Raw genomic sequence first — 56,421 nt, forward strand, 5'->3', positions numbered from 1 at the left:
GGCCTCCTGGGCCCGGGCCCGGCGGAGATAGCCGACGTCGTTCAGGGCCGCCGCGTACCGGCAGAAGTCCTTCACGGCGAGCACCCCGCAGTCCTCGCTCTCCCACTCCCCGACCAGCCCGCGGGCCCGCGCCAGGACCTCGTCCAGTACGGCGCTCACCGCAGCGACCTGGCGATGCCCAGGGCGGCCGTGCGCAGCGCCACGGCGTGTCCGGGGCCGTCCATCCGGTAGGTGGGCGCGGTGATGGACAGCGCCCCCACCAGTGTGGACTGGGGGCTGAAGACGGGCACCGCCATGCTCGCGTACCCCAGTCTGATCTCCTCCGCCTCGGTCGCCACACCGTCCGCCCGGACCCGCTCCAGCTGGGCGCGCAGCCGCCCCGGCGAGGTCACCGTGTGCCGGGTCAGCGGCTTCATCCCGCTCCGGACCACCTCCGCGAACAGGGAGGCCGGGGAGAACGCCAGGATCGCCTTGCCGGTCGCGGTGCAGTACAGCGGCAGCCGGCCCGCGACCCGGGACTCCTCGCTCAGACCGCGGTGCGGGAAGATCTTCTCCAGGTACACGACGTCCAGGCTGTCGTGGATGGCGAAGTGGATGGTCTCCTGGGTGGCCAGCAGGAGATCCTCCATGTACGGCTGGGCCACCTCGCGCAGGATCCGCTGCCGGTGCACCCGCTGCCCGATCTCGAACAGCCTGAGCCCCAGCCGGTAGTCGCAGCCCGAGCGCTCCAGCAGCCCCCAGACGACCAGCTCCTGCGCGAGCCGGTGCACGGTCGCCTTGGCCACCCCGGTCCGGCGCACCAGCTCGGCCAGGGAGAGCGCGTCGTCCTCGGCGGTGAACGCCTCCAGGATCGGCCTGACCTTGCCCAGGACCGAGTTCATGGTGTCCTGGCCGGGAGCCTCGGCCCGGGGGATGACGGAACCGCGCGGGACCGCGGGTGCGGGTGCGGCTGGAGTGGTGTCGGCGCGGCCGACCGCGGTGACGGTCATGGGCGGAACCTCCTGGTCGATCCGTTGCCATGCGGAAGTCAGTCCTGCGTCATGCGGGAAACGGAACCATGTGTCCCGCGATCAGGCCAGAGGCCAGGTGTAAATTCGCCGTGCCGTTGACCTGCCGTGCCGTCAGCCGGCCTCGCCGAGGAACCCCAGGCTGAGCGGGTTGTACAGCTCCGCCTTCTCGTGCTGCGGCCAGTGCCCGCACTCCGTGAAGACCTCCAGCCGGGCCCCGGGGATCGCGGCGGCGATGGCCTCGCCCTCCGGGACGTCCCCGAACGGGTTCCTGTTCGCCCACACCACCAGCGTGGGGGCCTTGATCCGGGCCATCCGGTCCGGCCGGAGCAGGTTGCGCTCGCGCCGGTCGACCTCCTGGAGGGCCAGCAGGTTGCCGAGGTTCCGCTGGAAGTCGGGCTGGTGGTAGATCTCGTACCGGACCCGGGTCAGCTCCTCGCCCAGGTCCTCGTCCCACTCGGCCCACAGCAGGCGCAGGCGGTCCCGGGTCAGCGCGATGTCGTCCTCCAGGGCCGCCGCCCTGGTCGCGGTCTTCAGCCGCTCCATCACCTGCGGGTTGATCTTCGTGCCGCCCATGCACAGCAGCTGCAGGGAGGCGACCCGGTCCGGGTGCTCGCTCGCCGCCCAGGACGCCACCCAGCCGCCCAGCGACTCGCCGACCAGGTGCGCCCGCTCGGCGCCCACCGCGTCCAGGTAGGCGATCAGGTGCTCGACGTACGCGGGGATCTCACCGGGCCGGTCCGGCTTGTCGGTGTACCCGTGGCCGAGCATGTCGACGGCGTGGACCCGGTACCCGGCCGCGGCGTGCGCCGGGATGTTCCTGACGAACGCCTCCAGGTGACCGGTGGTGCCGTGCAGGAAGACGACGTGCTCGCCGTCCTCGGGCCCGGCCTGGAGGGCGCGGGTACGGATGCCGCCGGCGTCGACGTAGGCGAGACGGTGGTCGGTGCCGGTCAGTTCGGTCCAGATGCTCATGACTGCCTTTCGGGGGACGCGGGGGACGCGGGAGATGCGGGTGACGCGGGGTCGAGGACGGCGACGGCCATGGCGGTGAGCCACTCGGGCAGCTGCTCGTAGGCCAGCCGCTGCCCCGGGACATGGCCGAGGGCGGCCGCCATCAGCAGCCAGGTGCGGATCTCCTGGGCGCCGTTCCCGGCCCGCTTCTCCAGCTCCTCGGTGGTGAGGCCGGTGAGACGGCGGGTCTCACCGCGCTCCACGAGGGTGAGGAACTCCTCGTCGAACTCCGGGGTGAGCGCGGCCTCGGCGGCCCGGATGATCTCGCGGCGCCGGACGTCGTAGTCCTGCCAGTTCTCCCGGCCGTTGAGCCAGGCGTCGACCATGAACTCCTCGTCGTCGCCGTCCGGTGCCCGCCAGTCCGGCCAGGGCAGCCGGTGCGAGAGGCCGCCGGAGCCGATGACGGCGACCCGCCGGTCCGCCGGGAAGGAGAGGAGCGTCTCCCTGATGGCCCGGCCGAGCCGCTCGCAGCGCTCCAGGGTCGGCAGCGGCGGCGCGAAGACGTTGACGACGAGCGGCACGATCTCCACGTCGAGTCCGTCGAGGAGGTACTGGATCGCGTGCGACTGGCCGTGGTCGATCTGCAGCCGGGCGGAGAAGGCGATGTCGAAACCGTGGTCCTCGACGAGGGCGCCGGCCAGGTGCCGTGCCAGCGGGACGTCGACCCGCTGCGGGCCCTTCGGGGTGCCGGACTCGCCGCTCGCCAGGCACTCGCCGACGCCGAGGGTGAAACTCGGGATGAGGTCCAGCCAGAAGCCGCGGAAGTGGTTGGAGCCGACCAGCACCACCGTGTCCGGGCGGGCGGCGGCGAGCCGGTCGCGGGCGGCGGCCAGGGCGTCGCGGAAGCGTTCGGCGCGGTCCTTGTGGAAGGTCTGGTCCCAGTGGGTGTTCATCAGCGTGCTGTGCGACGCGCCGACACCCAGGACGATCTCGGTCATGCCGGGTCTCCGGGGATCTCTGTGCGGGGGCGGGTGACGGTGTCGACCGCCGTACGGACCAGGTGGCGGGTCAGCTTCTCCATCGCCCGCACGGAGACGGTGTTCATCCCGCGCGCGAAGTCGATCTCGAAGGGCGCCTCGGCCTGGGGAACCTTCGGCATGCCGACGCGCACCGTCGGGATGCCGCGGGCGCGCAGGATGTTGGCGTCGGTGGCGCCGCTGTTGCCGCGGATCACCTCGTGCCCGCGGCCCTCGAAGGCCTCCCAGGCGGCGGTCGCGGAGCGGCGGATCCAGCTGTCCGGGTCGGTCCGGGTGCCCGGTATGGCGAGGACCATCTCCGCGGTGACGTCTCCGGGCAGTTCGCCGAGGGCCGTCAGGAACTCCCGCTTCGCCTGCATCGGGGAGGTCTCCGGGGCGATCCGCAGGTCCACCATGAGCGTGCAGGAGGCCGGGGTGACCGCGGCCGTCCGGGGCCAGCCGCCGCGCACGGAGGCGACGACGCCCTGCGGGGCGACCGTGCCGCCGGTGTGCCGTTCGGCGTACTCGGCGAACCACTCCTCCAGGTGCCGGGCGACCTCCCCGGCGCGGGCGACGGCGTTGTCGTACGGCAGCCGGTGGCGCGAGCCCACGTAGGTGTGGGTGCCGCGGACGGTGACCTCGAACCAGACCAGGCCGACCTCGTCCCAGGAGACCGTCCAGCCGGGCTTGGCGATGACCGCGTAGTCCGTCCACACGCCCTGCTCCAGCAGGAACGAACAGCCGACGCCCTGCCCGGTGTTGAGCCTCGGGCTGCCGGGCCGGGCGTTGGTGGGCATGCCGCCCGCGCCGAACGCCGCGACCAGGTCGCCGGTGAGCGGGACGCCGGCGCGGGCGATCGCCTCGGCGGCCATCATCACGCAGGCCGCGTGGCCCTTGGGGTTGGAGGCGCCGAGGCCGGTGACCAGGTCGTCGTACACCGTCGCCCGCGGCCGCATGTCCTCCCGCAGCTCGGGGCCGATCCACGGGAGGTCCTCGCGCTCGTCGCCCACGGTGAGGGTGTCGATGGGGGCGTAGAGCATGAGGTCGGGGCCGGTGCCGTCGCCTTTGAGACGGGACCAGGCGTTGGCCTGGCGGTCGTCGAGGGGCTGGACGGTTGAATCTTTAATGGTATGTGACATGGTGCCGGCGATGTGCCGCGCCAGCGGCCCCTCGTCCCCCGTGGGGCTCGCGATGTCCACCAGCCCCACGACCAGCTCACGCAGCCGGTCGGCGGTGACGTGCCGCCAGGCCTCGGCGACCCAGGCGCGGCGCGGAGCGTCGAGGCCCGCGAGTCCCGTCGGGTGAAGCGTGTCTTGTGCGTCGCGAGAACCAAGCACGCACATTCTCCTTGACTTCATGTCAACCGGGCTGGTTTCAACCCGGCTGGTGTTGATCGCGGAAGACCCGTCCAGGTGCTGCCTGGTTGGGCGGCGTGAGCCAGGAATCCCCCTCCCACCAGGAGGGGGAGGACTCATTGGTTGATCCTGTGGACCTGGGTCATTGTGGTGCGTGCGTAGCGCTTCCTGGCGACAGGGAGCGCTACGGCGATCGCGGCACCGGCGAGCATGGCGAGCAGCGTACGGCGCATTCTCACGCCTCCTTCTCTGCAGGTGAGTCGGCGTCGGCCCCGGCCCCGGCCAGCTTCTTGCCGTACTCCTCCTCGCTGAGGTTCCGCCAGGAGGTCAGCGAGACGTCGGGGCGGTAGAGCTTCTCCGGCGGCGCGTCGGTGACGTCGACCATCCAGGCGTCCTGGCCGGAGAACTGGCCGTGGAACAGCCAGCGGATGGCGCCCAGGTACTTGGCGTAGAAGCGCAGGGTCGACCAGCCCTCGGTGAAGTTGACCATCACGCCGACATAGTTGTGGTGGTCGGCGTCCACCGGGACGTAGAACTCGTAGTGGATGAAGTTCGGGTAGACGATCCGCAGCACACCCGGCATGGACAGGGACGCGAAGCCGGGGAAGTCCTGGGCCTCGATCGTCGGGTTGATGCTGTCCGCCTTGCCGGTGTTGCCGATGTTGAAGGTCTCCTTCGGCGGCTGCATCTTCCACCAGCGCTTGTTGGACCAGCGGCCCACGCCGGGGAAGTCGGCCTCCCAGTGCACCTCGTCCTGGACCCGGTAGATCCAGCGGCCGCGGGGCACGATCCGGGTGATGTTCCAGGTCGGCATCGGCTTGAACAGCCGCCACAGGGCCGTGCGGTGCAGGTACTTGGCGTGGCCCTCGTCGAAGCCGTTCTCGCAGGCGAACCGCCAGTTGCCGCCGCGCGGCTCGATCCGGCCGCCCATCACGAAGGGGTTGGAGACGAGTTCCTCGGGGAGCTGCTCGTCGATGGGGTGGGGCTCCTCGTCGGCGAGCGGGATGTACACCCACACCATGCCGAGGCGCTCCTCGACCGCGTACGTCCGTACGCCCACCTTGCCGGTCAGCCGGCAGCCGGGCCCGTCGGTGATGACCGCGCTGAGCTTTCCGGTGGGCAGGTCGAACGTCCAGCCGTGGTACGGGCAGCTGACCGTGCCGGGGAACTGCTGGTCGCCCTCGGAGAGCGGCACCCCGCGGTGCGGGCAGCGGTTGTGCAGGGCGTACGCCGTGCCGCCGTCCCGGATGAGCGTGATCTTCTCGCCGCAGACCGTGTACGGCTGCGGCTTCCCGGTCAGGTGGCTGGACCAGGTGACCGGGTACCAGTAGCCGCGGAACCCCTGGGCGGCGCCGTCGTAGTGCGGCCAGGACGACCAGTCCTGCCGGCCGGGCGCGGAACGGCTTCTGTTCTTCGGGCCCTCACCCGTCGTCATCGTGCGTGACCTCCTGGTGGCGTCGGTGCGTGGTGACGAGCTTCGGGTCACGGCAGGTGGCGGCCTACGAAACCGTTCCGCTGAGCAGACCGCCGGCGCGCCGCGGACCCACTGTGTCGGGCGTCCCGTTCAGCGGACCACCGGCCATGCGCGCACCGCCCGGCGCGTTCTACGGTGCGCGAATTCCCCGCACCCCCGGTACCGCCCCAGGCCGCTTCCCCGCCAACCCCCCCGAGGTGCCCATGGAGCCACAGGCCGACAGCAGCAGCCTCCTCCCGTTCGACTCCCGTTCGACACGAAGGGATCGTGAGCGATGACGAAGGCCATCCAGACGGGCCCCGCGCCCGCCCGGACCGAGGGCGCCGACGACCGGGCGGGCGGGCACGGCGCCGCCGTCCGCGTCGACGGCGTCGGGATCCGGTTCGGCTCCTTCCACGCCGTGGACGGCATCACGCTGGACATCGCCGCCGGGGAGTTCCTGTGCCTGCTCGGGCCGAGCGGCTGCGGCAAGTCCACGCTGCTGTCGGCGCTGGCGGGGTTCGTCCGCCCGTCCGAGGGCGCGCTGACCGTCGACGGGCAGCCGGTCACCGGACCCGACCCGGACCTCGGGATGGTGTTCCAGAGCAGCGAGGCGCTCTTCGACTGGCTGACCGTCCGGCAGAACGTGGCCTTCGGGCCCCGGATGCGCGGCCGCTCCCGCGCCGAGCAGCACGAACTGGCCGACGAGTACCTGGGGCTGGTCGGGCTGCGGCACTGCGCCGACCGGTTCCCCGGGCAGCTCTCGGGCGGGATGCGGCAGCGGGTGCAGATCGCGCGGGTGCTGGCGAACCAGCCCCGCATCGTGCTGATGGACGAGCCGTTCGGCGCGCTCGACGCGCAGACCCGGCAGGTCATGCAGGAGGAGATGGCCCGCATCTGGCAGGCCTCGGGCTGCACGGTCGTGTTCGTCACCCACGACATCGAGGAGGCGATCCTGCTGGCGGACCGGGTCGCCGTCATGACGGCGGGCCCGGCGGCCTCGGTCAAGTCCGTCTACCCCGTGGACCTGCCCCGGCCCCGGGACGAGGACGACCCGGCCGCCCTCGACCTGCGCCGCAGCCTGCGCCAGGACATCGGCGAAGAGGTCCGCAAGGCCCTGCGCGACCAGGGCCTCGACGAGGGACTCGACCAAGGACTCGACCAGGCACGTGACGTGGAGGAGACGTCGTGACCACAGTGACCACCGTGACCGCCACCGCCCCGCCGAAACCGCGCGCCGGGCGCAGGGCGGTCCTCGGACTGCGCTCCGCCGGCCTCTACGCCGTCTCCGTTCTCGTCGGCCTCGGCGTCTGGCAGCTCCTGGCCCTGCACTACGGTCCCTCGCTCGTGGCGTCCCCGCACGAGACCCTCGCCGCCGCCGGCGACCTCGCGAAGGACGGCACCCTCACCAACTCGATCATCGCCTCCAGCCGCCGCATCCTGATCGGCTGGGGCCTCGGGCTGCTGGTGGGCGTACCGGCCGGGCTGCTCGTCGGCCAGAGCAAGGCCGTACGCCAGCTCCTGGAGCCGTACATCGAGTTCTTCCGGTTCATCCCGCCGGTCGCCTTCGTCACGCTGGCCGTGGTCTGGCTGGGCATCGGCGAGTCCTCGAAGGTCGTGCTGATCTTCTACACGGCCGTCTTCATCGTCATCCTCAACACCAGCGCCGGGGTGATGTCGGTCGGCGAGTCCAAGCTGCGCGCGGCGGCGAGCCTGGGCGCGAGCCGGGCGCAGATCCTGCGCGGGGTGGTACTGCCCTCGACGGTGCCGTACATCGTCACCGGGGCGCGGCTGGCCATGGGCAACAGCTTCCTGACCATCGTCTCCGCCGAGATCGTCGCCGCCCAGGTCGGCCTCGGCTCCCTGATCTGGACCTCCCGCAACTACGGACGCATCGACTGGGTGTTCGTCGGGATCATCACCCTGGGCATCCTCGGGTTCGTCTTCGACCGTGTGCTGCGGATCGTGGCCTCCCGGGTCCTGCGTCGATACGGAGTGAAACTGTGAGCGGCAATGTGAGCGGGAACGTGAGCGGCAGCGTGAGCGGCGAGTCGCGTGCCCTGGTCCTCGAAGAGTTCGGCGTCCTGCCCGGGCTCCAGGAGAGGCCCGTGCCGGAAGCCCGGCCGGCCCACACCCTGGTGCGGATGCTGGCGGCACAGGTCGGCCACCTCGATCTCAACGTCGTGGACGGGAAGTTCGGCATCCTGCCGGACCTGCCCGCCGTGCCCGGCACCAACGGGGCCGGGCTCGTGCTCGCCTCGGACAGCCATCCGGTGGGCAGCCTGGTCAGGATCAACGGCAAGGGGCTCGGACTGCGCCGGGACGGCTGCTGGCAGGGCCACGCCCTGGTGCCGGACGCCGCCGCGATCCCGGTGCCGGAGGGCACGGATCCCGCTCTCGCCTGCGGGTTCTTCACCCCGGCCGGTACCGCGTGGGCGGCGGTGCACACGGTGGCGGGCGTGCGGGCCGGCGAGCGGGTGCTGGTCACCGGCGCCGCGGGCGCGGTCGGGTCGCTGGCCGTGCAGGTCGCGGCGCGGGCCGGAGCCGAGGTGATCGGCGTGGTCGGACGGCCCGCCAAGCTCGACCGGATCCCGGCCGCCGCGAAGGCGGTCCTGGCGGGGGAGTTGACGGCGGAGGCGGTGGGCGGGCCGGTGGACGCGGTCGTCGACACCGTGGGCGGGCCGGTGCTGCGGGCCGCCCTGGGCCTGGTCCGGCCGCGCGGCCGGGTCGCCCTGGTCGGGTACACCGCCGGCCGTGAACTCACCGTCGACCTCGCGGACTTCCTGCTCGCCGACGTCTCGCTGCTGCCGGTGAACCTGATGACCCGGGGCCGGGAGGTGGCCGCCGACGTCGACCGGATGCTGGGCGAACTGGCAGCAGGAGAGCTGGAGTTGCCGGTCGAACGGCACCGGCCGGAGCGGCTGGCCGAGGCGGTGGAGCGGCTGCGGACGGGGGAGGCCGTGGGCAAGGTGGTGCTGGACTTCTCCTGAGCAGAGGGGCTGGTGAGCCGCCGAGCGGGTCAGCCCGGTGCCTGTTCCCGGCGGACGACCACGGCGTGGCCCTGGCAGCAGACGACACCGTCTCCCCGGTGTTCGACGAGATCCAGGGTGGTCTCACCGCTGACCGGGTCCACGCCCCGTACGGAAGCGGTCACCGTGAGCCGGTCGCCCGGGTGGGCGGGTGCCCGGTTCTGCCACGAGAGTTCACGCACCTGTCCCGCGGGCCCGGCGTGGGCCGCGGCCGCCCGGTGCAGCAGGCAGCCGTGCAGCTGCGCCATGACGACCGGCCCGGCCAGGCCCTCCGACCGGGCGAAGTCGGGGTCGTAGTGGATGCGGTGCGTGTTGCGGGTGACCGCGCCGAAGCGCAGCAACATGACCTCGTCGGGCACGAGTTCCACCGCCGCGGCCTCCACTGCCGCGGCCTCCGCAGCCGTAGCTTCCGCAGCCGTAGCTTCCGCCGTCGTCGCCGGCTCCGTCATCGCACGATGAACCTCTCCGTGACCTCGATGAGCGTGACCTCGACGAGGGGGCCGCGTTCGGCCGCGTAGGTCTTCTCGACGGTGATCAGGAGCAGATCCGGCCGTTTCCGGTCGACGGCCGTGACCGCACGGCGTACTTCGACGCGGTCGCCGACCCGTACCTCCCCGATCCAGCGCACCGCCTGGCCGCCGGCCATGAGCCGGACGTCCAGTCCGTCGGTGCCCGGCACCTCGTCGCGGTACATGCCGTCCGGCCTCAACTCGCCCGGTTCGGCGCCCGGTTCGGTGCCCGGTCCCGCGCCCGGTTCGGGCCGCAGCAGGCTGACGAGGTACATCGGGTGCACCACGAAGGCGGGGTCCGCGGGATCCACCAGTGCGGGCGCGGTGTCCCCGGCGGCCCGTGCGAACTCGGCCGCCGCCTCGGCCCGTACGACCCCCAGCGAGCGGGCCTCCCAGCGGCCCATCGCCGCCTGGGCTCTTTCCTCAGCGACATCCAGCATGCCGGGGACCTTAGGGAGGCCGGCACCCCTGCGGCCACAGACCCGGACCGCTCAGCGGACCGCCCGGCTTGGACCCGCCCGGGCCGCCCGGCACGATCCGCTCATGGATCTCATGGACATCCAGGCGCCCCCGCCGGGCGCCTACGCGGAGGCGGACGGCGTCAAGTACCACTACATCGAGCTGGGCACGGGCAGCCCCACGATCTTCCTGCACGGCGGCGGCCCCGGCTGCACCGGCTGGTCCGACTTCGGCCAGGTGGCCCCGCTGTTCGCCGCCGACCGCCGCTGTCTCCTCGTCGACATCCTGCAGTACGGTCGGTCGGCGAAGCCCGTCATCGAGGGCCCCATGTGGGACTACCACGCGGCGAAGACGGTGGCCCTGATGGACACCCTGGAGATCGACCGGGCCGACTTCGTCTGCAACTCCTGGGGCGGCACCATCGCGCTGAACCTGGCCGCCAAGTACCCCGAGCGCGTCCGGTCGTTGGTGGTCACCGGCAGCATGCCCGTCTTCTACGGCCCGCTCGCCCCGCTCCCGGAGGGCGGCCGCCGCGGCCGCAACGCCCGGGACGTCTACTACGGCGGCGACGGCCCGTCCCGCACCAAGATGCGCGAGCTGATGGCCCGCCTGGAGTGGTACGACCCCGAGGCGATCCCGGAGGGCACGGTACGGCTGCGCCACGAGCAGAGCCTCGACCCCGAGGAGACCGCGCTGGCCGGCGCCTCCGACAACCCGCGCGGCGACTGGCAGGACCTGACCGCCGAACTCGGCGCCATCCAGGCCCCCGTGCTGTTCATGTGGGGCATGCAGGACGCCTTCCTCACCCCCGACTACCCGCTGATGCTCGCCCGCATGGTCCCCAAGGGGAACCTGCACGTGATGCACGAGGCCTCCCACCACCTCCAGGAGGAGCGGCCGTACGACTTCCACCGCGTGGTCGACGGCTTCCTGAACCAGCGGCACGGCTGACCGACGGGCAGGAGGAGAGGAGGACAGGTGAGCGCAGCAGCAACCCCGCGGGTCGTCGAACTGACCAGCCCCTTCACCCGCTTCGCCGGCCGGCTGCTGGTCGGCGTCGGCTACGAGGTCGTCCTGGCCGAACCCCCCGAGGGTCACCCCGACCGGCGGGAGGACCCGGTCGGCTTCGCCCACTGGCACGCCGGAAAGCGCTCGGTGACCGTCTCGGGGCCGGACGACCTGCGCCGCCTGCTCGCGGGCGCCGACATCCTCCTCGACGGCACACCCGACGGCACACCCGACGGCACACCGGGCGGCTCACCGGGCGGCTCACAGGACAGCACACTCGACGGCACACCGGACGGCACCTCCGACGGCGCCGACACCACCGGCCTCGACCACCTGGTCCACGTCCGCGTGACCCCCTTCGGGCTGGTCGGCCCGCGCAGCCACTGGCAGGGCACCGATCTCGTCGTGGCCGCCCTCGGCGGGATGCTCGCCCAGGTCGGCGACCCCGACGGCCCGCCCCTGCACCTGCCGGAGAACCAGGCGGAGCACCTCGCGGGCGTCAACGCGGCGATCGCCGCCCTGCTGGGCCTGCGGGCGCGCCGGCGCGGCCCCGGACAGCTCGCCGACGTCTCCGCGCAGGCCTGCGTCGCCGCCGCCCTGGAGGCCGGCACCCTCGCCTACCTGCACGAGGACCGGGTGCCACCGCGCCCCGGACACGTACACCCGCTGGTCCCGCACGGGCTGTTCCGGGCCGCCGACGGCCACCTGGGCGGGGGACTCGGCGGCAGCCCGCGGATGTGGGACGCGCTGCTCGACTGGCTGTGCGAGCAGGGCGCGCAGGCGGACCTCACCGAGCCCCGCTGGCAGGACCCGGTCGAGCGCAAGAAGCACCAGGAGTACGTCTTCAAGGTCGTCCAGGACTTCGCGGGCACCTGGCCGAAGGCCGCCTTCGCGGAGCGCGCCCAGGACCGCAAGCTGCCCTGGGCCGCCGTCGACGTACCGGCCGAACTCCCGGACAACCCCCAGCTCGTCGCGCGCGGCTTCTTCACCGAGGTCGACGGCCGCACCGACCTCGGATTCCCGTTCGCGTTCCCCGAGGGGCACCGGATCACCTCGCTCACCGTCCCGGCGGCGGGCGCCGACCAGCAGCTGCTCGCCGAGCGGCGTCCGGTGTCCGTGCGTGCGGGCGACTCCGCCCGCCCCGCCCTCGACGGCGTCCGCGTCCTCGACCTGACCTGGGTGCTCGCGGGCCCCTACTGCACCAAGGTCCTCGCCGACCACGGCGCCGACGTCGTCAAGGTGGAGTCGGCCGGCCGCCCGGACCCCACCCGGTTCGCGCCCTTCATGCACCTCTCCCGCGGCCCCCACACCGACCCGGACACCAACGGCTACTTCAACGAGGTCAACCGCAACAAGCGCAGCCTCGCCCTCGACACCCGGACCGACGACGGGGTCGCCGTGCTGCGCGACCTCGTCGCGTCCTCGGACGTCCTCGTCGAGAACTTCAGCGCCACGGTCATGACCAGGCTCGGCCTCGGCTGGGACACCCTCCGCGAGATCAACCCCCGGCTCGTCTACGTCAGCATGTCCGGCATGGGCCACACCGGACCCCGGGCGGGCTGGGTGTCGTACGCCGACACCGTCTCGGCGAGTTCGGGGCTCACCGGCCTCACCGGCCGGGGGCCCGGCGACGTGGTCGGGGTCATCTACGGCCACGGCGACATCGTGGCCGGACTCCAGGCGGCGCTGGCCACCCTCGCCGCGCTGGAGCACCGGGACCGGACCGGCCGCGGGCAGCACATCGACCTCTCCCAACTGGAGGCGATCGCGGCCCACATGGGCACCAGCCTGCTCACCTCCGCGCGGTCCCCGATCGGCAACACGCATCCGGTGTGGAGCCCGCAGGGCGTGTACCGGTGCCTGGGCGCCGACAACTGGCTGGCCGTCAGCGTCCGTTCGGACGAGGAGTGGGCGGCGCTGTGCCGGGTGATCGGACGCCCCGACCTGGTCTCCGAGGGGGCGACGGCCGCCGACCGCAGGCGGCACGGCGCCCTCGTGGACGAGGCGATCGGCGCGTGGACACGCACCCTCCCCGCCGACCTGGCCGCCGAGTTGCTGCAACAGCAGGGGGTGCCCGCGGGGGCCGTCCAGGACGGGCGGCAACTGGTCGAGCACGACCCGCAGTTGAGGGCGCGCGGCTTCTACGTCCGGATGGCGCATCCCGCCGCCGGCGCCTTCCTCCACGAAGGCCCGCCGATCCGGCTCGCCCGCACCCCCGGCTCGGTCCGCACCCCCGCACCGCTGCTCGGCGCCGACACCGGGGAGGTGCTGCGCGAGGTGGCGGGATACTCCCCGGAACGGATCCAATACCTGTATGACGCGGGGGTGTTGCGATGAACGACGCCGGGATGCCGAAGTGATCGCCACCGGCCCGACCGTGCCGGAACTCGTCGAGGCGGCCGCCGAGCGGTACGGCGACCGCCCGTTCCTGCGCGTCGGCGGGACGGCCCGGACGTACGCCGAGACCCGCGAGGCGGCGGCCCGGACGGCCGGGGCGCTGGCGGCCCGGGGCTGCGGGCCGGGCGACCGGGTGGCGGCGCTACTGGGAAACCGGGTCGAACTCGTGGACCTGTTCCTCGGCTGCGCCTGGCTGGGCGCGGTCGCGGTACCGCTGAACACCGCACTGCGCGGCCGGTCCCTGGAGCACGCCCTGCGGGAGGCGCGGCCCCGGTTCCTGTACGCCGAGCCCGAGTCGGCGGGGCGGGCGGCCGAGGCCGGGTACCGGGGGACGGTCTGGACGGCGGGGGAGACGGTGCCCCCGCACCCCGGCGAGGACATCGGCCTGCCCCCGCACCCCGACGGCGCCACGCCGCTGCCCCCTGCCCCCGTCCGCCCGCAGGACACCGCCGCCGTCCTCTTCACCTCCGGCACCACGGGCCCGCCCCGGGGAGTGCGCTGCCCCCAGGCCCAGTTCGTGTGGTGGGGCCGTACGGTCTCGGACGCCCTGCGCCTCACCTCCGACGACGTGCTGTTCACCTGCCTCCCGCTCTTCCACACCAACGCCCTGAACACCCTGGCCCAGGCGATGACGGTGGGCGCGTGCGTCGTGATCGGCGAGCGTTTCTCCGCCTCGCGGTTCTGGCGGCAGGCGGCCGACGCCGGTGCCACCGCCGTCCACCTGCTCGGCGCGATGGTCCCCATGCTGCTCGCCCGGCCGCCCGGCCCGGACGACCGGGCGCACCGGGTGCGCCGCGGCCTCTCCCCGGCCACGCCCGGCCCGCTGTGGGAGCCCTTCCGCGAGCGGTTCGGCGTCACGCTCGTCGACGGCTTCGGCTCCACGGAGACCAACCTCGTCATCGGCTCCACCCCCGAGCACCACCGGCCCGGCTACATGGGCACCGTCCGGCCGGGCTTCGGGGCCCGCGTGGTCGACACGGACCTCGTCCCCGTACCGGACGGCACCCCGGGCGAACTCCTCGTCCGAAGTCACCACCCGTTCGCCTTCGCCACCGGCTACCTGGGCGACCCCGAACCGGCCCCGGACTCCTGGCGCCGGACCGGCGACCGCGTGGTCCGCGAGCCCGACGGCTGGTTCCGGTTCGTCGACCGCATCAAGGACGTCATCCGGCGGCGCGGCGAGAACATCTCCTCGTACGAGGTGGAGGCGGCCGTCCGCTCGCACCCCGCGGTCGTCACGGCCGCCGCCTTCCCGGTCGCCTCCGAACTGGCCGAGGACGAGGTGATGGTCGCCGTCGTCCTGCGGCCCGGCTGCCGGCCGGACCCGGCGGACCTGGCCCGGCACTGCGCCCGCGAACTGCCCGCGTTCGCCGTTCCCCGCTACATCGACACGGTCGGGGAGCTGCCGCTCACCGAGACCGGCAAGGTGCGCAAGGCGGTACTGCGGGAACGGGGGGTCACGCCCGGCACCTGGGACCGTGACCGCGCGTCCGGGTTCAGGGCTGCCGGATCGCCTGGCAGGGGGTCGTCGCGGGCAGCCGGCCCCTGAAGTAGGAGCGGGGCGGGACGCCCATCAGGGCACGGAAGTCGGTCGTCATGTGTGACTGGTCGAAGTAGCCGGTGGCGGCGGCCAGTTCGGACCAGCCGGCGCTGCCCGCCCGGGCGGCGACCGTGCGGACGCGGTCGATACGGGCGTAGTGCTTCGGGGAGACGCCGACGCCGTCGCTGAACAGGTTCCGCAACTGGCGCTCGCTCACGGCCAGTTCCCGGGCCACGTCCCGCACCTGCGCGGGCGCCCGGTCCATCCGCACCGACAGCGCCGCAACCCCGGCCCGCAGCAGAGCCGTCCGGGCCGGGTCCCCCGTCTCCGCCAGCAGCGCGGGCAGCACCTCGGCGACGCGGGGCAGCGCCTCCAGCGGGTCCAGCCACCGCACTTCACGCGCGAACCGGCGGGCCACCCCGCCCGGCAGGGCGTCCAGCGGCACCACCCGGCCGACCAGCCCGGCGGCCGGAACACCCAGCAGCGCCCGGGCGGTTCCCGGCGTGAGGCGCAGCTCCGCGCACGCGATGTGGGCCTTCCCCTCGTGGTAGGCCGCCCGCACCCGCGGCCCCACGGCCAGCAGGTCACGCCGTCCGTCCCCGGTCACCCGCAGCACCACCTTGGTCCCCGCGTCCGGCAGCTGGACGAACGTCCCCTCGGGCGGGTCGGTGAAGGACATGGTCCGCACCTCCGACACCCACGGGCGCAGCGCCTCGGGTGTGGTCGGCAGCGGCTCGGCGATGGTCATCGGCACCTTTCCACCGTAACGGCCCGGCGCCGGCGTCCGGCCTGGCCGGGCGTGCCGGAATTTCCAAGAGCGGGGCGCCTCGGCGGGCCCACCGTGGACCACATGATTCTGGTGACGGGTGCCACGGGCACCATCGGACGTGAGGTCGTACGACAACTGGCCGGGCGCGGTGCGAAGGTGCGCGCCCTCACCCGCGACCCGGCCAAGGCGCGGCTGCCCGCAGGGGTGGAGGCGGTGCGCGGGGCGTACGGCGAACCGGCCGCCCTGGACGCGGCGACGGCCGGGGCGACGGCCGTGTTCCTGCTGCGGCCGCCCGGACCCGACGAGGGGCAGGACGCGGCGCTGGTCGCCGCGGCGCGGGCCGCGGGCGTGGCGCGGCTGGTGAAGCTCTCCGCCATCGCCACCGGCGACCCGGCCACGGGTCCCTCCGGCTCGTGGCACGTGGCCGGCGAGCGGGCCGTGCGGGACAGCGGGCTCGCCTGGACGGTGCTGCGGCCGTCGTCGTTCGCCTCCAACACGCTGACCTGGCTCCAGGCCCTGCGCACTGGCGAACCGGTGCCCAACATGACCGGGGACGGCGCCTCGGGCGTGATCGACCCCGGCGACATCGCCGAGGTGGCGGTACGGGCCCTGCTCGACGCCGGGCACGCGGGGCGGACGTACACCCTGACCGGCCCCGAGGCCATCACCGTCCCCGGTCAGGCCGCCGTGCTCGCCGAGGTCCTGGGCCGGCCGGTCCCGACCCGGGACCTGTCCCCGGACGAGACCCGTGACTTCCTCCGCGTCGCCTGGGGCATGGAGGGGGCCCAGGCGGATGGTGTCCTGGCCGGTGTGGCGTTCGTCCGTGCCGGAGGCAACGCGCTGGTCACCGAGGACGCCCGGTCGGTGCTAGGCCGGCCGCCCCGGACCTACCGGGAGTGGGCCGAGGACCACCGGAGCGCGTTCGCGGGGGCCTGATCGGCCGCCTCGCCCGGTTCAGGCGGGCCGGGGCCGCAGCGTGACCGCCGCCAGCCCCAGGGCCCCCGCGGCGATCACCGTGGCCACCCGGAACGCCAGCTGGTAGCCGGCCGCCGTGGCCGGCACCAGCTCCGCGCCCGCGTGCAGCAGGCCGTCGGTACGGCTCGCCGCGAGTGTGGACAGGGCGGCGAGGCCCAGCGAACCGCCCACCACCTGCGTGGTGTTGAACAGCCCGGAGGCCAGCCCCGCGTCCTCCGCGCGGGCACCGCCCATGGCGAGGCCGGTCAGCGGGGGCATCGCCGCGGCGAACCCGGCCGCCATGAGCAGCATCGGGGGCAGCACGTCGGCCGCGTACGACCCGTCGGCGGGCGCCCGGCTCAGCAGGGCCATCCCGGCGGTGATGAGCACCAGCCCGGCGAGGAGCACGCGGTACGCGCCGAACCGGCCGGTCACGCGCGCCGACAGCCCCAGCATCAGGACACCGATCGCGAGCGGTGCCGGCAGGAAGGCGAGGCCGGTGTCCAACTCGCCGAGGCCCAGCACGCGTTGCAGGTAGAGCGCGCCGATGAACTGGAAGCCGTACATCGTCGCGACCATCAGGATCTGTACGCCGTTCGCGCCGCTCAGCGCCCGGGAGCGCAGCATTCCGAGCCGCAGCAGCGGGTGTTCGGCCCGGGCCTGCCGGACGGTGAACGCCACGAGGAGCGCGAGGGCGAGCGCGGCCGGCAGCAGGGTGGCGGCCGCGCTCCGGTCGCCGGAGCCGACGATGACGTAGACGGTGAGCATCAGCGCGCCGGTGACCAGGGCCGCCCCGGGAGCGTCGGCGCCCCTGCGCAGCCCGGCACCGGGCTCGCGGGCCAGGATCCGTACCGCGGCCAGCCAGGCCGCCACCCCGATCGGCAGATTGATCAGGAAGATCCAGTGCCAGCTCAGCGCCTGCGTCAACGCGCCGCCGAGGAAGGTGCCGAGGGTGGCGCCCACCGACCCCACCGCGCTGAACACCGCGATGGCACGGGTCCGTTCGCGTGGCTCGGGGAAGAGCGACACCAGCATGCCGAGCACGACGGCCGAGGTCATCGCCCCGCCCGCGCCCTGCACCGCCCGCGCCGCGACCAGCGCGCCCTGACCCGTCGCCAGCCCGCATGCCACGGAGGCCGCGGTGAACACGGCGAGCCCGGCGGTGAACATCCGCTTCCGGCCCACCAGATCACCCAGACGGCCGAACAGCAGCAGCAGTCCCCCGAACGGGATCAGATAGGCGTTCACCACCCAGGCCAGCCCCGGACCGCTGAAGCCCAGGTCGCGTTGGACGGCGGGCATCGCGACGGTGACGATGGTGCCGTCCAGGATCGTCATCAGCGCGCCCGCGCACAGGACGACGAGGGACGCCCCGCGGGGGTATGTTCGGGAAGAAGTCACCGGTGCGGCCGGTGTGCCGGTCGTGGTCGACATGGCCTTCTGGCCTCCGCAATCGCCGTGAACTCGCCAGGGACATCAACAGGAACCGATCGTGCGCAAGGTGCACGACTTGTAACGGGGTCCATGGTGAGTGACCATGAGAGGACCGCGTAAGGAGGCAGCTCGATGTCCCAGGGGAACACCGGTGTTACCAGCCAGGTCGTGAACGCGCAGGCCTGCCCGGTCCGCGAGGTTCTTGACAGGGTGGCCGGCAAATGGAGCGTGCAGATCCTGGTGGCGGCCTCGCACGGCCCCATCCGCTTCACGGAACTGGAGCGCGGCATCGAGGGCATCAGCCGCCGGATGCTGACCCTCACCCTGCGCAACCTGGAGCGCGACGGCCTGGTGACCCGCACCGTGTATCCGACCGTGCCGCCGCGCGTGGAGTACGAACTCACGCCGGTGGCGCTGGAGTTGCACGAGACCTTGCAGCGGCTGACCGACTGGGCCGAGCACAACCGCCACTACATCGCCCAGGCCCGGGCGGTCTACGACGCCGAGCACCGGCCGGAACTGCTCGACGTGTAGACGGCCGCGTGGCCGGCGCGGACCGCGTCAGAACCCGAACAGCTCCGGGGCCGACGTCAGTTCCTTGAAGACCTCGCGCGGATCGGCGACCAGCTTCCGGGCCTTCAGGTCCAGCAGCCCGCCGACCGCCTCGACCTCCGCGGCCACGGTGCCGTCGGCCTTGGTGATCGTCTGGAACACCCGGAACGTCTTGCCGCTGCCCCACTGGAACGCGCAGGTCACGTCGACCTCGTCACCGGCGAGCAGCTCCCGCCTGTACCGGATCGTCGTCTCCAGCGACACCGGGCCGACCCCGTGGCCCACCAGCCCGGCCTGGCTCACCCCGGCGGCCTGGAGCAGCGACCAGCGGGCGTGCTCGGCGTAGTTGATGTACACCGCCTGGTTCAGGTGACCCTGCACATCGGTCTCGTAGCCACGGACGGTCACCCGGACGGAATACGGTTCGCTCACGACTTCCCCTTCTCGCGTACGACGTCTCGTGCAGGGCGTCTCGTGCACGGCGTCTCGTGTACGACGCACTGATCCTTTGTCGGCATCCTGGCACGCGCGTCACACCCGGCGTGGCGATGCCAGCAGATAGCGCGTTCTGGTACGCGGCTCCGTGTACTCGCCCGTCTGCCAGCCCGCCCGCTCCAGGGCGGCCGCGCACGCCTGCAAACCCTTGCTCTCCGGCGCGTGGACGGCGACCGCATCCGGCTGCGGGGTGGCCCGCACCCGGTACCCGGGGGTGTCCGGCCCCTCGGGTGGCTGCCCGGCCGCCTCCAGGGCGAGCGCGGCGGCCCGCACCAGATGCGCACGCTCCCAGCCGCACGGCCGGTCGGTGGCGCCGTCGGGGTTGGTCATCCGGCGCAGTTCGAGCAGCCCCTGCCAGGCACTGTGCACCTCACGGGCCCGGGCGGGCCCGGTTTCGGCCGACTCCTCGCCGCCGACCCGCGCGGCGAACCCCCCGGTCGGCTCGGCAGCTGCCGCGGCCACCGGCTCCGTCCGCGCCAGGGGCTCCGGAGCCTCCCGTATCCGATGTCCGGCCGGCGTCAGGAAGTGGTCGTGCGGCGGGCGCGGGTGCCGGAAGGCGAGCCCGCGCCTCACCAGTGCCGTCAGCTGCGCCTCGGTTCCCCGCAGCCGCCCGGTGACCGGGTCGGCGGCGTCGATGACCCGCCGCTGCGCGGCGGTGGGCGGTCGGGTCACGATGCACACCTCCCGGGCGTCGAGCGCGTTACCGTCCCCTGCTCCGGACCCCTTCTCCGGATCCTTCTCCGAAGGCTACGACCGGGGACTGACAACCAGGTCCCGCTGGTCCCGCTACCCGCCCGGCCGGATGTTCCAGCCCGCGATCACCGGTCGCTCGTGCTCCGTACCCAGCCGGCACAGCGTCCCGGTGGCCAGCTGGAACAGGGCCCCGGCGGACGGCGGCAGGCCGAGACGGCGGGCGGTCAGCACGCGCAGGAAGTGCCCGTGGGCGACCAGCAGCACCACCCCCTCGGTGTTGGCGAGGGCCGCCTCCACCTTGGCCAGCATCCGGTCGGCCCGCTCGCCGACCTGCTCCGGGGTCTCCCCGGGATGGTCCGGCGGGCCGGGCGCCACGCCGTCCGTGAACAGGAACCAGCCGGGCCGGGTGCGCTGGATCTCCACGGTGGTGACGCCCTCGTAGCCGCCGTAGTCCCACTCCCGCAGGTCGGCGTCGACCCGGGCGTCGGGCACCCCGATCAGCTCGGCGGTCTCCCGGGCCCGCTGGAGCGGGCTGACGAAGGCGGCACCGATGCGGTGCGAGCGGATCAACGGCACCAGCCGCCGCGCCTCGTCCCTGCCGTGCTCGGTGAGCGGCACGTCCGTCCACCCGGTATGCCGTCCGGACCGCGACCACTCGGTCTCACCGTGCCGGACGAGAAAGACATCAGCCATACGTCAGAGGCTAAGAGCCCAGCGCTCCAGTTCGGCGAAGTCACGCGCCCGCAGACCGTGCCGCGGATCCACCGGAAGGAGCAGTGCGGGCCCGTCGTGGTGCTCGGCGACATGGCGGACGTCGAGTTCGGTGACCATGTCGTCCACCCACACGAACGGCCGCCCGGCCGCCCACGCCACGACGGTCCGGGTCTTCCAGTACAGGCCGTCCGGATCCTTCGCGAACAGCTCCGGCCACTCGATGACGGGCAGCTCGGGCAGCCCGACCACCGGCCCGATCATCTCGTTGGCCTGATGCATCCAGGTGGTGGCCCAGGCCAGCTCGTACGGCAGCGCGAGCAGCCGGGCCCCGTGCCCCGGATGCAGCCGCACCCGCAGCCCCCGGCGCAGCGCGCGGGAACCGGGCCGCTGCCGGGCGGACCAGTTGGCGGGGCGCAGTCTGCGGGTCACATACCCGCGGTGCCGCAGGAACCGGGCCCGGAAGGGGTTCAGGGGGCCGTCGACGTCGAGGAGGAGCAGAGGCCGCTGGGTCATGGGGACGACTTACCCGGGAGAGCGTGAGCAGTGCACCTGGCATGGCGTATTCGGGGCGGTCCCGGCCATGAACGGCCGGTGGCCGTGGTACAGCTATCGGTTCTGCTGCTGTGGCCGGAGGGGGACGGGCGGGGCGTGGGCTGGCGTGAGGAGATCACCACTGCGGTGGAGGCATGGCTCGCTCTGGAAGGGGGAGCGGGCAGGAACGCGTCGTGGACGCGCGTGGGCCGTGCGGTGCGCACAGGCGAGTCGGGTGTGTTCACCGTCGACGTGCGCGGAAACGACACGGCCGCGGACCAGGTCGAGTCGCTTCGGCTTGCGGGACCCGAGGAACCCTCCGGCGACTCGGGTCACGCGGTGCTGGACGCGACGCAGAGCGGTTCGGCCTTGACGGTACGGGTGGCCGAGTTCGCCGAGCCGCCGGACCCGTACCTGTGGATATTCAAACAGCCGCCGACCTTCCTCGTCGAAGCGTTGCGGGACCGGTTCCGAACCCTTCAGGACGCCCCGCTCGCAGCGCTGCTCGCGGAGGGGCGGCCCGGTGGCGCGCCGGCTGCCGTGCCCGCGCCGGCCGGCCTGCTTCCCGCTCAGCAGGAGGTCTACCGGGCCTGTCTGGGCTCTGGAGTGTGGCTGGTGTGGGGACCGCCGGGAACCGGCAAGACCATGGTCCTCACCAAGGCGATCGGCGACCTCATCGCGAGCGGCAGGCATGTGCTGCTCGTCTCGGCCACCAACATCGCGGTTGACAACGCGCTCATGGGCGTGGTGAGGGAACGTCGGCACAGCGCAGGGGACGTGGTCCGGGTGGGGCCGCCTCATCTTCGCGAGGTCGCCGAGAACCCCGAGGTCTCGTTGCCGCTCATCGTGCGCGGTCGGCTGGCCGAAGTCGACGCGGAACTCACGTCGAAGGCAAGGCAGTTGGCGGAGGCCGGAGCCCGGGGCCGACAACTGGAGGCGCTGGAATCGCGGCTCGCGGGATTCGACGCCGCGGCCCATGCACGTGCGCGGGCCACGCTGGAGGGAGCCGGTGGCGGCGTCGCCGCCTTCGAGGCCCGGCTCGACGCGCTGCGGCGGGCGGAGCGTGAGACTGCGGTCACCGTACGACAGGCCGAAGGCGACCGGGAAGCGGCACAGCGGGGCGTTGACGAGAGCGAGCCCGCGGACAGGGTCTGGCAGCGGGTCGACGGTCTGCGTGCGGAGGCCGGTCGGCTGGACTCCGCGGCCACCCGGGCGGAGGCCACGGCCCTGCTCGCCGGGCAGGAGGCGCAGCAGGCCCGAGAAGCACTGGCGGAACTCGAAGCGGGCAACCGCCGAGCCAGATGGCGGTCCAAGAAGCAGATCACCACAGGGCGAACGGATCTGGAGGAGGCCGAGCGTCAGTACGTCGCCGCTGCCACGACCGCACGGGACTCCCGTAGGGTGGCCGATCGCAGGGCGCGCGAACTCCTGGCCGAGGCGGACGGCCTGGAACGCACCGTTCCGTATACGCGAGAACGGATCGAGGAGCGTCGACGGCGCCTCGGTGAGACGACAGCAGCCGTCGGTGCTGCCCGGCGCGCTCTTGAGGACGTCGAGAGCCGGCGGCAACAGGCCGAGGCCACGCGGGAGTCCGTCGAAGCGGCTCAGCAGCTCGTGGACACGGCGGAATCGCACGGTCACGCGAAGCTTGAGGCGCAGGCTCAGCTGCTCCGACCGGCTGCCGCCCGTGACCGGGAGGCCCGACCGGCTCTGGAACAGCGGTACAAGGCCGTCCAGGCCGAGTACGAGCGTCTCGCACGCGACGCTCAGGGCGAGGTCATCGCGGGTGCCCGGCTGGTGGCCACCACGCTGGCGCGCTTCCGCACCAACAAGCATGTCTACGAGAAGCAGTACGACGTCGTGCTGGTGGACGAGGCCGGGGCGGCCACGGCCCCGGAGGTGATCCTCGCGTCGGGCCGCGCCCGGACGGCCGCCGTTCTGCTCGGCGACTTCATGCAGCTCGGAGCCGTGCTCTCGCCCGCCATCGAGGAGAGCGAACGCTCCGACGTGCGGCGATGGCTGCAGCCCGACATTTTCCAGCTTTGCGGCATCGACGACCCGGCCTCCGCTCACGCCCACCCCGGTTGCATCACACTCGTCGAGCAGAACCGCTTCGGGCACTCCGTGATGGATCTCGCCAACTCCATCGCCTACGACGGCACCCTGATCTCCGGGCAGTTGGTGCGCTCGCGCGGCTCGGACGAGGCGGAGATCGTGCTGGTCGACACCGACGGCATCGGTGAGATCGGGGTGCCCCAGCGGATGAGCGCCGCGAGCGGCTGGTGGCCGGCCGGCGCTCTGCTGGCCAGGGCCCTGGTGGAGCTGCACCGTGACGACGGGGAGGCGGCGGGCGTCGTGACGCCGTACCGCTACCAGGAGGCGGCGACCCTGGAGGCGCTGCGCGACGTGGAGGGCGTCGGGGGCCGCAGCGGTGTGCCGCTGGCGGAGGTCGGAACGGCCCACCGCTTTCAGGGACGGGAGTTCCCCGTGGTCGTCTTCGACACGGTCGAGTCGCAGGCCGGCCGCGCGATGTGGATGGCGCAAGCCTCGCGCGCCGAAGACGCCGGACGCTGGCGGCGCAACGGCGTACGGCTGTTCAACGTGGCGATTACCCGGGTACAGCACCGTCTCTACATCGTCGGCAGCCGCGAACGCATCCTCGCCTGCGGGCGCCGCCCCGAGCTGGCCCTCGGCGCGGTCGGGAGGATGCTGGACGAGAAGCGTCTTCGCACGGTCCGGGCCACCGCGCTCGTCGCACCGCAGTCGGCTCCGGAAGCCGCCGAACTGCTCGGACCCTTCGGCTCTCGCCTCGCCGACGTGCTCTCCCGGCATGTCGAGATCACCGACGTGGACGACGAAGCGGAGTTCTACGACACCTTCGTACGCGTTCTCGGCGCGGCCCGGTCGTCGATCTGGCTGTGGGCCCCGTGGGTGAAGAAACGCGTCCGCTCCCTGCTGCCCGTCCTGTACGCAGCACGGCAACGCGGTGTCCACGTCACCGTCTTCGTACGGGACCCGTTCGACGACCTTCAGCGCAAGAGCCCCGAACTGGTCGACGAACTCAAGGAGGTCGCCGACACCGTGGTCCGTATGAACGTCATGCACCAGAAGATCGTGGTGGTGGACGACAGCACAGTGATGATCGGCAGCCTCAACGCGCTGTCCCAGAGTTGGACCCGGGAAATCATGATCACGATGAACGGGGGCCACTTCGCGCGCAAGATCCTGGAACAGCAGCACGCCGCCGAGTTCTCCCGACCTCCCACCTGCCCGTCGTGCCGGCACGATGACATCGAGATCCGCCGCGGCCAGCGCGGCAACTGGTACTGGCGCTGCTACAACCGGGACTGCCCGCACGGCACGGGAAACCGTGCGTGGAAACGGGACATCGTGGTGGGGCGGCGCGGCGCGAAACGCCGGTGAGACGGAACCGGACGCGGCCGTCAGCATGTCGTCCGTCAGTGGGCGGCGGCGTACGAGAGGAAGACGGCCCACTGCTGAGGACCGAAGTCGAGCCGGGGCCCTGCCGGTGCTTTGCGTCGCGTATGTGGACAGTGCCCGGGCCGGACGCGATCTCGACGCGAGCAGCTCCGTCGGGCGTGCTGTGGCTGCTGCATGTCGACGTGTCCCAAATGGGTGCCGTCCCCCAGCCGTAGCAGATGGAAATGGCCATCGAGACCGGTGTTGTCCGTGCAGTCCATAGGCAGCACCTGGATTTCCACGTTCCGCAACTGCCCAAACTGCAACAGTCGTTCGAACTGTCGGCGCAGAACCATTGCGCCTCCGATCGGCCGACGGAGAGCAGCCTCATCATGCACGAAGCTGAAGGCCCACGTCCCTCTTCAGGGCGACGGGCAGCCCACCCGCCTCCAGTAGCCGATCCACAGCCTCCAGGAACGTCCCGCTCGGCGCCCGCCGCCCCCGCTCCACCGAGGACACCGGCTTCTCGCTGTACCCGATGATCGTGCCCAACTCGGCCTGGGTCAGCCCCTTCCCCTCGCGGCACGCGTCTTGACCACCCGTCCGACGGTCCGTAGTGCCGCAGATTCCTCGTCGTCGCCGCCCTGCAGTCCCTGCCCCGTCACGCCGTTCATGCTCGGACACCTCCACCTGCTGCCGTTGCGCGTACCCAACCCGCCGACGACGCACCGCGTAACGTCGCACCGCCCGGACAGAGCCGGACGGCGACCGGACAGTGACTCCACGTACCGTCGTCGTCGCTGGTCGGCGTAGGGTGACGTGAACGCCGACATTGCCCTTTCCGTCGCCCACCTATTCACCCTCCGTCTCTCGGCCAATGCCGGAGGAGTCCGTCTCGCCCGTCGTCGCGCGTCCGAGCGACTCGACAGCTGGGGTTGGCCGTACGACAGCGAGGCCAACCGAACGGTGACGCTTCTCGTGGCGGAACTCGCCACGAACGCGATGCTGCACCGCCGGGTGCGAGGCCGTGACTTCCGGCTGTGTCTCACGCTCTCCACCACGTCGACGCCACCCTCCGTATCGAGGTCACGAACCCCCGCCCCGACCGGCGGCCACCCACCCCCGGCACCCTTGTCCCACCGTCTACCGCCCTGGAGCGCGGCAGGGGCCTCCTCCTTGTGGAGGCCCTGTCCACCCACTGGGGCACCACGTGCGGAGACCCCTACACCAAACCGTCTGGTGCGAACGGCGGGGCGCGGGTGACAGGCGCGTGGCGGCCTTGCTTGCGCAGCTGGCGGCGCAGGGCGTACCGGCGGAAGGGCGGCCGGACCAGGACGAACTCGTCGACCGGTGGCACCGTATCGTCGCCGGCCGGTGTGTCGCCGTTCTGTTCCAGGCGGTGCCTGTCCTGGCCGTCCTCCTCCCCTTCTGGTGGGCGACGTCGTTGTCCCGGTCCGGTGACACGCCGTTGTGGATGTTCGGCGCCGTCGCCGGGTTCGGTGCCACGTCCATCGCGCTCATGGTCGCCGACGAACGCGCCACGGCGGTGTCCGACGGAGCCGGTGTCGTCAGGGTGGAGGCGATCCGCTTCCTGAAGATGCTGCTCATGCAGGACGGCCGCCGCAGCCAGGACTCGGCACTCGACGTCCACGGCCGGGCCTTCGCGCGCCTCTGCCGAGCGCTGCGTGTCCAGGCACGGCATACGACCCGCAGGATGCCGACCGCAGCCCGCGAGCGGGTCCGGGAGACCGCGGAGCGGCTGATCGCGACGCTCGCGGACGGCAACCAGCGCTATCTCTTCGGCGAGGGCGCCGACCGCGACGCGGCAGTACGCGACCTGTCCCGCCTGGTCGCCGGAGCCCTGCGCCACAGCTGTCGTCCGCGCGCCCGGGGCGACAGCCTGGGGGTCGTCGATGCAGCACTCCTCACGGACGCGCCCGAGCCGGACGCAGCGGACCCGGAGCCAGGTCCCGGAGCAACGGCCACCCCGTGTGTCCGCTGCGCCGACCGCTCCGCCGTCACCGCGGGATCACGGCCGGTAGGGTGAGCGGCGAGGACCCAGGCAGGGTCGGGCGCGACACGAGGGCGAGGGCGACGACACACAATGGCCGGGCTGGAGGACAGCAGCCAGGGGCGTACGCGGGACCGGCGGTCGGTGTACGAGCGGTACCGGGGGACCGGAGACCAGAGCGTCATCGAGTACGACCTTTTCTCCCTGGAAACCGCCTCCGACGGTCAGCCGACCGACGTCGAACGCGAGGACACCGACGAAGGCGCCGATCAGATCACCTCGCCCTTCGACCCCGAGCACATCGACATCGAGACCCGTACGACCACGATCGACCTGCTGCTGTCCCGGCTCCGCAACGAGATGATCGACCTCGCCCCCGACTTCCAGCGCCGGGCCGGCATCTGGACGGACGAGAAACAGAGCCGCCTGATCGAGTCGCTGCTCCTGCGCATCCCCATCCCGTCGTTCTACGCAGCCGAGCAGAAGGACGGCAGCTGGGCCATCGTGGACGGTATCCAGCGCCTGACCTCGATCGCCCGCTTCTTCGACGCCGGGATGGTCCATGCCCGCCCGTTGAGCCTGACGGGCCTGGAGTACCTGCGGAACTTCACCGGAGCAAGACTTCAGGACCTCTCCGGCAAGCTTCAGATCCGGCTGCGCGAGACCGAGGTCGTCGTCCACGTCATCCGGCGCGGCACTCCTGAACCGGTCATGTTCAACATCTTCGCCCGCATCAACACCGGCGGCGAACCCCTCACCCGGCAGGAGATCCGGCATGCCCTGATCCCGGGCCGTGCCAGGACCTTCCTCGCCGAACTCGCCGAGTCCGAAGCGTTCCGCAACGCCACCGGCCGCAGCGTGGTCGGTGACCGGATGGCCGACCGCGAGATGGCGCTGCGCTTCCTGGCCTTCCGGATGACCTCGCCGAACGACTACCGGATCGGTGACTTCGACGGTTTCTTGGCGGATGCCATGCACCACATCAACCGTCTGTCCACCATGTACGAGGAGGATCTGCGGGAACAGTTCCTCGTGGCCATGCAGGCGGCCGAGAGCATCTTCGGACCGCATGCCTTCCGCAAGTACCGTGCGGGTCAGCAGCGCAAGTCGCCCATCAACAAGGCCCTGTTCGAGACCGTTGCGGTGAACCTGGCCTGGCTCGGCGACGATGACCACAGCAGGCTGCGTGAGCTGGACGTGCTGGAGGCGTTCGCCGGCCTCATGGAGGACCCGGACTTCGAGCGTTCCATCTCCGTGGCCACCGGCGACCCCAAAAAGGTACGGAAGCGTTTCGACGCCGTACAGGAACTCTTCGAAGACCTCCTCTCCTGAGCCCCGGAGACTGCCGACAGTGATCACCCGACTCACCCTGGTCAACTTCAAGGCGTTCCGCCGCCTCGAACTCACCCTGGGACCGTTGACCCTCCTCACCGGCCTGAACTCGTCCGGCAAGAGCAGTGTGCTCCAGTCTCTCGGTCTGCTGCGGCAGTCCTTCGAGGACACCGAGCTCCCCCGAGCCGACCAAGGGTTGCTGCTCAACGGCGAGTTGGTGGAGCTCGGCAGTGCACGAGACGTCCTGCACGACGACTTCGGCCCCGCGGACGAGCTGGAGGACCTGGGCGTCACCGACACGCCTGCGGTCGCTGTCGTGGTCGAGGCCGACGGCGAACCGTTCAGTTTCGTGGGCCGCTACGATGCGGAGCAGCCCGACGAGGACGTGATGGAAACCCTGGTGTATCCGACGTTGCCCCTCTTTGTCAGGGAGCCGTTCCAGTACCTCCACGCCGACCGCATCACGCCTGCCGTCACCTATCCGCGGTCCCGGCGGATCGCCATCGACCGCGGCTTCCTGGGCGTCCGAGGCGAACATACCGTCAACTACCTCCGGCACTTCGGCGAACGGGAGATCCCCGATGGTCCGTTGCGTCACGCCAGGGCTTCCTCGCCCCAGCTCCGTGACCAGACCGTCGCCTGGATGCAGGAACTCTGCCCCGGTGTGAACCTCCAGGCCGACCCCATCGAGGGCACCGACTCTGTCCGTCTCTCCTACGGCTTCGGCGGCACCGCTGGCATCAACGCCACGCGTCGGCGCCGTCCCACCAACGTCGGCTTCGGGCTCACGTACGCCCTCCCGATCGTGGTCGCCTGCCTGACCGCGACCCCCGAGAGCCTGATCCTGCTGGAGAACCCCGAAGCCCATCTGCATCCCAAGGGGCAGAGCAGGATGGCGGCCCTGATCTCGGCGGCCGCCGCCACCGGAGCCCAGCTGGTGGTGGAGACCCACAGCGACCACGTCCTCAACGGTGTGCGGATCGCCGTCAAACGGGGGAACCTGCAGGCGGACGACGCCCTCGTTCACTTCTTCCGCGGCAACGGATCGGGCGCCGAGGTCATCAGCCCGCGCATGGACAAGGACGGCATGCTCGCCCAGTGGCCAGAGGGGTTCTTCGACGAGTGGGAAAACTCGCTCGACCAACTGCTGGACTGACGACGGGCCGAAGCACCATCGAGGGGGAAACGCGTGCCTTTGCTGTTCCTGAACGAGAAGTCCTGGGCGACCACCTGCGAACCGGCCCGTGCGGACCGGGCCATGACCGACTTCGTCGACGCGGTCCGCGCCCTCGCCGGCGTCGACACGGGCGGGACCGCGTTGATCAGCGAAGTCCCGCTCAAGTCGCTGGAAATCGCCGAGGGCTACCCGATCGGCAAGTGGATCGGAGCCGGCCCGAAGAACCACGCCCGCTGGCAGCGCCTGCTGTCCCTCCAGAACAGGTCGCCGGTCCGCAGCGTCTACCCGGCGCCGGACGCCGACGGTCATCTGGAATACCGTCACGAGGGCGAGAAGGTCCTGGGGCTGGGGGCCGCGCACTTCATGGACGGCATCGCTGTCAGCCTTCCGGTGGCGCCTGAGTGGCGGACGTTCACGGTCCGTCTCGAACGCAGCGAACTCGTCGAACTCGACGACGGCTCCCTGGAGGTCGAGCACGAGACGGTCGATGTCCGGCACGTCTCCGCCCCGTCGCACGTCGACGAACACCGAGCATGGATCCGGGAGTCGGGCCTGGCCAGGGCCGCCACGGGGCGCCAGATCTGGGAGCGCCGGGCTGCTCTGTACCCGCATCTGCAGTTCCTGCCCCGCACCGAAGCCCAGCTCAGCGATCTGGACCCCCGTTGGGTGGTGCCCGTACGGCGCTGCCTGGAGCGGCTGGACGCCTCGGCGGCCGACCGGGATCCGGCCACGGCGGCCGAGCCGGAATGGCAGAGCAAGGTGACGCCCGAGGGCGAAACCCGCAAGCGGGTGTGCCGGTTCGAGGACCTGGACGGTGAGCCGGCGACCTTCCATCTCCACGCCCGTTTCACCCCGGGAGCGGGCCGCATCCACTTCCGCCTGATCGGGGAGGAAGGGAAGATCCGCATCGCACATGTTGGCGGCAAGATCCGCCCGGACCTCTGACTTCTCCCGCGACAGCAACCGAGCCCGTTGCCGCGGGAGTGGGTGGTTACTGCCGATAGCCGCTCAGGAACCGCCCGATCCGGCCGATCGCCGTCTCCAGGGTCTCCGCGTGCGGGAGGGTGAGGATGCGGAAGTGGTCGGTGGTGGGCCAGTTGAAGCCGGTGCCCTGGACGACCTGGATCTTCTCCTGGAGGAGGAGGTCCAGGACGAACCGCTCGTCGTCGTGGATCGGGTGCACCTTGGGGTCGATGCGGGCGAAGGCGTAGAGGGCGCCCTTCGGTTTGACGCACGAGACGCCGGGGATCTCGTTGAGCTTCTCCCAGGCCGTGTTGCGCTGCTCGTACAGCCTGCCGCCGGGGGTGGTGAGCTCGCGGATGGACTGGCGGCCGCCGAGCGCCGCCTGGATGGCGTACTGGGCGGGGGCGTTGGCGCACAGCCGCATGGAGGCCAGCATGGTGAGGCCCTCCAGGTAGTCCTTGGCGTGCTGCCTGGGGCCGGTGACGACCAGCCAGCCCGAGCGGAAGCCGGCCACCCGGTACGTCTTGGAGAGGCCGCAGAAGGTGAGGACGACCAGGTCGGGGGCGAGCGCCGCGGTGGAGTGGTGGACGGCGTCGTCGTACAGGATCTGGTCGTAGATCTCGTCCGCGAAGACCATCAGGCCGTGCCGGCGGGCCAGGTCGAGGATGCCCTCCAGGATCTCCCGCGGGTACACCGCGCCCGTCGGGTTGTTGGGGTTGATGATGACCACGGCCTTGGTGCGGTCCGTGATCTTCGACTCCATGTCGGCCAGGTCCGGGTACCAGTCGGCCTGTTCGTCGCAGAGGTAGTGCACCGCCTTGCCGCCGGCGAGGGTCGTCACGGCGGTCCAGAGGGGGAAGTCCGGGGCCGGGATGAGGATCTCGTCGCCGTCCTCCACCAGCGCCTGGACGGCCATCGACACCAGCTCGGAGACGCCGTTGCCGAGGAAGACGTCGTCGACGCCCACCTCCAGACCGAGCGTCTGGTAGCGCTGGGCGACGGCCCGGCGGGCGGAGAGGATGCCGCGCGAGTCGGTGTAGCCGTGTGCCTGCGGGAGCATCCGGATCATGTCCTGGAGGATCTCCTCCGGCGCCTCGAAGCCGAACAGCGCGGGGTTGCCGGTGTTCAGGCGCAGCACGCTGTGGCCCGCCTCCTCCAGCGCGTTGGCGTGCTCGATCACCGGTCCGCGGATCTCGTAACAGACCTCGCTGAGCTTGTTGGACTGCCGGAACTCCATGCGCCCCTCCGGAAACTCGTGTTGCTTGGTTTTACCAAGTGAGAGCTTGGAAAGTCCAACATCTTGTCTAGACTGCGTCGCATGTCACCTCGCCGAAGCTACGACCAGTACTGTTCCGCGGCCCGCGCCCTCGACGTGGTCGGCGACCGCTGGACCCTGCTGATCGTCCGGGAGCTGCTCGGCGGTCCGCGGCGCTACACGGACCTGCACGCGGATCTGCCGGGGGTCAGCACGGACGTCCTCGCCTCCCGGCTGAAGGACATGGAGCGGGACGGGGTCACCACCCGGCGGCGGCTGCCCCCGCCGGGTGCCGCGTACGTCTACGAACTCACCGAGCGCGGCAGGGAACTGCTCCCGGTGCTCCAGGCCCTGGGCAGGTGGGGCGAGCCCGAACTGGGCGAGCGCCGGCCCACCGACGCGGTACGCGCCCACTGGTTCGCGCTGCCGCTGCTGCGGAGCCTGGAGGGCGAGGGGCTCGTCGAAGTCCGGCTGGGGGAGGGGCACTTCCACCTCCACGTGGGCGCCGAGAACGGCCCGGTGTACGGCGACGGCCCCGCCCCGGCGGAGCCCGACGCACGACTCGTACTGGACACGGGAACGGGCGCGGCCCTGGCCCGGGGCGAGTTGACGCTGCCGCAGGCGATACGGGACGGGCGGGTCACGGTGACCGGAGACGGGGCCTTGGCCAAGGAACTGCGGGAGACCTGACAAGGAGCCGTCCCGCCGGACTCCGACCCCCGAGCCGATCGAGTGGGCGGAGCCGGTCGAGCGGACCGAGCCGGTCGAGTCGGCTGAGTGGCCGGGGCCGGGGTGTGGCAGTGGGCCGTCACCCCGGACGTGGGCTCTTCAGGTGGCCGAGTCGGGTGGGTGGGCGGGCGGAGCGGTGGCCGACGTCTCGCGGTCATGCCGACCGAGCCGGTCGAGTCGGCTGAGTGGCCGGGGCCGGGGTGTGGCAGTGGGCCGTCACCCCGGACCTGGGCTCTTCAGGTGAGCGAGTCGGGTGGGTGGGTGGGCAAGGTGGTCGTCAGACGCCCCGCGGCCGCCCCGACCCCCGCGTCAGCGCGTACCCGCCGATCCCCGCCAGCGCGGCCAGCACCCCGCCGATCCCGGTCCACACCCAGCGGTCGCTCCACCAGCCGGAGGACCAGCCGCCGTCGGGCTCGATGCTGGACAGCACCGCCGACTTCGTGGACGAGGAGCTGTCGGACGAGGAACTGCTGTCGTCCGACTCGGACTTGACCGCGATCCCCGGCACCAGCGGTTCGGCCAGCGAACCGTCCACCGCCGCCGAGCCGCCGATGTCCTTGGAGTCCACCCGCACCTCGGCGCTCACCGGCTGGCCGAGGTCGGCCGAGGTCAGGTCCACCACCGTCAGCCGGATGTAGTACGTGCCGGGCAGCGGGTCGTCGGCCCACGGCTCCGACCAGGCCCGCACGGTACGCATCACGCACGCCAGCTCCACCGACGCGGCGCCCTGCGCGGCCGTGCGGGTCTGCGCGCCGTACTGGCAGGCCTGGCGGCGCCGCAGACCGTCGTACACGTCGAGCTGCCAGGTCTGCCCCGCGTGCGAGTCGGGCAGCTTCACCGTCGCCTTGACGTCGGGCCGCTGGCCGGCGTCGGCCGGGAAGGACCAGTACAGGTAGTCGCCGCTGGAACCGCTGGCCGTCGCCTGCTGGCCCTGGTCGATCTCGGTCGCCGTACGGAAGGACGTGCCCGCCTGGGTGGGCGCGTCGCTGTCCGAAGAGGCGCTCGGCGAGGGCGAGGAGTCGGCGACCGCCGGACCCGCCGCAAGGCCCACCGCCAGCAGGGCGGCGCTCAGCACTCGTGTGATTCCCATCAGTTGGTCCTCCAGACCGCGACCCGCCAGCGCGACACCCAGCCCCACACCAGACCCGCGAGGAAGCCGGTCAGCACCAGGGCGCCGAGCAGCCACCAGCCGCGGCCGAGACCGAAGGAGGCGACGTCGCTCGCCTTCGACGGCCCGTCCACCACGTCGACCGTCAGCTCGACCGGCAGACCGGGACTGGTCTTCACCCCGGACGCGGCCGAGAAGGAGTTGGTCACCTGGAGGCAGACGGTCTCCGGCGTGGTGTCGTCGTCGTCGCTCTCGGCCTTCGGGTACCGCAGCCCGGTCGAGATGACGTCCGTACGGCCCAGCCCCGACGCCTCGCCGCGCACGATCTCCCGCCCGTGCACGGTCACCGCGCGCAGCAGCACCCCGTAGTCGGCGTTGACGGCCCGGTCGGCCGCGACGCTCACCGAAGCCCGCAGCTCCTGGCCGGGCTTGACGTCCACCTTGTACCAGCGCTGCTGCCCGAACTCCTCGCGGTCGGTGTACAGCCCCGACTTCAGCGCGGGCGCGGACGAGCACTGGTCCGTCCCCTCGGTCGCCACCGGCGTGACCACGGGGTCCGCCGCCCGGTCGACCAACTGGCCGACCCGGTCGGTCAGTTCCTCCTTGTGCTGGACGGAGGTGTACGTGCCGCCGGTCGCGTCCGCGATGCAGCTGAGCTGGTCGCGGGTCTTGGCGTCCGGCACCAGGCCGAGGGTGTCGATGGTCAGCCCGACGCCCTTGGCGGCGATCTCGCGGGCCACCTCGCACGGGTCCAGCGGCTGGCAGGTGTCCTCGCCGTCGCTGATCAGGACGATCCGGCGGGTCCCGTCACCGCCCTGGAGGTCGTCGGCCGCCTTGAGCAGCGCGGGGCCGATCGGGGTCCAGCCGGTCGGCGAGAGCGTGGCGACGGCGGTCTTCGCCTCGGTGCGGTCCAGCGTGCCCACCGGGTAGAGCTGCGCGGTGTCCTTGCAGCCCTCCTTGCGGTCGTTGCCGCGGTAGTTGGCGCCCAGCGTGCGGATGCCGAGCTGGACCCCCTCGGGCGTCGCGTCCAGCACCTCGTTGAACGCCTGCTTGGCCGCGGCCATGCGCGTCCCGCCGTCTATGTCCGCCGTCCGCATGGAACCGCTGACGTCCAGCACGAGCTCCACCTTGGGAGCGGCCTGTTCGGTCTCGTCGGCGACCGCATGGCCGGGGAACGCGATCCCGGCCGCCAGGGCGGCGAGCAGAGCACAGACTCCTGCCGCCGGCCGATGTGTTCTGATCATCGGCGGATCCTATTGATCAAAGGTGCCGGGCTCCAAAACGGGGTCCGGAGCCCGAAACCGGAGTGACCGCCACGTCAACGCAGAGCGGCGAGTGGGTTCGGCAGCGCCGTCCACTGGTCCCCGGGCACCTCGGGGGACAGCCGCATCAGCGTCAACGCCTTGACCGGCAGCGGGCCTTCGCGGAGAGCCGCCAGGTCGGGGGTGGCCCGCAGGTGCGGTACGGCCGACTCCAGGGCCGCCGCCAGGGCCGGTCCCGAACCCGCGGTGCCCGCGAGGGCGCCCCCGACCAGGGAGCCGAACAGCTTGCGGCGCAGGACCGCCTCGTCGTCCGTCACCAGGCGGCCCGTCAGGCCGGGCGGGGTGATGCCGTGCCGGGTGAGGCGGACGGGGCTGAGGCGGATGTCCGCCAGGTCGCGGTAGACCAGGCGCAGCGGGGCGCCGGCCCCGGAGAGCACGACCAGGAGGTTCTGGCCGTGTGCCTCCAGGGCCACGCCCAGGTCCAGCAGCTGCAGCCCCACCGTCAGTGCGAGCCGGGTGAACTCCGCCAGCCAGGAAGGTGATTCGGGAAGCCTGGTGGTGGCCAGCGCGGCCACCGGCAGGACGTGTTCGCCGGGCCCCGCGTAGACCTCCGGCGACTCGCGCAGGAGCGCCGCCAGATCGGGGGAGTCGGCGGTCACCGCGCCCAGCGTGCGGGTGATGTGCAGGAGTCCGCCGGTACGGGACGCCAGGTCGGTGGCGAACGCCGACAACGTCATCGCCGCGCCGACCGAGTACACCGAGATGTCCCGCACGGACGAGGTCAGCCGGGCGGTGAGAGCCGTCTTCACGTGCGGTCCGCCGGGGAGCGCGAGCGTGCGCAGGGACATCAGCGGGTGCGCGTCCCGCCAGGGTCCGGCGGAGCCGCCCTTGAGGACGTGGTCGCGCTGCCAGGGGTGCACGGGGACGAGCAGCCGCTGCCCGTCCCGGAGTCCGTCCGGCCAGTCGCCGGTCAGCAGGCAGTCCGCGGCCGCGACCGGGACCGTCTCCAGCCGTACGACCGGCCGGTGCTCGGGCCCGTACGCGAGCTGCTCCGCCACCGAGAAACCGGGCCGGGAACGGCAGTTGGGGTGGAAGGGATGCCCGTCGACGATCCGCTGCTCCCACTCCCAGTCGTGCGCCGGCCACTGTGCCGCGTCCTCGGCGGAGAACGCCTGATTCGCGCGTGAGAGCGCCAACGACGCCACACTGTGCCCGAGTTCGGCGGCGAACCCGGCCGAGTGCGGCCACCCCAGGTCCGTCGTCAGCTGCGCCGGATCGTCGTACGCCTCCCCGTCCAGACGTACGGCCGTCACATACGCGTCCGTGGCGTACGGATCCGCCCGCGGCCCGTGCAGCGCCCGCCCGTCGGCCAGCCACAGGGCGAGGCTGTGCGCGCCGCGCACCCGGCGCGCCACCCACGGCAGCGGCTCGTGCGCCAGCGCCCGCCACAGCCGGGTCAGCACCGCCGCCCGCGCGCCGGGCAGCTCGGCCTGGTACCGGTCGACGAGGTCCGGCCGCGTCTCGGCCAGCTCCGCGGCGAGCCGGGTCTCGATGGGGGAGGGACGGTGCACGGGAGGGCTCCTCGGGGACGGGTACGACGGTCACGACGACCGGTGACGAGCGACATACTGATCAGGAACGGACTGTGTGGACGTAGCGAACGAATGGAACGCGTGGATCTCATGCTCCCCAGCGATGCGGTCGGCGAACGCGCCGACGCGTACGCTGCCGCGCCCCTGCTCAACTGCCTGCTGCGGGAGGTGGCCGAGCCGCTCCCGGACGCCGGGGAAGGGCCGTGCCGGGTCTACCGGCTCCCCGGCGGCGGCCGGCTGCTGCGGGTGCGCGGCGAACGCCGGCCGACCGCGCCCGAGGTGTACGCGGACGGCGCCTGGCACCGGATCGGCCACCCCGAACTGGTGAAACTCGTCGCCGAGGAACTGCGCAGACACACCGGGCTGTCCAACGGCGACCTGCCGGCCGAGATGATCGACAGCCGGGACGCGGTCGCCGCGCTGCTCACGGCACGCGCCCGGGCGACGGCGCCCGACGACCCGTATCTGCGCTCGGAGCAGTCCCTCATCACCGGCCATCCCTACCACCCCGCCCCCAAGGCGCGCGGCGGCGGCCCGGTCACCGCCTGGCTGCCGTACGCCCCCGAGGCGCACGCCCGGTTCCCGCTGGTGCTGCTCGCGGTCCGCGAGGACGAGGTGGTGGAGGAGGGCGACACGGCCGCGCTGGACGCACTGGCCGCGCCGGCCGCCGTACCGGACGGCTACCGGCTGCTGCCCGCCCACCCCTGGCAGCTCGACCTGGTCGCCCGCGACCTCGCCCCCGCCTTCGCGGACGGACGGCTGCTGCGCCTCGCCGAGAGCGGCTTCACGACCTGGCCGACCGCCGCGATCCGCACGGTGTACGAGCCGGACCGCGACCTCTTCCTGAAGTTCAGCCTGGACGTCCGGATCACCAACGACATCCGCCGCCTGTGGGCCCACGACCTGCGCAGACTGCGCCGGACGGACGCGGCCGCGACCGCCGCGTTCACGGCGATGGGCGGGCCCGCCGACTGGCTCGGCGACCGCGGCTACCGCACCGCCCGCTTCGCCTTCGAGGAGCTGGCCGTACTGGTCCGGGACGGGCTGCGCGGGCCGCTGCTGCCGGGCGCCACCCCGCTGCTCGCCGCCGGCCTGGTGGAGGGCTTCGACGGCGACCCGCTGGCCGCGGCGGCGGACCCGGGTGCCTGGTGGGAGGCGTATCTGCGGGCCGTCGTACCCCCGGCCCTGACCGCCTTCGCCGAGCACGGCGTCGTCATCGAGGCGCATCTGCAGAACACCCTGGTCGCCGTCGACGCCGACGGCATGCCGGTGCAGGCCCTGTACCGGGACGCCGAAGGGGTCAAGCTGCTGGCCGACGTGGACCGCGCCGCCGGATGGGAGCGCCTGGTGTACTGCCTGGTCGTCAACCACCTGACCGAGGTCGCCGCCGCGCTCGCCGAACGCCACCCCGGGTTCGACCCGTGGCCGGCCGCACGCAGGGAGCTGGCCCGCCACCCGCTCCCGGAGGTGGCCGACCTGCTGGCCTCCCCGACCCTGCCCGGCAAGACCAACCTCCTGCTGCGCTGGACCGGCGCGGACGGGGCCGACGCACGCTATCTGCCGTTGCCGAATCCGCTGGCCTGAAACCGGCGGGGGTCCGGATTCCGCGTCGAGAGCCGCGAGGGCGGTCGCTGAGCCGCAGCCCGGCACGCCCGGTTAGGCTGGTCACTTCAGGTCCGAGGCCGGAGAACGAGGGGCGAGCATGCTGAGGGAGGTCACCGCCACCCGCTACGTCGCGCCCCTCCACTCCGGCGGCTCCGTGCCCGGCATCGTCGAGGCCGACGACCTCGGCACCTACGTCGTCAAGTTCACCGGGTCCGCGCAGGGACACAAGGCGCTGGTCGCCGAGGTGATCGTGGGGGAGCTGGCGCGGGCGCTCGGGCTGCGGTTCCCCGAGCTGGTCCTGGTGCACTTCGACCCGGCCATCGCCGGGCACGAACCGCACCAGGAGGTGCGCGACCTGCACGCGGCCAGCGGCGGAGTCAACCTCGGGATGGACTTCCTGCCCGGTGCGGAGGACTTCACCCCCGAGATCGCCGAGGTCTTCCCGGTGCACCCGCTGGAGGCGGGCCGGATCGTCTGGCTGGACGCGCTCACCGTCAACGTCGACCGTACGGTGCACAGTTCCAACCTCATGGTCTGGCCGACCCTCGGCATCGCACCCCCGCGCCTGTGGCTCATCGACCACGGCGCCGCCCTCGTCTTCCACCACCGCTGGGACACCTCGGCCCCCGGGAAGGCGTACGACTTCCGGCATCACGCCCTCGGCCGGTACGGCCCCGACACCCGGGCCGCCGACGCCGAACTCGCGCCCAGGGTGACCGAGAAGCTGCTCCGTGACGTCCTCGCCGAGGTCCCGGACGCCTGGCTCACCGACTTCGGCACGCCCGACGAGATGCGCGAGGCCTACGTCGGCTACCTGCTGGCCCGGGTGCGGGCCTCCGCCGAGTGGCTCCCCACCGACTTCCCGGGCCGCGACCAGCTCGCGGCCGAGGAGGCCGCCCGCGCGGCCAGGACCCGGCGGGGACGCCCGGCCTGGCTGCAGCAGGTCCCCGACCTGCACGGCAAGCCCGCGGCGCGACAGGACTGGTCGGTGCACCTCGGGTGACCGGCGGGCGGCGCGCCGGGATCGTCAGTCCGTGCCGCCGTTCTCCACCAGCAGCCGGGCGATGCCCTGCTCGCTGAACACGTTCCGCAGCGCGAGGACGACACCGCCGTGCAGTGTCGACGTGCCGTCGGGCAGGGTCGTGGTGATGATCAGCGCCCGGGTCGTCAGGGGCAGGGCACGGCGGTACACCACGGCCCGCACACCCGACAGGAGATCGTCGCCGAGGTCGTTGAGCGGGCCGCCGAGGACCAGGGTGCGGGGGTTGTAGATGAGGACCAGCATGGCCGCCACCTCGCCGATCGCGGTGGCCGCCGCGCGCAGGGCTCGTACGGCCAACGGGTCGCTGTCGGCGATCCGTTCGGCCAGTTCGCGCTCGCCGTGCCGGGGGTCGTCGTCCGTCGTCTCGGGGATGTCCAGGGCGCGCAGGACGGCGCGGTGCGAGGCGACGGCCCGGACGCAGCCGACGTTGCCGCAACTGCACAGGGCGTCACCGCCGTCCACGGCCGGGATGTGACCGACGTCGCCCTCGGCCCCGTCCGCCCCCCGGTAGATGTCGCCGGAGGCGGTGACGAGCCCGGCCCCCATCCCGGCCCCGATCTTCAGGCACAGCAGCGGGGTGTCGGCCTCACGCAGGCTCGCCTCGCCCAGGGCCATGAGGTTGGCGTCGTTGTCCACCCGGGCGGGGGCCCGGAAGCGGGCGCCCAGCGCCTCGGCGGCGGGGTAGCCGTCCCAGCCCGGCATCCCCGTCGGCCGTACGGCGCAGCCGCGCCCGACGTCGACCGGACCCGGCAGGCCCAGCACCACCTCGCGGACCCGGCCCGGGTCGAGGCCGGCGCCTTCCAGCAGGCCGAGGATCCGCTCCGACACCGCCTCCAGCACGACCTCCGGCCCGGCTTCGAGACGGACGTCCACAGTGTCCCGGGCGAGCATCCGCCCGGTGAGGTCGGCGATCGCGATCCGCGCTCCCGAGGTGTCGACGTCGGCGACGGCGACGGTGCCCGCGCGTGCGGAGAGCGTCAGCACGCGCGGCGGCCGGCCGCGCACCGACTCGCCGGACTCGATCTCCTCCAGCAGGCCGTGTTCGACGAGATGGCCCACGTGCTGGCCGACCGTCGAGCGTGCCAGTCCGGTGCGCCGGGCGATCTCGGCCCTGCTGGTCGCCTCGCCCGAGACCACGAGTTCCAGGACCGCGCGCAGCCCCAGGGGGACCGCGGGCAGCAGGGCGGTCGGCAACGGCGGGTACAGCCCGTGTTTGTGAGCTGTCGCGGCCTCTTTATGTACGGTCACGGTCTTGATTCCGCCTCCTCACGCCGATCACCATCCGGCGCCCGGGGGCCGCACGTCAACAGGCACGGTCAAGTCGGGACAGCGGGGCGGATTCGGCCGGTTTTAGTGCGCGCGAAAAATTAAAAGCGGCATCTTGTCCCTTGCGTACGAACCAACCGATGGTGTGGGGCAACCCGGCGTTCATGCCGGGGCCGGTTCGACGACGGCAGCCCATGACCTCCGGACGGCTCGAAAAAATCGCTCAACCTATCCGGAGGAGGCATCCGAAGCAATGAGATCGGATCGCTCCCTGGACCGCCCGCCGTCCGTCACGGCCGTGTCCGGGTGCCGGACCACCCCCTCCGAGCGGCAGGCCGGCACCCCGTGTCCACGGTCTCGTACCGAGCTGTGCCGCACCCCTGGCGCCATCCTCGGGTACGCCTCCGACCTGCGCTTCTTCACCGTCACGAGCCTCGGCGGACCCGACGGCTCGGCAGCCGCGCACCCCTCGCCGACAGGCCCCCGCACAGGCCGTCCGGCGTCCCGCCATCCCCGGTTAGCACGATTCGATAACGCGACCCCCGGTGTTCTGCTCACCGGACCGCGGCCCTCGTCCCCCAGCCCGGCACGGCAGTTCACTACCGGGCAACCCCGCCGGAACCGGCCCCCGGGTCAGGCCTGAGCGGCCGCTCCCGCCGGACCACCGGTCCAGGCCCCGTGAAACACCCCAGAACCCCCTGAACCCCAGCACCCGCACCGGCACGGCCGCGCGCCGCGCCGCACCCCCGCATCCCCATCGCCCTCCGGAGAGGAACCACGGCATGGCCAAGCAGACGCATCGCATCGGCATCCTGGGCAGCGGCAACATCTTCGGCCGGTACGTCACCGGCCTCGCCCGCTTCCCGGAGCTGCGGATCGTCCGCGTCGGTGACATCGACGTGGACCGTGCCAAACAGGCGGCCGAGGAGCACTCCGTCCCGGCCTGGGGCGACGACGCCGAACTCTACGCGGACGACACCGTGGACATCCTCGTCAACCTCACCCCGCCCGTGCACCACGCCCGCACCGTGGTGACCGCCCTCGAAGCCGGCAAGCACGTCTACGTCGAGAAGCCCCTGGCCACCACCGTCGAGGAGGGCCGCAGCACGCTGGCGGCGGCGGCCCGCACGGGGCGCCTCCTGGGCTCCGCACCCGACACCTTCCTCGGCAGCGCGAGCCAGACGCTCCGCAAGGCGGTCGACTCCGGGGCGATCGGCGACCCGATCGGCGCCTCCGCCTTCATCGGCCACAGCAAGGCCGAGACCTGGCACCCGAACCCCGCCTTCCTGTTCCAGGAGGGCGGCGGCCCGGTGATGGACATGGGCCCCTACTACGTCGCGATCCTCGTCAACGCCCTCGGCCCGGTCCGGTCGGTGGCCGCCGCCAGCCGGATCGGCGCGCCCCTGCGGACGGTGACCGCACCCGAGCGGACCGTCGACACCATCGAGGTCACCGTCCCCACCCACGCCGCGGCCGTCCTCACCTTCGCCTCCGGCGTCATCGGCACCACCCAGATGAGCTTCGACGTCTGGGACACCGACCTGCCCGCCGTGGAGATCTACGGCACCGAAGGCACCCTCTCCCTCCCCAACCCCAACCACTTCGACGGCGACGTACGCCTGCGCCGGCACGGCGCCGCCGACTGGACCGTGCTGGAACCGGCCGTCGAGCTCTTCGGCGCCGTCGGCACCCGCGAACAGGCCCGCCGCGGACTCGGCGTACGCGACCTCGCGAACGCCGTCGAGGGCGGCCCGCACCGCGCCGACGCCACCTTCGCCCTGCACGTCCTCGAAGCGCTCTGCGCGGTCGAGGACGCCTCCCGGTCCGGTCGGGCGGTGCACCTGGACACCACCTGCGAACGCCCCGAGCCCCGCTACTCCGCCTGACACCGGCCCACACCCCCGGATCCGCCCGGCGCCGACCACGCCCTCTGATCCGCCTGGCGCCGACCACGCCCCGAAAGGACCCCCGTGACCATCAGCCCCGAGAAGATCGCGATCAACCCGCTGCAGTGGATCGCCACCGACGACGGCTGGATCGACCCCACCCTCGCCCCGCCGCTCGCCGACCGCCTCAAGGTCATCCAGGAGGTGGGCATCCGCTCCGTGCACGCCGAGGTACCCGCGGACCTCACCACCGCCGAGTACGGCCGGCTCCTCGCCGACCACGGTCTGCTGCCCGCCCCCGGCTACATCTCAGGACCGCTGCCCGAGGACGAGGCGAGCCTGCGCGAACTGCTCGACAAGACCGACCGGATCAGCGCGCAGATGGCCGAACTCGGCCTGCCCACCGTCTTCGTGGCCACCGGCATGAACAAGCAGGCCCCGCGGGTGCACCGCCCCGCGGTCGGCGCGGACGGCACGCCCGAGCGCCTGGAGCGGGTCCGGGACGTGTTCGCCAGGATGGGGGAGACCACGCGCGCCAACGGCGTCACCGCCGCCTTCCACCCGCACGTCGGCACCTGGGCGGAGACCGAGGCCGAGACCCGCTTCATCCTCGACACGGTCCCGGCGGACGTCCTGTCCTTCGGCCCGGACATCGGCCACCTCGGCTGGACGGGCGCCGACGTCATAGGTCTGATCAGCGATTATGCTGACCGGGTCGCCGCGATGCACGTCAAGGACTTCCACGCCGACGTGGCCGGACGCGGCCGGACCGAGGGCTGGACCTACCAGCAGACCGTGCTCGCCGGCCTGTGGGCGGAACCGGGCCACGCCTCCGTGGACATCCCCGCCACCCTCGCCGCCCTGCCGGACACCTTCGACGGCTGGCTCGTCATCGAGGTCGACAAGGGCGCCCAGGCGACGCCCGAGGAGAGCGTCCGGCTCTGCGGCGAATGGGCCCGGCAGCCCCACTGAACACCCCGGCACCCGTCAGGAGAACCACCGTGCCTACGGCCCATGGAAACACCGCCGACGGAAACACCGCCGACGGATTCACCGGCTACGGATTCACCGCCTACGGCGGACCGGAGACGCAGCGCTTCCTGGAGCTGCCCATGCCCGTGCCGGGACCGGACGAACTCCTCGTCGAGGTGTACGCGGCCGGGGTCAACCCGGTGGACTGGAAGGTCCGGGCCGGCCTGCACCGCGCCTTCCTCCACCTCGACCTGCCGGCCGTCCTCGGCCGCGAGGCCGCGGGCGTCGTCGTCGGAGTCGGCCCGGGCGTCGACGGGTTCGCGGTCGGCGACCCGGTGTTCGGCACCAGCGCCCGCGGCTGCGGCGGCTACGCGCGCTTCGCGCTGCTGACCGCGAGCCAGACGGCACACAAGCCCGCCGCCGTCTCCTGGACCGACGCGGCCGTGCTGCCGGTGGCGGCCGGCACCGCCCACGACGGCCTGGCCCAGCTCGCCCCCGGGCCCGGTGAGACCCTGCTGATCCTCGGGATCGGCGGCGGCGTCGGCGCGGCCGCCGCACAGCTCGCCCGGGCCGCCGGAGTGGACGTCGCCGGCACCGCCGCCACGGCCAAACGGGAGTTCGTCGAGTCGCTCGGCGCCACCCCGGTCGCCTACGACGGCGCCGACCTCGACGAACAGCTCCGGACGGCCCTGCCGAAGGGCGCCGACACCGTCTTCGACCTCGTCGGCGGCGACGCGCTGCGGACCGTCTCGTCGGTGCTCCCGCCCGGCGGCCGCATCCTCACGGTCGCCGACCCCGAGACCGCGGCCCGCTTCGGGGCCCGCCCCCTGTCCCGGCAGAGCTCGACCGAGACCCTCGCCGAACTGGCCCGGCGGGTGGCCGAGGGACGGCTCGACCCCCAGGTCCGCGACGTCTTCCGGTTCGAGGACGCCGGGGCCGCCCTCCGCGCGGTCGAGTCCGGCCACCCCTGGGGCAAGATCGCGCTCGACATGCACGTCAACCACTGACCCGTACGGCCACCAGGCCACCACCCCCTGTCCCCCCACGGTGCACGCAACAACCCTCATCCGAGCCCTCCCCGGCTCGCACTCCCGCAAGGAGCACCGATGTCACTCACCCTGCCGGCCCGTTTCCGCCGGCTGACAGCAGGCGCCACCGTGGGCGCGGCGCTGCTCGCCTCCGCCGCCTGCAGCGCGGCCACCCAGCCCACCGCCGCGAACTCCGCGAGCTCCGGCCCGGTCAGCGACGGCGGCACCCTCGCCGTCGCCCAGGCGACCGACGTCGACCCCGGCGGCTTCCTGAAGACCTCGTTCGGCAACCTGCTCGCCGAGTACCAGGTCTTCGAGACGCTGACGCTGATCAGCCCCTCGACGGGCAGGCCGACCGGCGTCCTCGCCAAGTCGTGGCAGCTCTCCGCCGACGCCAGGAGCATGGACATCACGCTCCGCGACGACGTCACGTTCCACAGCGGCCGCAAGCTGACCGCGGACGACGTGATCTTCACGCTGAAGAAGGTGCAGGACCCGGCGACGGGCGCGGCCAACCAGCCGATCGCCGCCCAGATCAGGACCATGAAGGCCGAGGGCGACCACGAGCTCAGACTCACCTTCTCGAAGGCGACCCCGAACATCTTCGACCTCTTCGAGACGATGCCGATCGTCAACCCCGCGACCTACGCGGGCAACTCCGCCGGCAAGGTCGTCGACGGCACCGGCCGCTTCCAGTGGACGTCCTGGACGCCCGGCGGCAAGGTCGTGCTCACCAAGTACGCGAAGTACCGGGACGCCAAGGACACCCACCTCGACAAGATCGAGATCAACGTCATCACCGACCCGACCGCCATCGTCTCGGCCATCCGCAGCGGCCGCGTCCAGTACGGCGTGGGAGTCGCCGCCCTCGACGCCCGCAGCCTGAGCAAGCAGTCCGGCTACGCCCTGGTGACCTCCGGCGGATCGGCCATCTCGCTCGCCCTCGACGTCACGCAGAAGCCCTTCGACGACAAGACCGTGCGCCAGGCGATCCAGTACGCGATCGACCGCGACCGCATCGTCCAGCAGGTCGAGGGCGGCCAGGCCCAGGCGACCGACCTGCCGTGGCGGACCTCCAGCGTCGGCTACGACGCCACCCAGGCGAAGCACTACACCTACCAGCCGGACAAGGCCAAGAAGCTGCTCGCCCAGGCGGGCGTGAAGAACGCGACGCTCGACGTCGTCACCCTGAACACCCCCGAGTCCACCGGCATCTTCCAGATCGTCAAGAACAACCTCGCCGCCGTCGGCATCACCGCCAAGGCGGACCTGCTCAGCCCGACCGAGTACGACGGGAAGATCGCCGCGCGGAACCTGGGCGCCCCCGGACTCCTGGTGATGAGCAGCAACGCCCAGTCGCCCGCCTCCCAGGTGGTCAGCCGGCCCGAGTACCTGGCGAGCGGCAACCTGCTGAAGTTCAGCAGCGCGCAGTACACGGCGCTCGTCCAGAAGGTGTCCGCGGCCACCTCGACCGCCGACCAGAAGGCCGCGACACACGACTACAACGACTACCTGCTCGACCAGGCGTTCACGGTCCCGCTGGTCACGCGCCCGACCCTGACGGTCCGGACGACGGCCGTGGGCGGGATCCGGTCCACCCAGGCGGGCTTCATCGAGCTCGGAACGGCGTGGCTGTCGAAATGATCCGCTTCCTGCTGCGCAAGGTGCCGTCGGTGGTGTTCGTGCTGTTCGCCAGCTCGGTCGTCGCCTTCGCCCTGCCCCGGCTCGCCCCGGGAGACGTCGCGGTCAGCATCGCGGGACCCGACGCGACGGCCGCGAACATCGCGGCCGTCCGCCGGCAGCTGGGCCTCGACCGGTCGCCCGTGGTGCAGTACGGGGACTGGATCTCCGGCCTGTTCCACGGCGACCTCGGCAGGTCCTACCTGCTCAACCGCAGCGTCGCGAGCCTCATCGGCGACCGGCTGGAGAGCACGGTCGAACTGGCCGTGTTCGCCACCCTGCTCGCCGTCGCCGTCGGGACGCTGCTCGGGGTGCTCGCCGGCTCGACCCGGCACCGCTGGGCCCGGACCGTCCTCGACCTGGGCAACAGCATCCTGGTCGCCACCCCGTCGTTCCTGATCGCGCTCGCCCTGATCCTCGTCTTCGGCGTCTACCACCGCTGGCTGCCGGTCAGCGGCGAGGTCAGCGTGGTGCACGATCCGGCGATCGGCATCCAGTATTTGGTGCTGCCGGCGGTCGCGCTCGCGCTGTCGCCCGCCGGCAGCGTGGCCCGGCTGCTCCAGACGGAGATGGCCCGGGTCCGCACCGAGGACTACGTCGACCTGGCCCTCGCCAAGGGGGCCTCGCCGACCCGGATCACGCTGCGCCACGTGCTGCGCAACAGCTTCGGCACCGCGGTCGTCGCCATCGGCCTGGAGATCGGCACGCTGCTCGCCGGAGCCGTGGTCATCGAGTCGGTGTTCAACCGCAACGGCCTCGGCCAGCTCGCCGTCTCCAGCGTGACCTCACGCGACTTCACCGTCCTGCAGGTGCTGATCCTCGGCGTGGTCTGCGTGGCGGTGGTCTGCCAGATCGTCACCGAGCTGGTCCTCGCGGCGCTCGACCCCAAGATCCGGTTGGGAGACTGACCATGACCGACGTACCCCTGTCGCCGCCCGTGGCCCTACGGCGCAGGCTGAACCCGACGCTGGCCCGCTACCTGTCGGCGTTCCGCACCCCGCGGGGCGTCATCGGGCTGGCGATCCTCGTCCTGATGGTGCTCGCCGCGCTGCTCGCGCCCGTCCTCTTCCCGGGCGGCTTCGACCAGCAGGGCGCGGACACCTTCGCCGGGCCCTCCGCCGGGCACCTCTTCGGCACCGACGAGTTCGGCCGGGACATCTTCGCCCGCAGCGTCTACGGGCTCCGAGTCGACCTGAGCCTGGTCCTCACCGCCGTACCGCTGAGCATGGCGATCGGCACGCTGCTCGGGCTCTCGGGCGCCCTGTCGGAGTGGCTCGGCGCGGGCGTGCAGCGGCTCCTTGACGTGATCATCGGCTTCCCCGGGCTGATCCTCGGCGTCTGCATGGTGGCCGTCCTCGGCGCCGGCTGGTTCGCGCTGTTCCTCACCATCCTGATCGGCGGCCTGCCCAGCGCCGGGCGGCTGGCCCGCGGCGCCTGGCTCGCCCAGCAGAACCGGGAGTACGTGCTGGCCGCCCGGGTGCTCGGCGTCTCGCGCCGACAGCTCCTCGTCCGGCACGTCCTGCCCAACGCCATGGACGCCATCGTCGTCAACGGCGCCGTCTGGATGGTCATCGGCGTCTACATCGAGGCCGGCCTGTCCATCGTGGGCCTCGGTGTCCAGCCGCCGACGCCGTCGCTCGGCGTCCTCCTCAACAACGGCCTGCGGTTCGTGTCCCAGTCCCCGACCTACATCATCGGCCCCGCCCTCCTGCTCCTCCTGCTGGCGGTGGGTGTCAGCCTGATGTCGGACGCACTCAACGAGGCGGTGAATCGCCGATGACCCCGACGACCGACCCACACGTGACCGAGCCACCGGCACCCGGCACCGCCGAGCGCGTCCCGCTGCTGCGCGTCGAGGGCCTGGGCACCGAGTTCCGGCTGCGCAGCGGCGCCGTCAAGGCCGTCGACGACGTCAGCTTCGACATCTTCCCCGGTGACGTCCTCGGCATCGTGGGGGAGTCCGGCTCCGGCAAGTCGGTCACCGCCCGCTCGATCATGCGGATGCTGCGCCCGCCCGGCGAGGTCGTCGCGGGCAGCGTGCGCTTCGACGGCGAGGACCTCCTGGCGCTGCCCGAACGCGAGATGCGGCGGCGGCGCGGCAGCAGGGTGGCGATGGTCTTCCAGGACCCGCAGGCCGCCCTCAACCCGGCGATGAAGGTCGGCGACCAGATCGTCGAGGCCATGACCGTCCACGGCGTGGACAGGAAGACGGCGCGCAGGCGGGCGGCCGAACTCCTCGAACAGGTCGGCATCCCGGACGTCCGAACGAAACTCGGCCACTATCCGCACCAGTTCTCCGGCGGCATGCGCCAGCGCGTCGTCATCGCGATCGCCCTCGCCAACGACCCGGCCCTGCTCATCGCCGACGAGCCCACCACCGCCCTCGACGTCACCATCCAGGCCCAGATCCTGCGCCTGCTGGCCCGCCTGCGCACCGAACTCGGCATTGCCGTCGCGATCATCACCCACGACATGGGCGTGGTCGCCGAACTCTGCACGGACGTCGTCGTGATGTACAGCGGCCGCACGGTCGAGAAGGGCACCGTCGAGCAGGTCTTCACCCACCCCCGCCACCCCTATACGGCGGCCCTGCTCGCGGCCATGCCCCGCATCGACGACGTCCGCGACGGCGCGCCGCTGCCCGCGATCCCCGGCAGTCCGCCCGACCCGGCCGCCCTCCCGCCCGGCTGCGCGTTCGCCCCGCGCTGCCCGTTCGCCGAGGACGCGTGCACGCAGGCACCCCCCGACCTCCTGCAGATCGGGACCTCGGGCCAGACGGCCGCCTGCTTCGTCTCCCAGCGCGGAGCCGACGTCACCGCGGCCCGCACCGAGGAGCAGGCGGCCCCCGTACCGCGCCCCGCCGCGCCCGCGACGGACGTACCCGTCCTGGAGGTCCGCGACCTGCGGGTCGACGTCGGATCGCGGCGGCGCGGACTGTTCCACCGCGAACCCCCGGTCTACGCCGTCGACTCGGTCAGCCTGACCGTGCACGCGGGCCGCACCCTGGGGCTGGTCGGCGAGAGCGGCTGCGGCAAGTCCACGCTGTCCAGGAGCGTCGTCGGCATCAACCCGGTCGCCGGCGGATCGGTCCTCGTCGACGGCGCCGACGTCAGCGCCATGCGCGAGGCGGACCTCGCCCGGGTCCGCTCCTCCGTCCAGTACGTGTTCCAGGACCCCTACGCCTCCCTGAACCCGCGCCGCACCATCCGGCAGTCCCTCACCGAGGCCCTCGGCCTGCGGGGCATCGGCGGAGCGGAACTCGAAACCGAGGCGCGGGCACTGGTCGAACAGGTCGGGCTGCGCCCCGAGCACCTCGACCGCTATCCGCACGCCTTCTCGGGCGGCCAGCGCCAGCGGATCGGCATCGCCCGCGCCCTGGCCCGCCGCCCGCGCACCCTGGTCCTCGACGAGCCGGTCTCCGCACTGGACATGTCGGTCCAGGCCCAGATCATCAACCTGCTGCAACGGCTGCAGGGCGAACTCGGCCTGGGCTACCTGTTCATCGCCCACGACCTGTCGGTGGTACGGCACCTCAGCGACACGGTGGCGGTGATGTACCTCGGCAGGATCGTGGAGTACGGCGACGTCGCCGACGTCTACGGCAACCCGCAGCACCCCTACACCGCCGCGCTGCTGTCGTCGTCACCGGCGGCGGACCTCAAGGCACCCGCACGCGAGCGCATCGTGCTGCGGGGCGACCTGCCGAGCCCGGCGAACCCGCCCTCCGGCTGCCGGTTCCGCACCCGCTGCCCGATCGGCCCGCTGGCGCACCCGGAGCGCACGGTCTGCGCGGACACCGACCCGCAGCTCGTGCTCACACCGGCCGGACAGCGGGCCGCCTGCCACTTCGCCGGTGAACTCGCCGGGTGATCACGTTCGGTTACGATGCCCGGATGAGTGAGAGCCGACGCGTCGAGATCGAGTACTGCACCCAGTGCCGCTGGCTGCCGCGGGCGGCCTGGCTGGCCCAGGAGCTGCTGACCACCTTCGAGACCGAGCTGACGGAGCTGGCGCTGAAGCCGGGCAAGGGCGGCGTCTTCGTCGTCCGGGTCGGTGACGAGGTGGTCTGGGACCGGCGCGAGCAGGGCTTCCCGGAGCCGACCGCCGTGAAGCAGGCCGTACGCGACCGAGTGGCCCCGGGGAAGTCCCTGGGCCACTCGGACAGGCCGGCGCCGGAGTAGGTCAGCCGCGCAGCTGCTGGTACGCGGGCAGCGTCAGGAAGTCCGCGTAGTCCTCGTCGAGGGAGACGGTGAGCAGCAGGTCGTGGGCCTGCTGCCAGTGGCCGGCCGCGAAGGCCTCCTCGCCGATCTCCGCGCGGACGGCGGCGAGTTCCTCGGCGGCGATCTTCCTGGCCAGCTCCGGCGTGGCCTTCTCGCCGTTCTCGAACTCGACTCCGGCGTTGATCCACTGCCAGATCTGCGACCGCGAGATCTCCGCGGTGGCCGCGTCCTCCATGAGGTTGAAGATGGCCACCGCGCCGAGCCCGCGCAGCCACGCCTCGATGTAACGGATGCCCACCTGCACGGCGTTGACCAGACCCGGATAGGTCGGCTTCGCCTTGAGCGAGTCGACCGCGATCAGGTCGGCGGCCTCGACGTGGACGTCCTCGCGCAGCCGGTCCTTCTGGTTCGGCTTGTCGCCGAGGACCCGGTCGAAGGACTCCAGGGCGATCGGGACCAGGTCGGGGTGGGCGACCCAGGAGCCGTCGAAGCCGTCGTTCGCCTCGCGGTCCTTGTCGGCGCGCACCTTCTCGAAGGCGACCTTGTTCACCTCCGCGTCCCGGCGGGACGGGATGAAGGCCGCCATGCCGCCGATCGCGTGCGCGCCGCGCTTGTGGCAGGTGCGGACGAGGAGTTCGGTGTACGCCCGCATGAACGGGGCGGTCATCGTCACGGCGTTGCGGTCCGGGAGGACGAACCGGGGCCCGCCGTCACGGAAGTTCTTCACGATGGAGAACAGGTAGTCCCAGCGGCCGGCGTTCAACCCGGAGGCGTGGTCGCGGAGTTCGTAGAGGATCTCCTCCATCTCGTACGCGGCGGTGATCGTCTCGATCAGCACGGTGGCGCGGACGGTGCCCTGCGGGATGCCGACGTAGTCCTGCGCGAAGACGAACACGTCGTTCCAGAGCCGGGCTTCGAGGTGCGACTCGGTCTTCGGGAGGTAGAAGTACGGTCCCTTGCCGAGGTCGAGCAGCCGCTGCGCGTTGTGGAAGAAGTAGAGCCCGAAGTCGACGAAGGCGCCGGGGACCTGCTCGCCGTCGACCTCCACGTGCCGCTCGTTCAGGTGCCAGCCGCGCGGCCGCATGACGACCGTCGCCAGCTCCTCGTCGGCCTTCAGGGCGTACGACTTGCCGCTCGCCGGGTCCGTGAAGTCGATGGTCCGGGTGTAGGCGTCGATCAGGTTCAGCTGGCCCAGGACGACGTTCTCCCAGGTCGGCGCGGAGGCGTCCTCGAAGTCCGCGAGCCAGATCCGGGCACCCGAGTTGAGGGCGTTGATGGTCATCTTGCGGTCGGTGGGACCGGTGATCTCCACCCGGCGGTCGTTCAGCGCCGCGGGGGAGGGGGCCACCCGCCAGGAGTCGTCCGCGCGGACCGTGGCGGTCTCCGGCAGGAAGTCCAGGGTCGAGGTGCGGGCGATCTCGGCGCGGCGCTCGGCGCGGCGGGCGAGGAGTTCGGCACGGCGCGGCGAAAACCGCCGGTGCAGCTCGGCCACGAAGGCGAGCGCCGCGTCGGTGAGGACCTCCTCCTGCCGGGGCAGGGGCGCGGCGTCGACGATGGCCGGCGGAGACGGCGCTGGTGCGGACATGAGCTGTCACTTCCTTCAGCGGTGGCACCGGGTGCCAGTCGTTCCGGGTGGAGCGAAGCGCACCCGCTCAGGTGCCGGGCGCTTCTGAACAGTGGATACTAGTTTCCTCATTGTGGAAGTTCAATGGTTTGTTGATGTCGAGATTCTCCGGGTCGAGCGAAGGTGGCGCTCAGTGCCACCCCGTTCACTCAAGGTGGCCCAGGTCCGCCTCCGTGTCGATGTCGTACGGCTCGGCCACGTCCCCGCACTCGACGAGCGTGATCTCCTCCTCGTGGGCCCTGAGGTAGGCGCGGGCGCCCCGGTCGCCGGTCGCGCTCGCGGCGATCCCCGCCCAGTGGGCCGAGCCGAACAGGACGGGATGCCCGCGCACCCCGTCGTAGGCGGCCGACACCAGTGAGTCCTCGTCCCGGTATCCGCCGAGTACCCGCGCCACGGCCGCGCTCCCGATCCCCGGCTGATCCACCAGTGACACCAGTGCGGCCCGCACCCCGGCCCCGGCGAGCGACTCCAGCCCCACCCGCAGCGAGGACCCCATGCCCTCCGCCCAGTCCGGGTTCTCCACGACCACGCAGCCGCCGAGTTCGGCCCGCTCCCGCACGTCGCCCGCACGGGCCCCCAGGACCACGTGCACCGGCCCGCAGCCGCCCGCGCGCAGCACGCCGACCGCGTACTCCACCAGCGGCCGGCCCCGGTGCGTCAGCAGCGCCTTGGGCCGCCCGCCGAGCCGTCTGCCACCGCCGGCGGCGAGCAGCAGCCCGGCGATCTGGTCATGCGTGTCCGTCATGCGTCCTGCATACCCGACGCCGGAGCGGGCGGCCGGTTCCGAAGGGCTGAAATTCGGTCCGCGCTGTAGCGCTGCCCGCACGGGAGGGCGTTTACTGACCCGCGTCCCCGGGCGCCCGACCACCGTTCAGGGGCACCTGGCGAGGGGGGAGAGCTGTGTTGCGGAGCTTGGGACAGAGGCCAGTGACCGGCAGTGACGAGGATCCGAGGGTGACGGAACTACGCACGGCGGTCTCCCGGCTGCGCCGCGAACTGGCCGCGCATCCGGCCGAGTTCCCGGACCGCGCGATAGCCGAGGACGAGCTGGCGGCCCTGGCCGCGATGGCCACCGGCGGCATGCCGGAGATCCCACGCCTGCGCCGCTCCCTGTTACTGATCGCGGGCGCGATCGGTTCGATGAGCGCGTTGTCCCGGGGCCTGTCGGACGTTCGCCAGGCGGTGGACCTGTTCGGTGAAACGCCGAGACGCTGAGCGCCCCGTAAGGGGCGCGGGGCTGTATCGATTTGCGGCTCCGCCGCGTGGGCGCGACCAGCCACACGCGACCCGCACCCGCCAACGGTGCACCCGTCCCTGCCGCTCAGGCCCCTGAACTCACCAACGCCTGAGACAACTCAACCGCCACCTGCTGCAGCACCGGCACGATCTTCTCGACCGCCGCCTCCGTCACCCGCCCCGCAGGCCCGGAGATCGAAATGGCGGCCGCGGTGGGCGAATCGGGCACGGACACCGCGAGGCACCGCACCCCCACCTCCTGCTCGTTGTCGTCCACGGCGTACCCCAGCCGCCGCACCTCCGCCAGGGCCTCCAGGAACCCCTCCGGAGTGGTGATCGTCTTCTCGGTCGCCGCGGCCATCCCGGTCCGCCCCAGCAGCGCCCGCACCTCGGCGTCCGGCACATTCGCCAGCAGCGCCTTGCCCACTCCCGTGGAATGCGGCAGCACCCGCCGGCCCACCTCGGTGAACATCCTCATCGAATGCTTCGACGGCACCTGTGCCACGTACACGATCTCGTCCCCGTCGAGCAGCGCCATGTTCGCCGTCTCCCCGGTCTCCTCGACCAGCCGCGCGAGGTACGGCCGCGCCCAGGTGCCGAGCAGCCGGGACGCCGACTCGCCGAGCCGGATCAGCCGGGGCCCGAGCGCGTACCGGCGGTTCGGCTGCTGGCGTACGTAGCCGCAGGCGACCAGCGTGCGCATCAGCCGGTGGATCGTCGGCAGCGGCAGCCCGCTGCTCGCGGACAGCTCGCTGAGGCCCACCTCGCCGCCGGCGTCCGCCATCCGCTCCAGCAGATCGAAGGCGCGCTCAAGGGACTGGACGCCGCCGCCGGACTTGGCGGAGTCGGTGGTGCTGGCGCTGGACGTCGGCACGGCGCGTTCCTTTCGGGACTGGCGGGAAGGGCAGAAGCCTACCCGGCAGTCGGTTGACTCCCCGGTCGTGCGTAGCTACGTTCTGCTTTCCGGAAGTGTAATTCCGCTCTGTGGAAACGTCCAGAGTGGGCGCCTGCCGGCCCCTGGGATGCAGTGTGCCCTTGACGGCGCGGGAGCGGGAGTGAAGACTCCTTCAACAGAACGTTGAATTCCGTTGCGTGGGTGTAAATCCCGTTTCGCGGAAGTAAAACGGCGGCAGAGAGAGGGGTCCGGGTGTCCGACGCTGAACTGGTGCTGCGCTCGACGCGCGTCATCACCCCGGAGGGGACGCGGGCCGCCTCGGTCGCCGTGTCCGCCGGGACGATCACGGCCGTACTGCCGTACGACGCCCCCGTCCCGGAGGGTGCCCGCCTGGAGGACCTCGGCGACGACGTCCTGCTGCCCGGCCTGGTCGACACCCACGTGCACGTGAACGACCCCGGCCGCACCGAGTGGGAGGGCTTCTGGACCGCCACCCGCGCGGCGGCCGCCGGCGGCATCACGACCCTGGTCGACATGCCGCTCAACTCCCTCCCGCCGACCACGACCGTCGCGAACCTCCGCGTCAAGCAACAGGTCGCGGCCGACAAGGCGCACATCGACGTCGGCTTCTGGGGCGGCGCGCTGCCCGACAACGTCAAGGACCTGCGCCCGCTGCACGAGGCCGGTGTCTTCGGCTTCAAGGCGTTCCTGTCACCGTCCGGCGTGGACGAGTTCCCGCACCTCGACCAGGAGCAGCTGGCCCGGTCGCTGGCCGAGATCGCCTCCTTCGACGGCCTGCTGATCGTGCACGCCGAGGACCCGCACCACCTGGAGGCCGCCCCGCAGCAGGGCGGCCCGAAGTACGCCGACTTCCTCGCCTCCCGGCCGCGCGACGCGGAGGACACGGCGATCGCCCAGCTGATCGCCCAGGCGAAACGCCTGCACGCGCGCGTGCACGTCCTGCACCTGTCCTCGTCCGACGCGCTGCCGCTGATCGCGGCGGCCAAGGCGGACGGCGTCCGCCTCACCGTCGAGACCTGCCCGCACTACCTCACCCTCACCGCGGAGGAGGTCCCGGACGGCGCCAGCGAGTTCAAGTGCTGCCCGCCCATCCGGGAGGCGGCCAACCAGGACCTGCTCTGGCAGGCGCTGGCCGACGGCACCGTCGACTGCGTGGTCACCGACCACTCGCCCTCCACGGCCGACCTGAAGACGAACGACTTCGCGACCGCCTGGGGCGGCATCTCCGGCCTCCAGCTCAGCCTCGCCGCCGTGTGGACGGAGGCCCGCAGGCGCGGTCACAGCCTGGAGGACGTGGTCCGCTGGATGTCGGCCCGCACGGCCGCGCTCGTCGGCCTCGACGACCGCAAGGGCGCCATCGCGGCGGGCCGGGACGCCGACTTCGCCGTCCTCGCGCCCGACGAGACCTTCACCGTGGACCCGGCGGGCCTGCAGCACCGCAACCGGGTCACCGCGTACGCGGGCAAGACCCTGTACGGCGTCGTGAGGTCCACCTGGCTGCGCGGCGAACGCATCGTCGCGGACGGCGAGTTCACGCCCCCGCGGGGCCACCTCCTCACCCGCACCCCCTGACCCCTTCTGCTTCTCTCCTGCCTCCCGCACCCGCAACGGCCGACACCGAAAGGAACACCTTTGACGGCGATCCCGACCTTCACCGGCGACGCGCACCCCTACTCCGGCGGCGACCCGTACGCGGACTACCGCACCGGCGACTTCCCGTTCACCCAGTACGTCGACCTCGCCGACCGGCAGCTCGGTGCCGGGGTCGTCGCCGCCAACGACGAGTTCTTCGCCCAGCGGGAGAACCTGCTGGTGCCGGGGCGGGCGGAGTTCGATCCCGAGCACTTCGGGCACAAGGGCAAGATCATGGACGGCTGGGAGACGCGCCGCCGCCGCGGGGCCTCGGCCGACCACCCCTGGCCGACCGCCGAGGACCACGACTGGGCACTGGTCCGGCTCGGCGCCGCCGGAGTCGTCCGCGGGATCGTCGTCGACACGGCCCACTTCCGCGGCAACTACCCGCAGGCGGTGTCGGTCGAGGGCACCTCGGCCGCCGGCTCGCCGTCCCCGGCGGAACTCCTCGGCGACGACGTGAAGTGGACGACGCTCGTGCCCCGCACCCCCGTCGGCGGCCACGCGGCGAACGGCTTCGCCGTCTCCGTCGAACAGCGCTTCACGCACCTCCGCGTCAACCAGCACCCCGACGGCGGCATCGCGCGCCTGCGCGTGTACGGCGAGGTCGTGCCCGACCCCGGGTGGCTCGCCGTGCTCGGCACCTTCGACGTGGCCGCCCTGGAGAACGGCGGCCAGGTCGAGGACGCCTCCAACCTCTTCTACTCACCCGCGACCAACACCATCCAGCCGGGCCGCTCCCGCAAGATGGACGACGGCTGGGAGACGCGCCGCCGCCGCGACCAGGGCAACGACTGGATCCGGTACCGGCTCGCCGCCCAGTCCCAGATCCGGGCGGTCGAGATCGACACGGCGTACCTGAAGGGCAACAGCGCGGGCTGGGCGTCCGTGTCGCTACGGGACGGCGAGGACGGCACCTGGACGGAGATCCTCCCGCGCACCCGCCTCCAGCCGGACACGAACCACCGCTTCGTCCTGCCGACCCCCGCCGTCGGCACGCACGCACGCGTGGACATCTTCCCGGACGGCGGAATCTCCCGCCTACGCCTGTTCGGCACACCCACGGAAGCGGGAGCAACGGCCCTGACGACAAGACACCGCGAACTGTCCTGACCCTGTTGCCCGCCCACCCACCCGACTCGCCGACTCGCCTTCTCAAAGGGCGAGGTCGAAAGCCGACGACAGGCCGAGGCGGCAGGGGTCGTCGGGATGGTCGCGGACGGGGCGGGTCGGGGGGAGTCCGGGTGGTCGGCCGGGGGCAGCCGGGACGGGGTGGTCGGACCGGCCGGGATGGGGTCGGCCGGGTAGTCGGGACAGGCGGTCGGAGGTAGCCAGGACGAGGTGGCCGGGGACGTGTCGGCAGGGGCGCACGCGCGACGGGTGGGTCGATGCCGGTCACGGTCTCCTGCAGGCGTCCCGGTCTGCGCGGCCGAATCGGTGGGGTCCGGGAGGGGGGGCGGGATGTTCTTCGAGGGGCGGGGTGTGTCTTGCCCTCTTGAGGCCTCGCTGCTCAGGTGACCGAGTCGGGTGGGTAGGTGGGCGAGGGGAACCGGCGGGCCGTCGGCTACGTTCTTCTGCCGTGACCCTTCAGCAAGA

The 56,421-nt window shown here is 72.3% G+C and carries 53 protein-coding genes and 1 pseudogene (2 of these 54 only partly in view); 29 read left to right on the forward strand and 25 right to left on the reverse strand.

Annotated elements, in window-relative coordinates:
* From ACFZB3_RS02015 to ACFZB3_RS02045, 7 genes are all read right to left on the reverse strand, one after another.
* Window positions 1–159, reverse strand: partial view of a MaoC family dehydratase N-terminal domain-containing protein gene (locus tag ACFZB3_RS02015; protein WP_391368169.1) — the start only. It extends 348 nt beyond the left edge of the window; 159 of the gene's 507 nt are visible here — the first part of the coding sequence; its start codon is at window positions 157–159; its stop codon lies off the left edge, out of view.
* On the reverse strand, window positions 156–989 hold the full coding sequence (locus ACFZB3_RS02020) for an IclR family transcriptional regulator C-terminal domain-containing protein (protein ID WP_391368172.1): 834 nt from the start codon (window positions 987–989) through the stop codon (window positions 156–158). The genes ACFZB3_RS02015 and ACFZB3_RS02020 overlap by 4 nt, the downstream gene beginning before the upstream one ends.
* 132 nt (window positions 990–1,121) lie before the next feature.
* Window positions 1,122–1,982 (reverse strand): alpha/beta fold hydrolase, encoded by an 861-nt coding sequence (locus ACFZB3_RS02025; protein ID WP_391368175.1) that lies wholly within the window; start codon window positions 1,980–1,982, stop codon window positions 1,122–1,124.
* On the reverse strand, window positions 1,979–2,959 hold the full coding sequence (locus ACFZB3_RS02030) for a catechol 1,2-dioxygenase (RefSeq protein WP_391368178.1): 981 nt from the start codon (window positions 2,957–2,959) through the stop codon (window positions 1,979–1,981). Before ACFZB3_RS02030 ends, ACFZB3_RS02025 begins: the two co-directional genes overlap by 4 nt.
* Window positions 2,956–4,314 (reverse strand): M20 family metallopeptidase, encoded by a 1,359-nt coding sequence (locus tag ACFZB3_RS02035; RefSeq protein WP_391368181.1) that lies wholly within the window; start codon window positions 4,312–4,314, stop codon window positions 2,956–2,958. The genes ACFZB3_RS02030 and ACFZB3_RS02035 overlap by 4 nt, the downstream gene beginning before the upstream one ends.
* Window positions 4,315–4,448: 134 nt before the next feature.
* Entirely contained in the window at window positions 4,449–4,571 is a 123-nt protein-coding gene (locus tag ACFZB3_RS02040; protein WP_391368184.1) for a hypothetical protein, read from the reverse strand.
* Window positions 4,568–5,767: a Rieske 2Fe-2S domain-containing protein gene (locus ACFZB3_RS02045; protein WP_391368187.1), complete on the reverse strand. Its 1,200-nt coding sequence runs from the start codon at window positions 5,765–5,767 to the stop codon at window positions 4,568–4,570. The genes ACFZB3_RS02040 and ACFZB3_RS02045 overlap by 4 nt, the downstream gene beginning before the upstream one ends.
* Window positions 5,768–6,080: 313 nt before the next feature.
* On the opposite strand from ACFZB3_RS02045, the gene ACFZB3_RS02050 reads away from it, so the two are divergent.
* The 3 genes from ACFZB3_RS02050 to ACFZB3_RS02060 are packed head-to-tail and all read left to right on the forward strand — an operon-like array spanning window position 6,081 to window position 8,775.
* Window positions 6,081–6,977, forward strand: coding sequence for an ATP-binding cassette domain-containing protein (locus tag ACFZB3_RS02050; RefSeq protein ID WP_391368190.1), 897 nt, complete (start codon window positions 6,081–6,083; stop codon window positions 6,975–6,977).
* Window positions 6,974–7,792, forward strand: a complete 819-nt coding sequence (locus ACFZB3_RS02055) for an ABC transporter permease subunit (protein ID WP_391368193.1) — start codon at window positions 6,974–6,976, stop codon at window positions 7,790–7,792. Before ACFZB3_RS02050 ends, ACFZB3_RS02055 begins: the two co-directional genes overlap by 4 nt.
* Window positions 7,789–8,775, forward strand: coding sequence for a zinc-binding dehydrogenase (locus tag ACFZB3_RS02060; RefSeq protein ID WP_391368195.1), 987 nt, complete (start codon window positions 7,789–7,791; stop codon window positions 8,773–8,775). The genes ACFZB3_RS02055 and ACFZB3_RS02060 overlap by 4 nt, the downstream gene beginning before the upstream one ends.
* A gap of 29 nt (window positions 8,776–8,804) precedes the next feature.
* Here the strand turns inward: ACFZB3_RS02060 and ACFZB3_RS02065 are convergent, their stop codons facing one another.
* Together ACFZB3_RS02065 and ACFZB3_RS02070 are read right to left on the reverse strand one after the other, a co-directional pair.
* Window positions 8,805–9,182 carry an acyl dehydratase gene (locus tag ACFZB3_RS02065; protein WP_391368198.1) on the reverse strand — a complete coding sequence of 126 codons (378 nt, stop codon included), beginning with the start codon at window positions 9,180–9,182 and terminating at the stop codon, window positions 8,805–8,807.
* A gap of 77 nt (window positions 9,183–9,259) precedes the next feature.
* Window positions 9,260–9,763 (reverse strand): MaoC family dehydratase N-terminal domain-containing protein, encoded by a 504-nt coding sequence (locus ACFZB3_RS02070; RefSeq protein WP_391368201.1) that lies wholly within the window; start codon window positions 9,761–9,763, stop codon window positions 9,260–9,262.
* A 103-nt stretch (window positions 9,764–9,866) separates the two neighbouring features.
* Between ACFZB3_RS02070 and ACFZB3_RS02075 the strand changes: the two genes are divergently transcribed.
* From ACFZB3_RS02075 to ACFZB3_RS02085, 3 genes are read left to right on the forward strand one after another with little or no spacing between them, the layout of a single operon-like run.
* A complete protein-coding gene (locus tag ACFZB3_RS02075; RefSeq protein ID WP_391368204.1) occupies window positions 9,867–10,733 on the forward strand; it encodes an alpha/beta fold hydrolase in 867 nt (288 codons plus the stop codon).
* A gap of 27 nt (window positions 10,734–10,760) precedes the next feature.
* Entirely contained in the window at window positions 10,761–13,127 is a 2,367-nt protein-coding gene (locus ACFZB3_RS02080) for a CoA transferase (protein WP_391368207.1), read from the forward strand.
* Window positions 13,128–13,146: 19 nt separating this feature from the next.
* Window positions 13,147–14,736 (forward strand): AMP-binding protein, encoded by a 1,590-nt coding sequence (locus tag ACFZB3_RS02085; RefSeq protein ID WP_391368210.1) that lies wholly within the window; start codon window positions 13,147–13,149, stop codon window positions 14,734–14,736.
* Here the strand turns inward: ACFZB3_RS02085 and ACFZB3_RS02090 are convergent.
* The gene (locus ACFZB3_RS02090; protein ID WP_391369703.1) at window positions 14,684–15,475 is read right to left on the reverse strand and encodes a helix-turn-helix domain-containing protein; all 792 of its coding nucleotides are present in this window, start codon (window positions 15,473–15,475) and stop codon (window positions 14,684–14,686) included. The two genes, ACFZB3_RS02085 and ACFZB3_RS02090, sit on opposite strands and share 53 nt — an antisense overlap.
* 102 nt (window positions 15,476–15,577) lie before the next feature.
* On the opposite strand from ACFZB3_RS02090, the gene ACFZB3_RS02095 reads away from it, so the two are divergent.
* The gene (locus ACFZB3_RS02095) at window positions 15,578–16,432 is read left to right on the forward strand and encodes an NAD(P)H-binding protein (RefSeq protein WP_391368212.1); all 855 of its coding nucleotides are present in this window, start codon (window positions 15,578–15,580) and stop codon (window positions 16,430–16,432) included.
* 18 nt (window positions 16,433–16,450) lie between these two features.
* On the opposite strand, the gene ACFZB3_RS02100 is transcribed toward ACFZB3_RS02095, so the two are convergent.
* Entirely contained in the window at window positions 16,451–17,884 is a 1,434-nt protein-coding gene (locus ACFZB3_RS02100; RefSeq protein WP_391368215.1) for an MFS transporter, read from the reverse strand.
* Window positions 17,885–18,016: 132 nt separating this feature from the next.
* Between ACFZB3_RS02100 and ACFZB3_RS02105 the strand changes: the two genes are divergently transcribed.
* Window positions 18,017–18,418, forward strand: coding sequence for a winged helix-turn-helix transcriptional regulator (locus ACFZB3_RS02105; protein ID WP_391368218.1), 402 nt, complete (start codon window positions 18,017–18,019; stop codon window positions 18,416–18,418).
* 27 nt (window positions 18,419–18,445) lie between these two features.
* Here ACFZB3_RS02105 and ACFZB3_RS02110 read toward each other — a convergent pair whose 3' ends face one another.
* The 4 genes from ACFZB3_RS02110 to ACFZB3_RS02125 all read right to left on the reverse strand — a co-directional run bounded on the left by ACFZB3_RS02110 (window position 18,446) and on the right by ACFZB3_RS02125 (window position 20,851).
* Window positions 18,446–18,868 carry a thioesterase family protein gene (locus tag ACFZB3_RS02110; protein ID WP_391368221.1) on the reverse strand — a complete coding sequence of 141 codons (423 nt, stop codon included), beginning with the start codon at window positions 18,866–18,868 and terminating at the stop codon, window positions 18,446–18,448.
* Between the two features lie 99 nt (window positions 18,869–18,967).
* On the reverse strand, window positions 18,968–19,603 hold the full coding sequence (locus ACFZB3_RS02115) for a hypothetical protein (protein WP_391368223.1): 636 nt from the start codon (window positions 19,601–19,603) through the stop codon (window positions 18,968–18,970).
* A gap of 114 nt (window positions 19,604–19,717) precedes the next feature.
* Window positions 19,718–20,317 carry a histidine phosphatase family protein gene (locus ACFZB3_RS02120; RefSeq protein ID WP_391368226.1) on the reverse strand — a complete coding sequence of 200 codons (600 nt, stop codon included), beginning with the start codon at window positions 20,315–20,317 and terminating at the stop codon, window positions 19,718–19,720.
* A gap of 3 nt (window positions 20,318–20,320) precedes the next feature.
* Entirely contained in the window at window positions 20,321–20,851 is a 531-nt protein-coding gene (locus tag ACFZB3_RS02125) for a hypothetical protein (protein WP_391368229.1), read from the reverse strand.
* 78 nt (window positions 20,852–20,929) lie between these two features.
* On the opposite strand from ACFZB3_RS02125, the gene ACFZB3_RS02130 reads away from it, so the two are divergent.
* A complete protein-coding gene (locus ACFZB3_RS02130) occupies window positions 20,930–24,292 on the forward strand; it encodes an AAA domain-containing protein (protein ID WP_391368232.1) in 3,363 nt (1,120 codons plus the stop codon).
* 35 nt (window positions 24,293–24,327) lie between these two features.
* Here the strand turns inward: ACFZB3_RS02130 and ACFZB3_RS02135 are convergent, their stop codons facing one another.
* The gene (locus ACFZB3_RS02135) at window positions 24,328–24,645 is read right to left on the reverse strand and encodes a Scr1 family TA system antitoxin-like transcriptional regulator (RefSeq protein WP_391368236.1); all 318 of its coding nucleotides are present in this window, start codon (window positions 24,643–24,645) and stop codon (window positions 24,328–24,330) included.
* 34 nt (window positions 24,646–24,679) lie between these two features.
* Window positions 24,680–25,141 (reverse strand): helix-turn-helix domain-containing protein, encoded by a 462-nt coding sequence (locus ACFZB3_RS02140; protein WP_391368239.1) that lies wholly within the window; start codon window positions 25,139–25,141, stop codon window positions 24,680–24,682.
* On the opposite strand from ACFZB3_RS02140, the pseudogene ACFZB3_RS02145 reads away from it, so the two are divergent.
* The 5 genes and pseudogenes from ACFZB3_RS02145 to ACFZB3_RS02165 all read left to right on the forward strand — a co-directional run.
* Window positions 25,109–25,535, forward strand: a pseudogene (locus ACFZB3_RS02145) (ATP-binding protein); the annotation flags it as partial. The gene ACFZB3_RS02140 and the pseudogene ACFZB3_RS02145 sit on opposite strands and share 33 nt — an antisense overlap.
* A 24-nt stretch (window positions 25,536–25,559) precedes the next feature.
* On the forward strand, window positions 25,560–26,336 hold the full coding sequence (locus ACFZB3_RS02150; protein ID WP_391369798.1) for a hypothetical protein: 777 nt from the start codon (window positions 25,560–25,562) through the stop codon (window positions 26,334–26,336).
* A 57-nt stretch (window positions 26,337–26,393) separates the two neighbouring features.
* Window positions 26,394–27,632: a DUF262 domain-containing protein gene (locus ACFZB3_RS02155; RefSeq protein WP_391368242.1), complete on the forward strand. Its 1,239-nt coding sequence runs from the start codon at window positions 26,394–26,396 to the stop codon at window positions 27,630–27,632.
* Between the two features lie 19 nt (window positions 27,633–27,651).
* On the forward strand, window positions 27,652–28,788 hold the full coding sequence (locus ACFZB3_RS02160) for a DUF3696 domain-containing protein (protein WP_391368245.1): 1,137 nt from the start codon (window positions 27,652–27,654) through the stop codon (window positions 28,786–28,788).
* Between the two features lie 33 nt (window positions 28,789–28,821).
* Complete coding sequence (locus tag ACFZB3_RS02165) at window positions 28,822–29,754, forward strand: hypothetical protein (protein ID WP_391368248.1); 933 nt, start codon at window positions 28,822–28,824, stop codon at window positions 29,752–29,754.
* Between the two features lie 46 nt (window positions 29,755–29,800).
* Here the strand turns inward: ACFZB3_RS02165 and ACFZB3_RS02170 are convergent, their stop codons facing one another.
* Window positions 29,801–31,009, reverse strand: a complete 1,209-nt coding sequence (locus tag ACFZB3_RS02170; protein ID WP_391368251.1) for an aminotransferase class I/II-fold pyridoxal phosphate-dependent enzyme — start codon at window positions 31,007–31,009, stop codon at window positions 29,801–29,803.
* Between the two features lie 81 nt (window positions 31,010–31,090).
* On the opposite strand from ACFZB3_RS02170, the gene ACFZB3_RS02175 reads away from it, so the two are divergent.
* The gene (locus ACFZB3_RS02175) at window positions 31,091–31,717 is read left to right on the forward strand and encodes a winged helix-turn-helix transcriptional regulator (protein ID WP_391368254.1); all 627 of its coding nucleotides are present in this window, start codon (window positions 31,091–31,093) and stop codon (window positions 31,715–31,717) included.
* Between the two features lie 316 nt (window positions 31,718–32,033).
* On the opposite strand, the gene ACFZB3_RS02180 is transcribed toward ACFZB3_RS02175, so the two are convergent.
* The 3 genes from ACFZB3_RS02180 to ACFZB3_RS02190 all read right to left on the reverse strand — a co-directional run bounded on the left by ACFZB3_RS02180 (window position 32,034) and on the right by ACFZB3_RS02190 (window position 35,697).
* The gene (locus ACFZB3_RS02180; RefSeq protein WP_391368257.1) at window positions 32,034–32,846 is read right to left on the reverse strand and encodes a hypothetical protein; all 813 of its coding nucleotides are present in this window, start codon (window positions 32,844–32,846) and stop codon (window positions 32,034–32,036) included.
* Entirely contained in the window at window positions 32,846–34,108 is a 1,263-nt protein-coding gene (locus tag ACFZB3_RS02185; RefSeq protein WP_391368259.1) for a VWA domain-containing protein, read from the reverse strand. The genes ACFZB3_RS02180 and ACFZB3_RS02185 overlap by 1 nt, the downstream gene beginning before the upstream one ends.
* Before the next feature lie 74 nt (window positions 34,109–34,182).
* Window positions 34,183–35,697, reverse strand: a complete 1,515-nt coding sequence (locus tag ACFZB3_RS02190) for an IucA/IucC family protein (protein WP_391368262.1) — start codon at window positions 35,695–35,697, stop codon at window positions 34,183–34,185.
* A 93-nt stretch (window positions 35,698–35,790) separates the two neighbouring features.
* On the opposite strand from ACFZB3_RS02190, the gene ACFZB3_RS02195 reads away from it, so the two are divergent.
* Both ACFZB3_RS02195 and ACFZB3_RS02200 read left to right on the forward strand, forming a co-directional pair.
* Window positions 35,791–37,302: an IucA/IucC family protein gene (locus ACFZB3_RS02195; RefSeq protein ID WP_391368265.1), complete on the forward strand. Its 1,512-nt coding sequence runs from the start codon at window positions 35,791–35,793 to the stop codon at window positions 37,300–37,302.
* A 118-nt stretch (window positions 37,303–37,420) separates the two neighbouring features.
* Entirely contained in the window at window positions 37,421–38,326 is a 906-nt protein-coding gene (locus ACFZB3_RS02200) for a HipA family kinase (protein WP_391368268.1), read from the forward strand.
* 24 nt (window positions 38,327–38,350) lie between these two features.
* Here the strand turns inward: ACFZB3_RS02200 and ACFZB3_RS02205 are convergent, their stop codons facing one another.
* Entirely contained in the window at window positions 38,351–39,613 is a 1,263-nt protein-coding gene (locus ACFZB3_RS02205; RefSeq protein WP_391368271.1) for an ROK family protein, read from the reverse strand.
* 800 nt (window positions 39,614–40,413) lie between these two features.
* On the opposite strand from ACFZB3_RS02205, the gene ACFZB3_RS02210 reads away from it, so the two are divergent.
* From ACFZB3_RS02210 to ACFZB3_RS02245, 8 genes are all read left to right on the forward strand, one after another.
* Window positions 40,414–41,517: a Gfo/Idh/MocA family oxidoreductase gene (locus tag ACFZB3_RS02210; RefSeq protein WP_391368274.1), complete on the forward strand. Its 1,104-nt coding sequence runs from the start codon at window positions 40,414–40,416 to the stop codon at window positions 41,515–41,517.
* Window positions 41,518–41,601: 84 nt separating this feature from the next.
* Window positions 41,602–42,489: a TIM barrel protein gene (locus tag ACFZB3_RS02215; RefSeq protein WP_391368276.1), complete on the forward strand. Its 888-nt coding sequence runs from the start codon at window positions 41,602–41,604 to the stop codon at window positions 42,487–42,489.
* Between the two features lie 29 nt (window positions 42,490–42,518).
* Window positions 42,519–43,496: a zinc-binding dehydrogenase gene (locus ACFZB3_RS02220; protein WP_391368278.1), complete on the forward strand. Its 978-nt coding sequence runs from the start codon at window positions 42,519–42,521 to the stop codon at window positions 43,494–43,496.
* A gap of 99 nt (window positions 43,497–43,595) precedes the next feature.
* Window positions 43,596–45,161 (forward strand): ABC transporter substrate-binding protein, encoded by a 1,566-nt coding sequence (locus tag ACFZB3_RS02225; protein ID WP_391368281.1) that lies wholly within the window; start codon window positions 43,596–43,598, stop codon window positions 45,159–45,161.
* Complete coding sequence (locus tag ACFZB3_RS02230; protein WP_391368283.1) at window positions 45,146–46,105, forward strand: ABC transporter permease subunit; 960 nt, start codon at window positions 45,146–45,148, stop codon at window positions 46,103–46,105. Before ACFZB3_RS02225 ends, ACFZB3_RS02230 begins: the two co-directional genes overlap by 16 nt.
* Before the next feature lie 2 nt (window positions 46,106–46,107).
* Window positions 46,108–46,977, forward strand: a complete 870-nt coding sequence (locus tag ACFZB3_RS02235) for an ABC transporter permease subunit (protein ID WP_391368286.1) — start codon at window positions 46,108–46,110, stop codon at window positions 46,975–46,977.
* Window positions 46,978–46,997: 20 nt separating this feature from the next.
* Complete coding sequence (locus tag ACFZB3_RS02240; RefSeq protein WP_391368289.1) at window positions 46,998–49,067, forward strand: dipeptide ABC transporter ATP-binding protein; 2,070 nt, start codon at window positions 46,998–47,000, stop codon at window positions 49,065–49,067.
* A gap of 23 nt (window positions 49,068–49,090) precedes the next feature.
* Window positions 49,091–49,378 (forward strand): SelT/SelW/SelH family protein, encoded by a 288-nt coding sequence (locus ACFZB3_RS02245; protein WP_391368292.1) that lies wholly within the window; start codon window positions 49,091–49,093, stop codon window positions 49,376–49,378.
* A 1-nt stretch (window position 49,379) separates the two neighbouring features.
* Here the strand turns inward: ACFZB3_RS02245 and aceB are convergent, their stop codons facing one another.
* Window positions 49,380–51,002, reverse strand: a complete 1,623-nt coding sequence (gene aceB / locus ACFZB3_RS02250) for a malate synthase A (RefSeq protein WP_391368295.1) — start codon at window positions 51,000–51,002, stop codon at window positions 49,380–49,382.
* A 184-nt stretch (window positions 51,003–51,186) separates the two neighbouring features.
* Window positions 51,187–51,786, reverse strand: coding sequence for an NTP transferase domain-containing protein (locus ACFZB3_RS02255; RefSeq protein ID WP_391368300.1), 600 nt, complete (start codon window positions 51,784–51,786; stop codon window positions 51,187–51,189).
* Window positions 51,787–51,941: 155 nt separating this feature from the next.
* Between ACFZB3_RS02255 and ACFZB3_RS02260 the strand changes: the two genes are divergently transcribed.
* Complete coding sequence (locus ACFZB3_RS02260; protein ID WP_391368303.1) at window positions 51,942–52,256, forward strand: DUF5955 family protein; 315 nt, start codon at window positions 51,942–51,944, stop codon at window positions 52,254–52,256.
* Window positions 52,257–52,362: 106 nt separating this feature from the next.
* Here the strand turns inward: ACFZB3_RS02260 and ACFZB3_RS02265 are convergent, their stop codons facing one another.
* Window positions 52,363–53,151: an IclR family transcriptional regulator C-terminal domain-containing protein gene (locus ACFZB3_RS02265; RefSeq protein ID WP_391368306.1), complete on the reverse strand. Its 789-nt coding sequence runs from the start codon at window positions 53,149–53,151 to the stop codon at window positions 52,363–52,365.
* 273 nt (window positions 53,152–53,424) lie between these two features.
* Here ACFZB3_RS02265 and allB point away from each other — a divergent pair, with 273 nt between their 5' ends.
* The 3 genes from allB to ACFZB3_RS02280 all read left to right on the forward strand — a co-directional run.
* Window positions 53,425–54,765, forward strand: coding sequence for an allantoinase AllB (gene allB / locus ACFZB3_RS02270; protein ID WP_391368308.1), 1,341 nt, complete (start codon window positions 53,425–53,427; stop codon window positions 54,763–54,765).
* Window positions 54,766–54,825: 60 nt separating this feature from the next.
* On the forward strand, window positions 54,826–55,938 hold the full coding sequence (gene alc / locus ACFZB3_RS02275; protein WP_391368311.1) for an allantoicase: 1,113 nt from the start codon (window positions 54,826–54,828) through the stop codon (window positions 55,936–55,938).
* A gap of 466 nt (window positions 55,939–56,404) precedes the next feature.
* Window positions 56,405–56,421, forward strand: the 5' end (the start) of a protein-coding gene (locus ACFZB3_RS02280) for an AIM24 family protein (protein ID WP_391368314.1). 796 nt of this gene lie beyond the right edge of the window; 17 of the gene's 813 nt are visible here — the first part of the coding sequence; the start codon lies at window positions 56,405–56,407; the stop codon falls past the right edge of the window.

The sequence above is a fragment of the Streptomyces sp. NPDC008092 genome, from assembly GCF_042957285.1.
Classification (GTDB): domain Bacteria; phylum Actinomycetota; class Actinomycetes; order Streptomycetales; family Streptomycetaceae; genus Streptomyces.

What these genes read in the sequence shown, in the direction of transcription:
- ACFZB3_RS02020 (WP_391368172.1), bottom strand. Translation starts at nt 989, where the DNA reads ATGACCGTCACCGCGGTCGGCCGCGCCGACACCACTCCAGCCGCACCC.
- ACFZB3_RS02025 (WP_391368175.1), bottom strand. Translation starts at nt 1,982, where the DNA reads ATGAGCATCTGGACCGAACTGACCGGCACCGACCACCGTCTCGCCTAC.
- ACFZB3_RS02030 (WP_391368178.1), bottom strand. Translation starts at nt 2,959, where the DNA reads ATGACCGAGATCGTCCTGGGTGTCGGCGCGTCGCACAGCACGCTGATG.
- ACFZB3_RS02045 (WP_391368187.1), bottom strand. Translation starts at nt 5,767, where the DNA reads ATGACGACGGGTGAGGGCCCGAAGAACAGAAGCCGTTCCGCGCCCGGC.
- ACFZB3_RS02050 (WP_391368190.1), top strand. Translation starts at nt 6,081, where the DNA reads ATGACGAAGGCCATCCAGACGGGCCCCGCGCCCGCCCGGACCGAGGGC.
- ACFZB3_RS02070 (WP_391368201.1), bottom strand. Translation starts at nt 9,763, where the DNA reads ATGCTGGATGTCGCTGAGGAAAGAGCCCAGGCGGCGATGGGCCGCTGG.
- ACFZB3_RS02075 (WP_391368204.1), top strand. Translation starts at nt 9,867, where the DNA reads ATGGATCTCATGGACATCCAGGCGCCCCCGCCGGGCGCCTACGCGGAG.
- ACFZB3_RS02090 (WP_391369703.1), bottom strand. Translation starts at nt 15,475, where the DNA reads ATGACCATCGCCGAGCCGCTGCCGACCACACCCGAGGCGCTGCGCCCG.
- ACFZB3_RS02095 (WP_391368212.1), top strand. Translation starts at nt 15,578, where the DNA reads ATGATTCTGGTGACGGGTGCCACGGGCACCATCGGACGTGAGGTCGTA.
- ACFZB3_RS02100 (WP_391368215.1), bottom strand. Translation starts at nt 17,884, where the DNA reads ATGTCGACCACGACCGGCACACCGGCCGCACCGGTGACTTCTTCCCGA.
- ACFZB3_RS02105 (WP_391368218.1), top strand. Translation starts at nt 18,017, where the DNA reads ATGTCCCAGGGGAACACCGGTGTTACCAGCCAGGTCGTGAACGCGCAG.
- ACFZB3_RS02120 (WP_391368226.1), bottom strand. Translation starts at nt 20,317, where the DNA reads ATGGCTGATGTCTTTCTCGTCCGGCACGGTGAGACCGAGTGGTCGCGG.
- ACFZB3_RS02125 (WP_391368229.1), bottom strand. Translation starts at nt 20,851, where the DNA reads ATGACCCAGCGGCCTCTGCTCCTCCTCGACGTCGACGGCCCCCTGAAC.
- ACFZB3_RS02135 (WP_391368236.1), bottom strand. Translation starts at nt 24,645, where the DNA reads ATGGTTCTGCGCCGACAGTTCGAACGACTGTTGCAGTTTGGGCAGTTG.
- ACFZB3_RS02155 (WP_391368242.1), top strand. Translation starts at nt 26,394, where the DNA reads ATGGCCGGGCTGGAGGACAGCAGCCAGGGGCGTACGCGGGACCGGCGG.
- ACFZB3_RS02170 (WP_391368251.1), bottom strand. Translation starts at nt 31,009, where the DNA reads ATGGAGTTCCGGCAGTCCAACAAGCTCAGCGAGGTCTGTTACGAGATC.
- ACFZB3_RS02175 (WP_391368254.1), top strand. Translation starts at nt 31,091, where the DNA reads ATGTCACCTCGCCGAAGCTACGACCAGTACTGTTCCGCGGCCCGCGCC.
- ACFZB3_RS02180 (WP_391368257.1), bottom strand. Translation starts at nt 32,846, where the DNA reads ATGGGAATCACACGAGTGCTGAGCGCCGCCCTGCTGGCGGTGGGCCTT.
- ACFZB3_RS02185 (WP_391368259.1), bottom strand. Translation starts at nt 34,108, where the DNA reads ATGATCAGAACACATCGGCCGGCGGCAGGAGTCTGTGCTCTGCTCGCC.
- ACFZB3_RS02195 (WP_391368265.1), top strand. Translation starts at nt 35,791, where the DNA reads ATGGAACGCGTGGATCTCATGCTCCCCAGCGATGCGGTCGGCGAACGC.
- ACFZB3_RS02200 (WP_391368268.1), top strand. Translation starts at nt 37,421, where the DNA reads ATGCTGAGGGAGGTCACCGCCACCCGCTACGTCGCGCCCCTCCACTCC.
- ACFZB3_RS02210 (WP_391368274.1), top strand. Translation starts at nt 40,414, where the DNA reads ATGGCCAAGCAGACGCATCGCATCGGCATCCTGGGCAGCGGCAACATC.
- ACFZB3_RS02225 (WP_391368281.1), top strand. Translation starts at nt 43,596, where the DNA reads ATGTCACTCACCCTGCCGGCCCGTTTCCGCCGGCTGACAGCAGGCGCC.
- ACFZB3_RS02235 (WP_391368286.1), top strand. Translation starts at nt 46,108, where the DNA reads ATGACCGACGTACCCCTGTCGCCGCCCGTGGCCCTACGGCGCAGGCTG.
- ACFZB3_RS02245 (WP_391368292.1), top strand. Translation starts at nt 49,091, where the DNA reads ATGAGTGAGAGCCGACGCGTCGAGATCGAGTACTGCACCCAGTGCCGC.
- aceB (WP_391368295.1), bottom strand. Translation starts at nt 51,002, where the DNA reads ATGTCCGCACCAGCGCCGTCTCCGCCGGCCATCGTCGACGCCGCGCCC.
- ACFZB3_RS02255 (WP_391368300.1), bottom strand. Translation starts at nt 51,786, where the DNA reads ATGACGGACACGCATGACCAGATCGCCGGGCTGCTGCTCGCCGCCGGC.